The sequence below is a fragment of the Alkaliphilus metalliredigens QYMF genome, assembly GCF_000016985.1.
In the GTDB taxonomy this organism is placed as follows: domain Bacteria; phylum Bacillota; class Clostridia; order Peptostreptococcales; family Natronincolaceae; genus Alkaliphilus_A; species Alkaliphilus_A metalliredigens.
In genome coordinates, this window is record NC_009633.1 from 173,015 (window position 1) to 230,685 (window position 57,671).

General features: G+C 40.3%; 39 protein-coding genes (2 of these 39 running past the window's edge). 36 read left to right on the plus strand and 3 right to left on the minus strand.

The window, feature by feature from the left end:
• The 18 genes from glmU to spoIIE all read left to right on the plus strand — a co-directional run.
• Positions 1-872 carry the 3' portion of a bifunctional UDP-N-acetylglucosamine diphosphorylase/glucosamine-1-phosphate N-acetyltransferase GlmU gene (gene glmU / locus AMET_RS00850; protein ID WP_011971302.1) on the plus strand. Its footprint begins 499 nt before the window's first position, so 872 of the gene's 1,371 nt are visible here — the last part of the coding sequence; its start codon lies off the left edge, out of view; it ends in the stop codon at positions 870-872.
• A 49-nt stretch (positions 873-921) separates the two neighbouring features.
• The gene (locus AMET_RS00855; RefSeq protein ID WP_011971303.1) at positions 922-1,869 is read left to right on the plus strand and encodes a ribose-phosphate diphosphokinase; all 948 of its coding nucleotides are present in this window, start codon (positions 922-924) and stop codon (positions 1,867-1,869) included.
• A 16-nt stretch (positions 1,870-1,885) separates the two neighbouring features.
• Positions 1,886-2,443: an aminoacyl-tRNA hydrolase gene (gene pth / locus AMET_RS00860; protein WP_011971304.1), complete on the plus strand. Its 558-nt coding sequence runs from the start codon at positions 1,886-1,888 to the stop codon at positions 2,441-2,443.
• Between the two features lie 117 nt (positions 2,444-2,560).
• Positions 2,561-2,941: a hypothetical protein gene (locus AMET_RS00865; protein WP_011971305.1), complete on the plus strand. Its 381-nt coding sequence runs from the start codon at positions 2,561-2,563 to the stop codon at positions 2,939-2,941.
• Between the two features lie 87 nt (positions 2,942-3,028).
• Positions 3,029-6,553 (plus strand): transcription-repair coupling factor, encoded by a 3,525-nt coding sequence (gene mfd, locus AMET_RS00870; RefSeq protein ID WP_011971306.1) that lies wholly within the window; start codon positions 3,029-3,031, stop codon positions 6,551-6,553.
• Between the two features lie 39 nt (positions 6,554-6,592).
• Positions 6,593-7,552: a peptidylprolyl isomerase gene (locus tag AMET_RS24015; RefSeq protein WP_011971307.1), complete on the plus strand. Its 960-nt coding sequence runs from the start codon at positions 6,593-6,595 to the stop codon at positions 7,550-7,552.
• A 115-nt stretch (positions 7,553-7,667) separates the two neighbouring features.
• Positions 7,668-8,219 (plus strand): stage V sporulation protein T, encoded by a 552-nt coding sequence (gene spoVT / locus AMET_RS00880; protein ID WP_011971308.1) that lies wholly within the window; start codon positions 7,668-7,670, stop codon positions 8,217-8,219.
• Between the two features lie 228 nt (positions 8,220-8,447).
• Entirely contained in the window at positions 8,448-10,046 is a 1,599-nt protein-coding gene (locus tag AMET_RS00885) for a putative polysaccharide biosynthesis protein (RefSeq protein WP_011971309.1), read from the plus strand.
• A gap of 13 nt (positions 10,047-10,059) precedes the next feature.
• A complete protein-coding gene (gene yabN, locus AMET_RS00890) occupies positions 10,060-11,520 on the plus strand; it encodes a bifunctional methyltransferase/pyrophosphohydrolase YabN (protein ID WP_011971310.1) in 1,461 nt (486 codons plus the stop codon).
• 111 nt (positions 11,521-11,631) lie between these two features.
• Positions 11,632-11,910 (plus strand): HU family DNA-binding protein, encoded by a 279-nt coding sequence (locus tag AMET_RS00895; RefSeq protein ID WP_011971311.1) that lies wholly within the window; start codon positions 11,632-11,634, stop codon positions 11,908-11,910.
• A gap of 48 nt (positions 11,911-11,958) precedes the next feature.
• On the plus strand, positions 11,959-12,207 hold the full coding sequence (locus AMET_RS00900) for an RNA-binding S4 domain-containing protein (RefSeq protein ID WP_011971312.1): 249 nt from the start codon (positions 11,959-11,961) through the stop codon (positions 12,205-12,207).
• A gap of 98 nt (positions 12,208-12,305) precedes the next feature.
• On the plus strand, positions 12,306-12,626 hold the full coding sequence (locus AMET_RS00905; protein WP_011971313.1) for a hypothetical protein: 321 nt from the start codon (positions 12,306-12,308) through the stop codon (positions 12,624-12,626).
• 155 nt (positions 12,627-12,781) lie between these two features.
• Positions 12,782-13,777, plus strand: a complete 996-nt coding sequence (locus AMET_RS00910) for a SpoIID/LytB domain-containing protein (protein ID WP_011971314.1) — start codon at positions 12,782-12,784, stop codon at positions 13,775-13,777.
• A gap of 68 nt (positions 13,778-13,845) precedes the next feature.
• Positions 13,846-14,136 (plus strand): sporulation protein YabP, encoded by a 291-nt coding sequence (gene yabP / locus AMET_RS00915; RefSeq protein ID WP_011971315.1) that lies wholly within the window; start codon positions 13,846-13,848, stop codon positions 14,134-14,136.
• A gap of 132 nt (positions 14,137-14,268) precedes the next feature.
• Positions 14,269-14,778 carry a spore cortex biosynthesis protein YabQ gene (yabQ, locus tag AMET_RS00920; RefSeq protein ID WP_011971316.1) on the plus strand — a complete coding sequence of 170 codons (510 nt, stop codon included), beginning with the start codon at positions 14,269-14,271 and terminating at the stop codon, positions 14,776-14,778.
• A 26-nt stretch (positions 14,779-14,804) separates the two neighbouring features.
• The gene (locus AMET_RS00925; RefSeq protein WP_011971317.1) at positions 14,805-15,107 is read left to right on the plus strand and encodes an FtsB family cell division protein; all 303 of its coding nucleotides are present in this window, start codon (positions 14,805-14,807) and stop codon (positions 15,105-15,107) included.
• Between the two features lie 160 nt (positions 15,108-15,267).
• Complete coding sequence (locus tag AMET_RS00930; RefSeq protein WP_011971318.1) at positions 15,268-15,684, plus strand: S1 RNA-binding domain-containing protein; 417 nt, start codon at positions 15,268-15,270, stop codon at positions 15,682-15,684.
• 371 nt (positions 15,685-16,055) lie between these two features.
• On the plus strand, positions 16,056-18,458 hold the full coding sequence (spoIIE, locus tag AMET_RS00935) for a stage II sporulation protein E (RefSeq protein ID WP_011971319.1): 2,403 nt from the start codon (positions 16,056-16,058) through the stop codon (positions 18,456-18,458).
• 238 nt (positions 18,459-18,696) lie between these two features.
• Here spoIIE and AMET_RS00940 read toward each other — a convergent pair whose 3' ends face one another.
• A complete protein-coding gene (locus AMET_RS00940; RefSeq protein ID WP_011971320.1) occupies positions 18,697-19,119 on the minus strand; it encodes a helix-turn-helix domain-containing protein in 423 nt (140 codons plus the stop codon).
• Positions 19,120-19,286: 167 nt separating this feature from the next.
• On the opposite strand from AMET_RS00940, the gene AMET_RS00945 reads away from it, so the two are divergent.
• The 3 genes from AMET_RS00945 (at position 19,287) to AMET_RS00950 (ending at position 21,409) form a co-directional block, all read left to right on the plus strand.
• Positions 19,287-19,502: a helix-turn-helix domain-containing protein gene (locus tag AMET_RS00945; protein WP_041720192.1), complete on the plus strand. Its 216-nt coding sequence runs from the start codon at positions 19,287-19,289 to the stop codon at positions 19,500-19,502.
• A 36-nt stretch (positions 19,503-19,538) separates the two neighbouring features.
• Positions 19,539-19,706, plus strand: coding sequence for a hypothetical protein (locus tag AMET_RS25450; protein WP_011971322.1), 168 nt, complete (start codon positions 19,539-19,541; stop codon positions 19,704-19,706).
• 299 nt (positions 19,707-20,005) lie between these two features.
• Positions 20,006-21,409: a S41 family peptidase gene (locus AMET_RS00950; RefSeq protein WP_011971323.1), complete on the plus strand. Its 1,404-nt coding sequence runs from the start codon at positions 20,006-20,008 to the stop codon at positions 21,407-21,409.
• A gap of 89 nt (positions 21,410-21,498) precedes the next feature.
• Here the strand turns inward: AMET_RS00950 and AMET_RS00955 are convergent, their stop codons facing one another.
• Together AMET_RS00955 and AMET_RS00960 are read right to left on the minus strand one after the other, a co-directional pair.
• On the minus strand, positions 21,499-22,065 hold the full coding sequence (locus tag AMET_RS00955) for an S-layer homology domain-containing protein (RefSeq protein ID WP_011971324.1): 567 nt from the start codon (positions 22,063-22,065) through the stop codon (positions 21,499-21,501).
• Between the two features lie 153 nt (positions 22,066-22,218).
• Positions 22,219-24,333 (minus strand): hypothetical protein, encoded by a 2,115-nt coding sequence (locus AMET_RS00960; RefSeq protein WP_011971325.1) that lies wholly within the window; start codon positions 24,331-24,333, stop codon positions 22,219-22,221.
• Between the two features lie 304 nt (positions 24,334-24,637).
• Here AMET_RS00960 and AMET_RS00965 point away from each other — a divergent pair, with 304 nt between their 5' ends.
• The 15 genes from AMET_RS00965 to AMET_RS24025 form a co-directional block, all read left to right on the plus strand.
• A complete protein-coding gene (locus AMET_RS00965) occupies positions 24,638-31,237 on the plus strand; it encodes an IPT/TIG domain-containing protein (protein ID WP_011971326.1) in 6,600 nt (2,199 codons plus the stop codon).
• Between the two features lie 81 nt (positions 31,238-31,318).
• The gene (locus AMET_RS00970; protein WP_011971327.1) at positions 31,319-34,123 is read left to right on the plus strand and encodes an S-layer homology domain-containing protein; all 2,805 of its coding nucleotides are present in this window, start codon (positions 31,319-31,321) and stop codon (positions 34,121-34,123) included.
• A 16-nt stretch (positions 34,124-34,139) separates the two neighbouring features.
• Positions 34,140-35,615 carry an S-layer homology domain-containing protein gene (locus tag AMET_RS00975; protein WP_011971328.1) on the plus strand — a complete coding sequence of 492 codons (1,476 nt, stop codon included), beginning with the start codon at positions 34,140-34,142 and terminating at the stop codon, positions 35,613-35,615.
• A gap of 273 nt (positions 35,616-35,888) precedes the next feature.
• Positions 35,889-37,493 (plus strand): CTP synthase, encoded by a 1,605-nt coding sequence (locus AMET_RS00980; RefSeq protein ID WP_011971329.1) that lies wholly within the window; start codon positions 35,889-35,891, stop codon positions 37,491-37,493.
• Positions 37,494-38,368: 875 nt separating this feature from the next.
• Positions 38,369-40,573, plus strand: coding sequence for a copper amine oxidase N-terminal domain-containing protein (locus AMET_RS00985; RefSeq protein ID WP_198135376.1), 2,205 nt, complete (start codon positions 38,369-38,371; stop codon positions 40,571-40,573).
• A 150-nt stretch (positions 40,574-40,723) separates the two neighbouring features.
• Complete coding sequence (locus AMET_RS24020; protein WP_011971331.1) at positions 40,724-41,503, plus strand: stalk domain-containing protein; 780 nt, start codon at positions 40,724-40,726, stop codon at positions 41,501-41,503.
• A gap of 415 nt (positions 41,504-41,918) precedes the next feature.
• Complete coding sequence (locus tag AMET_RS00995; protein WP_011971332.1) at positions 41,919-43,064, plus strand: TolC family protein; 1,146 nt, start codon at positions 41,919-41,921, stop codon at positions 43,062-43,064.
• A gap of 329 nt (positions 43,065-43,393) precedes the next feature.
• Positions 43,394-44,605, plus strand: coding sequence for an efflux RND transporter periplasmic adaptor subunit (locus AMET_RS01000; RefSeq protein ID WP_011971333.1), 1,212 nt, complete (start codon positions 43,394-43,396; stop codon positions 44,603-44,605).
• 3 nt (positions 44,606-44,608) lie between these two features.
• Positions 44,609-47,758, plus strand: coding sequence for an efflux RND transporter permease subunit (locus tag AMET_RS01005; RefSeq protein ID WP_011971334.1), 3,150 nt, complete (start codon positions 44,609-44,611; stop codon positions 47,756-47,758).
• A 16-nt stretch (positions 47,759-47,774) separates the two neighbouring features.
• Positions 47,775-48,350 carry a TetR/AcrR family transcriptional regulator gene (locus tag AMET_RS01010; RefSeq protein WP_198135377.1) on the plus strand — a complete coding sequence of 192 codons (576 nt, stop codon included), beginning with the start codon at positions 47,775-47,777 and terminating at the stop codon, positions 48,348-48,350.
• A gap of 151 nt (positions 48,351-48,501) precedes the next feature.
• Complete coding sequence (locus AMET_RS01015; protein ID WP_011971336.1) at positions 48,502-50,766, plus strand: CotH kinase family protein; 2,265 nt, start codon at positions 48,502-48,504, stop codon at positions 50,764-50,766.
• A 106-nt stretch (positions 50,767-50,872) separates the two neighbouring features.
• Positions 50,873-52,792 carry an S-layer homology domain-containing protein gene (locus tag AMET_RS01020; protein WP_011971337.1) on the plus strand — a complete coding sequence of 640 codons (1,920 nt, stop codon included), beginning with the start codon at positions 50,873-50,875 and terminating at the stop codon, positions 52,790-52,792.
• A gap of 246 nt (positions 52,793-53,038) precedes the next feature.
• Complete coding sequence (locus tag AMET_RS01025; protein ID WP_011971338.1) at positions 53,039-54,235, plus strand: GumC family protein; 1,197 nt, start codon at positions 53,039-53,041, stop codon at positions 54,233-54,235.
• A 94-nt stretch (positions 54,236-54,329) separates the two neighbouring features.
• Positions 54,330-57,287 carry an O-antigen ligase family protein gene (locus tag AMET_RS01030; protein WP_041720197.1) on the plus strand — a complete coding sequence of 986 codons (2,958 nt, stop codon included), beginning with the start codon at positions 54,330-54,332 and terminating at the stop codon, positions 57,285-57,287.
• A gap of 129 nt (positions 57,288-57,416) precedes the next feature.
• Positions 57,417-57,671: the 5' portion of a winged helix-turn-helix transcriptional regulator gene (locus AMET_RS24025; protein ID WP_083760784.1), read on the plus strand. 264 nt of this gene lie beyond the right edge of the window; only the first 255 of its 519 coding nucleotides appear in the window; its start codon is at positions 57,417-57,419; its stop codon lies beyond the right edge, outside the window.

A 57,671-nucleotide genomic window follows, 5' to 3' on the forward strand; every position in this document is an offset into this window, starting at 1 on the left:
TTAATTCCGGGATCTATTGCTTTGATTCTAAGGTCCTAAAGGAAACACTTCCAAAAATTCAAAACAATAATTCCCAAAAAGAATACTACTTAACCGATGCCCTGACCATTATAAAGCAAGAGGGGTTAAAGGTAGGGGTATACCAGATCGAAAACTATGAAGACATTATGGCGGTGAACTCCAGAGAACAATTGGCTGAAGTAGAGGAAGTCATGCAAAGGCGGATTGTGAAGAAGCATATGGAAGCAGGCGTTACATTTATTGATCCCCAAAGTACCTATATTGAAAAAACCGTGAAGGTCGGAATGGATACCATTCTTCACCCAGGCGTAATCCTTAAGGGCGCCACAGAAATAGGAGAAGATTGTATCATTGGACATAACAGCCGTATTGAAAACAGTATCCTTAAAAATGGCATTGAAGTTCAGAGCTCCACAATTATTGAAAGTACAATAGATGATCACGCTACCATTGGACCCTATGCCTATCTAAGGCCCCAGAGTCACATTGGAAAGCATGTTAAAGTTGGGGATTTTGTAGAAGTTAAAAATGCCACAATAGACGATCATTCCAAGGCTGCTCACCTAGCCTATATAGGAGATGCAGAGATTGGAAAGCATGTGAACATTGGTTGTGGTGTTATTTTTGTCAATTATGATGGAATCAAAAAGCATAAGACAATTATAAAGGATCATGCCTTTGTAGGTAGTAACAGTAACCTTGTGGCCCCTATTACCATACAGGAATCAGCCTTTGTAGCTAGTGGATCCACCATTACAAGGGAAGTCCCTGCAGGCGCTTTGGCCGTTGGACGAAGCCGACAAGAAAATAAAGAAGGCTGGGTAGCACGAAAAGGAGTAGGGAAAAAATAATAAATTGATGAAGTCAGATTGAACAAAACTTAAGGAGGAAAAGTAAATAATGAATACGAGTGGAAGTGGGATAAAAATATTTTGTGGTAATTCAAATACAGAGTTAGCAAGTAAAATTGCTGAGATTCTTGGTGGAGAGATTGGAGAGGCTGAAGTATCAACCTTCAGTGATGGCGAAATTTCCGTTAATATTTTGGAAACTGTTCGTGGGGCAGATGTATTCGTTGTGCAATCAACAAACCCTCCAGTGAACGACAACTTAATGGAATTACTCATTATGATTGACGCCTTTAAGCGTGCTTCAGCAGGAAGGATTACTGCAGTGCTGCCATACTACGGATATGCGAGACAAGATCGAAAGGCAAAAGCCAGAGATCCAATTACAGCCAAGCTAGTGGCAGACATCTTGACGACTGCAGGTGCGGATCGCGTATTAACAATGGACTTACATGCTGCTCAAATTCAAGGATACTTTAATATTCCAGTGGATCACCTATTAGGGGTACCGATTCTAGCAAAATACTTCAAGGAAAAGAACCTCAAGGATGTTGTTGTTGTTTCACCTGACCTCGGCAGTGTTACCCGGGCAAGAAATCTTGCAAACCATTTAGATGCACCTATTGCCATCATTGACAAACGAAGACCTAAGGCAAATGTGGCAGAGATCATGAATATTATTGGAGAAATTGAGGGTAAAAATGTAATTTTAATTGATGACATGATTGATACAGCAGGAACCATTACCCAAGGAGCCAATGCCCTAAAGGAATTTGGCGCCAAGGATGTGTATGCATGTTGCACCCATCCTGTATTATCTGGACCTGCCATGGAAAGAATTGAAAATTCCGTCATCAAGGAGTTAATTATCACCGATACCATTCCACTACCGCCAGAAAAACACAGTGATAAGATCAAGATTATGACTGTGGCCCCAGTTTTCGCAGAGGCCATTCGAAGAATCTACAATAATGTTTCTGTTAGCAAATTATTTGATTAGATAAGAGGTGGCACAAATGTACATCATCGTTGGACTAGGAAATCCAGGTAAAAAATATAGTGGAACAAGACATAATGTTGGCTTTGATGTCATTGATCTCTTAGCCCACAGGCTAGGGATAACTGTCAATAAACTGAAGCACAAGGCCCTCTATGGAGAGGCACGTATTGGGGGAGAAAAGGTGATTTTGGCTAAACCCCAAACATTTATGAATTTAAGTGGTGAAAGCATACGAGAGATGATGCAGTTTTATAAGATTGATCCCGAAAACCTCATTGTTATTTATGATGACATTGATGTGAAGGTAGGCTCATTGCGGATTCGACAAAGTGGAAGCGCAGGAACCCATAATGGTATGAAGTCTACGATTTATCAGCTGCAGACCGATGCATTCCCACGGATTCGAATCGGTGTGGGGCGACCTGAATTTGGTGACTTATCTAACTACGTACTAGGTTCCTTTACAAAGGACGAAATTCCCTTAATGAAGGAATCCCTTGAACGAGCAACCTTGACTGTGGAGTCCATTGTCATAGATGGAATTGATAAAGCCATGAATCGGTACAATGGATAGAAATTGAATAAATCCCATAGATCAGGCCCATCCTAACAGTGAAAGATCCCAGCCAGCTTACCCTTGGCAGGGGGTCTGACACCCTTTTTAAAAATCAGGACTAAAAGGAGCGTAAGGATGGGGATTATTGCAGGCATAATTGCGGCATTACTTGCTTATTTATTAAATAAGTGGGCTTTAAAGGGGGTAGGAGAACGGGGGTTGATTGCCTTGGTCCCTTTTATTGAAGAGGCAGCCAAAAGTGGCGTGGCCTTTTTATTAAAAACCTCCTTCATACAGGCCCACTTTGTTTTTGGTTGTGTTGAAGGGGTTTATGATATGATGACATCATCAAAGAAAATTGGTAAATGGGCAGCCCTTGCCAGTATCCTAAGCCATAGCTTTTTTGGCGGCATTACCTATTTCGTTTATACACAAACCCAAGCACTACTTTTGTCCATCATGGCAGCTTGGATCTTCCATAGTGGATGGAATTGGTACATTACAAAATATTTATAGCGGTAGACAAGCCCGGGAGGATGGATCCCGGGCTAAAGCCGTTCGCCAAATTTTAATAAAACTATTCTACCAAGGCAGGTGAAGACCATGGACAAAAAAATGTTATTATCTCCCCTACGACAAAGTCTTGAGTATCATCAACTGCTAGATCGGGTGAATTTAGAAAAGACACCGGTGGCAATACATGGACTCAATGATTCCCAAAAAGGACATATGAGCTATGGCTTGTTTGATGATTCCAATGAACAGGTATGTATCTTAACCTATAGTGAGGTAGAGGCTAGAAAAATTGAGCAGGATTTAAAGTTCTATATCGGAGACCGTGGCCTCTTTTTCCCCTCAAGAGAGGTTATCTTTTATGATTTAAAAGCCCAAACCGACCATGCACAGCAGGAAAGAATGGAAACCCTGCAAAAGATCGCCACAGGAGAAAAACATGTGGTGGTGGCATCCATTGAGTCTCTTTTATTAAAATTGATTCCTCCAGCCCTTTACAAAAAGGATCAGATCAGCTTCAAGGTGGGAGAGAGCATTGACCTCGAAAAGGTCACCGAGACATTTGTGAAGCAAGGATATGAGCGGGTAGAACAAGTGGAGGGAAATGGACAGTTTAGTATCCGTGGGGGTATCATTGACATTTATTCTGGGGGAGAGATATCTCCCTATCGAATTGAGTTGTTTGATGATGAAGTAGACTCCATACGGCAATTTCAGGTAGATACCCAGCGCTCTACTCAAAAGGTACAAGAGCTACTGATTTATCCCGTGGCTGAAACCATCATTGAACCAAGTGCAGTGGAAAGTGTGATTCAGGCCATTGAAGCTGAAGGAGCGGCCTTATCCAAAAAATTAAAGGGTGGCCCCAAGGAGCGGTTGGCTGAAAAGGTGGCGGAGGTCAGTAACAAATTCCGTGAGTTTGGACACTTCAACGGTGTAGAACAATATGCCCCCTATCTTTATGAGCAAGAGGCCTCATTATTAGATTATTTAAATCCCAATGCCCTGGTAATCATAGATGAACCCCAAAGATGTAAGGAAAGGGTCAGGGGCTATGAAGGGGAATTTAAAGAGAATTTTAAGACATTACTAGAGCGGGGAGAAGTGCTTCCCACCCAGGGAAATCTACTTCTTGCCTACGATAAATTAGTGAAAAGTGTATTGGAACGAAGGGTCATTACCCTATCATTACTTCCTAAAAACACACCAGACTTTCCCCCAAAGGAAATTATCAACTTCATGGCACGACCCGTTCAGTCCTTTCATGGGAAAATCAATTTATTGATTGATGAGCTGAAAAGTCTTCAATATAAAGGCTATAAAATTGTGTTACTGCCGGGAACAAAGGAAAGGGCCCTGCGCCTATTGGAGCTTTTGCGGGAAAGGGGAATTCCTGTAGAATTTGTTGTGAGCCATAAAGAAGAGATTGTATCGGGACAAATTTTCATTATGCAAGGAAGCATCAATCGAGGCTTTGAATATTCATCCATGAAATATATGACCATTACAGATTATGAGATTTATGGGGTTCATAAACGGAAGAAGAAGGAACGCAGGCGAAAAGATGCAGTCAGTATTAAATCCTTTGTGGATCTACAGGTGGGAGACCACGTGGTTCATGAGGGACATGGAATCGGTAAATATATAGGCATAGAGGAACTAAGCGTTGAGGGTATCAAAAAGGACTATATTAAAATTCGTTATTCCGGTGAAGACCACCTCTATGTACCTACAGACCAAATGAACCTCATACAAAAGTATATCGGAAGTGACAAAGGCAGCCCTAAACTCAACAAGCTTGGGGGTGTGGAATGGGTCAAGACAAAGGGAAAAGTTAAAAAAGCCATTGAGGATATGGCGGAGGAGTTATTAAAGCTTTATGCCGAAAGAAGAAGAAACAAGGGCCATGCCTTTGGGAATGATGGGGAATGGCAAAAACAATTCGAAGATCTCTTCCCCTATGAGGAAACCCCAGATCAGCTAAAGAGTATCGAAGAGGTCAAGGCTGATATGGAGCAGGAGGGTGCAATGGACCGCTTACTCTGTGGAGATGTAGGATATGGAAAAACAGAGGTGGCTATCCGGGCTGGATTCAAGGCAGTCATGGACAGCAAGCAGGTGGCCTTCCTGGTGCCCACAACCATTTTAGCCCAGCAACATTTTAATAATTTTAAACAACGATTTTCAGGGTTCCCAGTGACGGTGGAAATGCTCAGTCGCTTCAAAACCCCAGCCCAACAAAAACAAGTTTTAGAAGGAGTCAGAACAGGAAATGTGGATGTACTGATTGGAACCCATCGCCTGTTATCCAAGGATATTGAGTTTAAGGACCTAGGTCTACTCATCGTTGATGAAGAACAGCGATTTGGTGTCAAGCATAAGGAACGAATGAAGCAAATGAAGGAGTCCATTGATGTCTTGACATTAACGGCAACGCCGATTCCTAGGACATTGCATATGTCCATGGTAGGGATTCGAGACATGAGTGTGATCGAAGACCCACCAGAGGAAAGATTCCCAGTTCAAACCTATGTGATTCCTTACAATGAATCAATGATCATTGATGCCATCACAAAGGAGATGGCTCGGGGGGGACAGACCTATTATGTATATAATCGAGTGGATGGAATCCATCAAGTGGCAAGAAAGCTACAGGAGTTGATCCCGGAGGCCAGAGTGGCGGTTGGACATGGGCAAATGGGTGAACGAGAGCTAGAAATGCTCATGATGGATTACCTAGACGGGGTATATGATGTGTTGGTTTGTACCACCATCATTGAAACGGGACTAGATATATCCAATGTCAACACCATTATGATCCATGATGCAGATAAGCTAGGGCTTTCTCAGCTGTACCAGCTCCGAGGACGGGTTGGACGTTCCAGCCAGCAGGGCTATGCCTACCTGATGTACCAAAGAGATAAAATTCTATCAGAGGTGGCAGAAAAACGTTTGAAGGCCATTAAGGAGTTTACGGAGTTTGGATCTGGCTTTAAAATTGCCATGAGGGATTTAGAGATCCGTGGTGCAGGAAACCTATTGGGATCTCAGCAGCATGGACATATGGCTTCCATCGGTTATGATCTGTATATTAAGCTACTAGAAGAAACCATGGCAGAAATGAAGGGTGAAGTGGTGGAAAAGTACGAGGACACCAACATGGAACTCAATGTCAACGCCTATATTCCAGAGCGCTTTATTGGTAGTTCCACCCATAAGATTGAAATTTATAAAAAGATTGCTTCCATCAGGAACCAGGAGGATCTCTATGCCATAGAGGAAGAGATTGAAGATCGCTTTGGAGACATCCCCATGAGTGTGAGAAATCTTTTAATGATTTCATATATTAAAGCCCTGGGAAATCAAATTCGTGTTCAAACCATTACCCAAAAAGAAAAGGAAATACGAATACAGTTTACGAGGAGCCAGAAACTGAAGCCCGAAAACATTGGGAGCGTCCTGCATCAATATCCTAGGAAGGTCAGTTTCCATGGAAGCGATCAACCCTATTTGATCTATCAGATTCGAACGGCGGATCAATATAAGCTATTAACAGAGATCAAGGAAGTAATAGAAAAAATTAGTGGTTTCCATAACGAGGCGGATTCGGTATAATGAAAGAAGTAAGCATTGACAGAATGGGAGATGATGAATGTGAAGAAGATAAAAAATAAATCAATTGGTTTATTGACTGCACTGCTTGCGATCATGTTATTGATCACAGCTTGCTCTACCCCTGCACAACTTAGCCAGGATGCTGCGGCTGAAGTAAATGGGGCCACTGTTTCCATGGAAGAGTTTGATAAAACATTGGCTCTTTTTAAACTAAGCTATGAAATGCAATATGGCTATAATGAAGACATTTTCCAACAAGATATTGGCGGGATGACATTATTAGAGAACATCAAAGAAGGCATTATGGAGAAACTGATATCAGATGTATTAATTGCTGAAAAAGCAGTTGAAAGTGGATTAACAGTATCTGAAGAAGAAATTACAGAAGCCTATGAGCCTTATCGAGTGTATGAAGAAAGTGATGAAAACTTCAGTGCATTTCTAAAAGAGAATGAAATTGATGAGACATTTATTAGAGAGCAGGTAAAAAAAGATATCCTTTTATTTAAATACCGAGACTTTTACAATGAAAATTTAGAAATGACAGAAGAAGCAGCTAGAAAGTTTTTTGATGAGAATCCAGAAATGTTCTCAACGCAAGAGGCAAGTGCAAGACATATATTAGTAGCAGATCTGGCACTAGCCGATGAGTTGGTTGTGCGTTTAGAATCCGGTGAAGACTTTGCCACCCTAGCCCAAGAATATTCTACTGACCCAGGCAGTGCAGTACAAGGTGGAGACTTAGGATTTTTCCCAAGGGGAGTCATGGTTCCGGAGTTTGAAGAAGCTTCCTTTACACAGCCCATTGGAGAAGTAGGTGCACCTGTACAAACACAGCACGGATATCACATCATTTTAGTTGAAGATCGTGTTGACAATTCCTATGACTTTGATGAAATGAAAGAATCCATTATGGGTTACCTAAAGAACCTTGAGTTTGAAAAACATTTAGAAGAATTAGTTGGAAATGCAGAGGTTCAGAAAAGAGAATCATTATAGTCATTAAACTTGGTTAAATTTTATAAAAAAATTCCTTCTGTGTATAAAAAGACTTGATTGGTAAAATAATAGCATTACAACCAATTAACCTAACAACATAGGAGGGAATAATATAGTGAAGGCCACAGGAATCGTAAGACGTATTGATGATTTAGGTAGAGTTGTCATCCCAAAGGAGATTCGAAGGACCCTGAGGATTAGAGAAGGAGATCCACTAGAGATCTTCACTGATCGAGAAGGAGAAGTCATCTTAAAGAAGTATTCCCCTATTGGAGAATTAAGTGAATTTGCTACAGAATATGCAGAATCTTTACATGAGGCACTAGGACATATTGCAATGGTTACAGACAGAGATACTGTTGTTTCTGTAGCTGGTGGTTCTAAAAAGGAATATTTAGAAAAAAGAGTCAGTAAATCCTTAGAAAAGGCAATGGAAGAGCGAGAGGTGTCTGTTCTAAATAAAGGGGATAAGCTTCACCCCCTTGTGATAGATGAAGGAGAAGAACCTCGATTTTTAGCACAAGTCATCGCTCCCATCGTCACCCATGGAGATCCAATTGGAAGTGTTATTCTGTGTTCAAAGGACCAAAATATTACAATGGGAGAAATGGAGGCGAAGATTGCAGAAACAGCAGCAGCCTTCCTTTCAAAACAGATGGAGCAATAATACATTGTCAACCCTGGGTTTCGACTCAGGGTTGATTTTTATTTTAAGCACTTGAAATCTTAAACAACGCCCGTTTAAGATTTAAGTGCGCTATGAGTCGGCGCGATAGCGCCAGACGAATTTTAAGCACCAGACGAATTTTGTGGACTGTACGAAGCCCAAAGAATCTGTTATAATTAAGTTTGTCTGAATTTAGACGCTGAAGCGAGCTGTAGGAGGAGTTGTGAGATGAAAAAAGAGACCTTTTTAAAGGGTGCATTTATTTTAGGGATGGCAGGATTAGTTGTAAAAGTATTAGGGGCTTTCTTTCGAATTCCCTTAGGAATTATTATTGGGTCTGAGGGGTTAGGCTATTATCAAGTGGGGTATCCTATATTCACCCTACTATTATCCTTTTCCACCCAAGGGTTTCCTACCGCCATTTCCAAGCTAGTTTCTGAAAAAAGGGCTAAAGGAAATCCAGGAGGAGCCCATAAAGTATTTAGAACGTCATTTTCTATTCTATTAGGTCTAGGCGTCATAGGCTCTTTGACATTAGGCTTTGGAGCGCACTATTTAGTTACAAAGGTAGTACAAAGCCCCAACGCTTACTATGCTGTGTTGGCCTTAGCACCGGCTCTGTTTTTTGTTCCTTTACTAGCCGCATTTAGAGGCTACTTCCAAGGGATGAAAAATATGGCCCCCACTGCAATATCTCAAGTGGTAGAGCAGGCTGGACGCGTGATTTTAGGATTGACGTTAGCCGTAGTGCTATTGAATAGAGGCGTTCACTATGCTGCCGCTGGAGCTGCCTTTGGGGCAACCATCGGAGGCGTTTTTGGGCTCAGCGTGATATCAATTATATATTTAAGACATAAAAAACGAATTCTAGCCCAATTTGATCGTTTACCCGATGAGCAGGAAGAGCCAACAAGGGGAATTATCAAGGATCTTGTGACCATTGCAGTGCCGATTACCATTGGGGGCGCAGTGATGCCATTGATTAATATCGTTGATACCATGATTGTCTTGAGAAGGCTACAGGCCATCGGCTTTACCTATGAGGAAGCAAACAGTTTATTTGGACAACTAACAGGAATGGCAGCAACCCTGGTGAACCTACCACAGGTGCTAACTGTTGCACTGGCCATGAGTATGGTCCCTGTCATTTCCGAATCTAAAACAAGAGGAGATTATGACACAATTAGGGCGGATACCCAATCGGCCATGCGTGTGTCCATCATGATTGGACTGCCAGCAGCCATTGGATTAGCTGTATTGTCAGGACCCATTATGCAACTATTATTCCCTAATGAGCCAGCCTCTGTAGGCGAGATTTTATTCTTCTTATCCTTGGCTGTATTATTCCTAACACAATTACAAACCCTAACAGGAGTGCTACAAGGACTAGGTAAACCATTTATTCCTGTTAGAAACCTGATGATCGGTGCAGGGACAAAGCTAGTTGTCACCTATGTGCTAACGGGGGTTCCAGCCCTCAACGTAAGGGGAGCAGCCATCGGAACTGTGGTGGCCTATCTTGTGGCGGCGGTGCTCAACTTTATTGATGTGAAAAAGTATACAGGAACAAAGTTTGATTTATACCAAACATTTGTGAAACCCATTGTGGCAGTCATATTCATGGGAGTAACAGTAGGGGTGACATATGCCCAATTGTCTGGTATCATAGGCAATAGCCTAGCTACCATTAGTGCCATTGGTATCGGAGCTGTTATTTATGGGGGAATCCTTTTAAAGACAGATGCCATTACACAGGATGATTTTGATTTATTACCTGGGGGCGGTAAAATATCTAAGGTGTTGAAGAAGGCTGGATTGATGAAATAGGAAGGTGTATAAGATGGGAAAATTGATCATTGTGGGTTTAGGACCTGGGGGAGATGAGCACATCACTGTGGCAGGGCTACAGGCGATGAAAAATCATGAGCATGTTTACTTGAGAACGGAAAGACACCCCGTTGTTTCTTATTTGAAGACCGAGGGAATCCGATTTAAAACATTTGATGCCGTATATGAAGAAGTGGAAAGCTTTCAAGGGGTATATGATCAAATCACCAATCAGGTTTTAACCATGATGGAACAGGGAGATGTGGTCTATGCTGTGCCAGGGAATCCCTATGTAGCCGAGACCACGGTGCAACAATTAATTAAAAAATGTGATGAATTACAGCTAGAGCGAAAAGTTTATCCAGCCATGAGCTTTGTAGATGCCATGTTTGTGGCATTGGAGCTGGATCCGGTGGATGGATTTCAACTGGTGGATGGACTGCAATTAGAAGAACAGAGACCTGATCCAAGTCGGGCTAATATCATCACACAGGTCTATGATCCCTTTATTGCTTCAGAGGTAAAATTGAGACTGATGGACTATTATGATGATGAACAGGAAATTTTCGTGGTAAAGGGTGCTGGAATCCCTGGAGTTCAAAGGATTGAGCAGATTCCGTTATATCAGCTTGACCGACTAGATTGGATAGACTATTTAACCAGTGTATTCATTCCGAGGATTGACAGCCCTCAAAAAAAATACTATAATATGAATAATTTAATAGAGATCATGGAAAGATTAAGGGGTAAAGATGGCTGTCCATGGGATGTAGAGCAAACTCATGAAAGTTTGAAGCCTTATTTGATTGAAGAAGCCTATGAAGTGTTAGAGACCATTGATGAAAAAGATGACTTTGGATTAGAAGAAGAACTAGGGGATCTGCTTTTGCAGGTAGTCTTTCACGCTCAGGTTGCCCATGAGAGAGGTGCCTTTCGCATCCAAGATGTCATAGAGGGAATTTGTCAAAAGCTTGTTTTCCGACATCCCCATGTATTTGGAGAAGTAGAGGCTGAAGACAGCACAACGGTTTTGAAAAATTGGGAGGCCCTTAAGAAAGAAGAAAAGCAAATCACCAGTTTATCTCAATCAATGAAGTCAATCCCCAAGGAATTACCTGCCCTGATGAGGGCCTATAAAATCCAAAAGAAGGCCAAGCAAGTTGGATTTGATTGGCCCGATGTTCGAGAGGCTGTTGAGAAGGTACATGAAGAGCTACAGGAACTTTTGGAGGCCAAGGCTGAGGGGGAAGTAGAACACATCCAAGAAGAGTCAGGGGACCTACTCTTTGCCGTTGTGAACGTACTACGATTTTTCAAGGTTGATCCAGAGGTGGCCCTTAACAAAACCAATCAAAAGTTTGTTAAAAGGTTGCATTACATAGAAGAAGCTGCTAAGTCCCAGAAGTTGAATTTAGAGGACATGACCCTTGAAGAAATGGACATTCTATGGGAAAAAGCCAAAAAAAATGAATAATTAGCAAGAATACACAAAAAAGCAGAAGAAAATCCTTAAAAAAGAAGGAATTTCAAATAAAAAAGAGAATATGACTATACGTATTCTAATATACTAAGGAGGTAATATATAATGAACAAAGCAGATTTAGTTGCTAAAATGGCAGAAAAAAGTGAATTAACAAAGAAGGATGCAGAACTGGCTTTAAACTCATTTATGGAATCAGTAGAAGAGGCACTTGTGGATGGTGATAAAGTTCAATTAGTAGGATTTGGAACTTTCGAAGTAAGAGAAAGAAAACCAAGACAAGGTAGAAACCCAAGAAACCCTGAGCAAGTAATCGAAATCCCAGCTTCTAAAGCACCTGTATTCAAAGCTGGTAAGACATTAAAAGAAAAAATTAACGTATAATAAAAATCAGGTCATTGGACCTGATTTTTTATTTTTGGAGGGAAATAAATGCGCTTAGATAAATATCTAAAAATCTCTAGAATTATTAAACGAAGAACTGTGGCCAAGGAAGCCTGTGAAGGTGGTAGGGTATCCATAAATGGAAAAACTGCCAAGCCAGGAACAGAAGTAGCTGTAGGAGATGAGATTGAAATACGCTTTGGAGATAAGGTACTTCGGGCAGAAGTTACACGGTTGGCTGAGCATGTGAAAAAGGATGAGGCCAAAGAAATGTTTCAGATCATTGAAAACAATTAAAGCATTTTCCCCTGGAAACTTTGATTAATTGATTTATATGTATTGTGGCTCGTGGTATAATCAATTTATATAGGTTTTAAAATAGGGGGGGCGGACTGGTGGATGAAAAGGTGTTTAGTCTATTAGAAAAAATGTACATTGAAATGCAGGAAATGAAATCAAGTATGGCCACCAAAGAAGAAATGCAAGAAATAGGATCAACTATGGCCACCAAAGAAGAAATGCAGCAAGGCTTCCGAAAGGTGAATCAAGATATGGCTAGACTGGAAGCCAAGATGGATGAAAACCATAAGGCTCTTTATGATGGGTACAAGCAAAGCATAGAAGGAATTAACGCAATAAATGAACGGGTAGATAGATTAGCTGATAAGGTGGACAACCAAGAGCTTAAACTACAAGTGGTGAAATCAGCAAAATGATGAATAACAAATGGATATAAGGGGACATTCCAAGATAATTGATTGGTGGGATGTCCTCTTATCTATTTAATTTAAGGTATATAAAGCCATCTTTTTCAAATACTAAAAATACTAAATAAAAAGAATCAACAATAATATGAAAAAGGAGGATTTATATGTTGAAGTTTAGAAAAATAAGTATACTGTTCTTTGTAATGATATTGATTGTTGCTTTGATTGGGTGTCGGGCTGCTGAACGACCTGAGGATGACCAGACACCAGATCAGGCGGAAGAGGGAGAACAACCACCGATTCCTGACGAGATTACCAGGGGAGAAGGAGAAGAGCCGGTACTGAAGGTCTATATCCATGAAACTGGAGAGATTAGAGAGATGTCCATAGAAGAGTACCTAATCCCTGTGGTGGCGGGAGAAATGACTAATGACTGGCCTGAAGAAGCCCTAGCAGCCCAAGCTATCTTAGCCAGAACATTCGTGATGGAGTTTATTACCGACAAGGGCGGATCTAAGTATGAAGGAGCCCATGTGTCGACGGATATCGAAGAGGCCCAGGCATGGAGTGAAGAAGAAGTAAATGATTTGGTCACGCAAGCAGTGGAAACCACCCGGGGACAAGTAATGGTCTATGAGGGTCAATATGTTAAGTCTTGGTTCCATGCCCATGCAGGGATGCAAACTGCCACAGCTCAAGAAGGACTAGGATTTGAAGCAGAGGAACCACCCTATATACAAGTAATCGAATCTCCTGATTCCCAAGAAGCACCGGAGGATGATGCCAACTGGACAGAGACATTCACTAAGGCAGAAATTATTGCAGCGGCCCAGGAAAGTGGCCAGGAGCCAGGGGATTTTACCGCAATTGAAGTGGCGGAAACAGGCCCATCCGGGCGGGCAACCCAGCTACAAATTGGAGAAGCAACCGTAGCGGCTCCAGCCTTCCGTATCGCCCTAGATAGCACAAGAATGAAATCCACAAAACTAGAAAGTGTACAAGTAGAGGGAGACCAAGTGACCATGAGTGGCACAGGATATGGCCATGGAGTCGGAATGAGCCAATGGGGAGCCTATCAAATGGCACAGGATGGCAGTAGTGCAGAGGACATTGTGAACCACTATTTCAAAGATGTTCAAATCATGAAGCTTTGGGAGTAATCAGTTCTAATTTCACCACACCCTTCATAACCTTAAAGTAAGATTAGTTATGGGGAAGGGTGAGGTAAATGGAAGAGCGCAAAAAAACAAATCACCGAGGACATAGCTTGATACTAGAAAACAGAGAAAAGCTGAGCATCTCAGGTGTTGAGCATGTCAATAGCTTCAATAGTGAACTCATCGTTGTGGAAACCATTGATGGGGTGTTAACCCTCAAGGGAGAAGACTTAGATGTCAGCAAACTAAGCCTAGATGATGGGAATGCATCGATTCAAGGGAGAATTTACTCCATGATCTACAGCGATCGTTCCAGCCTAGGAACAAAGGGAAGCGGATTACTAAGTAAAATGTTCAAATAGCTATCGATTGAAAAATCGGTAGCTGTTTTTTTTGCATATGTCGTCACAGGACAAAACCCTGAAGAATAGACTATATATAACTAGTTTAATATCTGAGGAAATTGCATAATTATATTTTCTGGAGGGTTGACCATGATGTATTCCATTTCCCAAGAAGCCTATATTTTACTAGCGACGATTTATGGGGGTATATTAATTGGCTTTATTTATGATCTATACCGCATCTTTCGTGGCGTTTTTAAACCCAGTAAAAAAGCAACTGTGATTCAAGATCTGTTATTTTGGACAATGATTTTCTTTGTGTCCTTTTATGTTTTGATCTTTAGTAACCAAGGGGCCTTGCGATTTTATAATTTTTTAGGTTTTGTCATAGGGGCAGTGGGGTATCAATTGTTACTAAGCAATCTTGTTTTAAGGGCATTGGTTTTCATCATTAGAAAGCTTCAGCATTTCTTCAAAGATCTATACCAAATTGCGGTATATCCCTTTCGACTTGGAAAATTTATGTTAGCAGGACCTGTTACCTATTGTAAAAATAAGGGTAAGCCAGTATACTATAAGACAAAGAAGCTTTCCAGGCTTCCCGGTAGAATTAAAAAAGGGATTACCAAAAGTGTAGGTACATACTTTAAGAAGAAGTAGTGGTTGATAAATGAGGAGGAAGTTCCGTGAAACGAAAGAAAAAGCGTTTCAATAAAATGAAAATATACATGTTAGGGATCGTCGTGCTGGTCGGTGGATCTGTCACCACAACCCTTTATGACCAACAAAAAGAGATGAGATACTTAGACCAGAGAGAAGCTGCACTTCATGAAGAAATAGAACGACTGAGTGGCGATGTCCAGCATTTAAGGACTCGCTTAGAAGACAGTGGAACCGACGAATATATTAATGGCATTGCAAGAGAACAATTAAAGATGGTTGGTGAAGATGAAATTATATTTATAGACTTAAATCGAAGTAAGAACTAGTTTGGTAATGCTTTCTTAGAAGAGTTCTATTGAGGCGTTCGTTGTTGTATAGCTGTTTTTACTGCTTGAAAAAGGTCTATACCTTTTTTGAATCATGTGCTATAATATACTTGAAGGAAAAAATGCAATTGTTTGATTTTAAAGGAGGAGTATTAAATCTATGCCGGTACAGGTAGGAACAGTCGTTGAAGGTACAGTTTCAGGGATTACTAACTTTGGAGCATTTATTGACTTAGGTGAAGGACAGACGGGATTAGTACACATCTCTGAGGTCGCAGATGACTACGTAAAAAACATTCGGGATTATTTGAAAGACGATCAAAAAGTGAAAGTGAAAGTGTTGTCAATTGGTAAAGATGGTAAGATTAGCTTATCAATTAAGCAAACCGCACTTCCTAAGAAGAAAAGTGTTAAACCAGCAGAAGTAGATTTTCGTAAAACGGAGTCTAATTACGGTGTGTCTTTTGACGATAAGGTGAGTCGATTCCTAAAAGACAGTGATGAAAAGATGCAATCTGTCAAGTCAAAGGGAAAAGATGGCCGTAAAGGAAACGGATACAATAGCAAAAGAGCTTAATCGTGCATCAGTGCAGAAGGTCAGGGGGAATCCTGGCCTTTTTTGTGTAATCATACATAGAAAAAAGTTTGTAAATACCACAAGAATCGGTGAATCAGTTGATCAAGAAGGATTGTTGTTTGAAAAATTATTCCAAAAACCATTCTCCAAAGGTCTGCATTGATCGTCAAAGAATCCGTATCAAAAAGCCTAAAACACAATATATAGTGGTGGCTGTTTGTCTTAGCTACCATATATTTGATATAATTTGTCAAAACCACCTCAAGGTTTGTCTAACGATTATGATGTTTTATCCAGTATTACTGACAAATCTCTCGGAAAAGCTTTGGTAAACTAACCTTAATCCAAAAGAAAAATAGGAAGGTGATACCATGGCAGACAGAGAAAAGATAACCCCTTATATAAGGGCCACAGTAGAATTAGAAGGACTACAATCAATAACGAAAAGCAGATTTTCAATACCTTATTTATCTAAAAAAATAGTGATATTGCACTTGATCGGGTTTTTATTAGGACGAGCTTCTATTTTAGAAGGACTCACTCCCTTTGGAATTGCTTTTTTTGCAGCGTTGATTGTCAAGGAATCCAAGGGAGCGACAGTGGGACTAAGTACCCTCATTGGTATTATCACCATTCAAGGGATAAGTGGATCAGTTCATTATGGCGTCACCCTGGCCATCATAACCGGGTTGTTCTATTTTGTATTGAATGGGAAAAAGCTCAGTACCATACAGGTGGCATTGATTAGCAGTGGCATATACTTAGGGATTGGAAGCCTGGCATTTACATTTCAAGATTTCTATGTTTATGATTTAGCCATGCTGAGCTTTGAAACAATTGTTGTTTTTGTGGTGATCTACATTGCTTCCTACGCTTTACCAGTGGGACTCCATAGAAGTAATCGAAAGATTTTATCTACGGAAGAGATTATTTGTGTGACCATCATTGCGGCATTGGCACTATCGGGAGTTAATGACATCATGATTATGAGTCTATCCTTAAAAAACATTTTAGGCATTTTATTGACAATATTATTTGCATATAATGGTGGCGCCGGTGTAGGGGCTGCCGTGGGGGTAACCCTAGGGTTAATTACCAGTATGTCCACAGGAAGCACACCGGTTGTCATCGGCGTCTTTGCTTTTTCAGGGCTATTAGCTGGCATATTTAAGGACCTAGGAAAAACAGGAAGTGCCCTTGGGTTTTTAATGGGCAATGCCATCTTAACATTTTACATCAATGGATATTATGAAGTCCTCATTCAGTTTAGGGAGGTTATGGGTGCATTCATCCTATTCATCCTGATGCCCAAGGAGTGGATTGCACAGCTAGAAAAGTTTTGTAACACAAAAAATGGCATTTTAAATACCAGTAGGAGCCATAGCGAGCGGATGAAAAAAATTACCAATGAACGGTTACTAGATTTCTCCAGCACATTTGCAGAGCTGTCGGCGACTTTTGAGAGTATTGCAGAAAAGCAACAAATTTTTGCCCAGGAGGATTTATCAAAGCTCATGGAACGGGCTGTCAACAAAGTGTGTGGCGATTGTGGTATGAAACGAAGCTGCTGGGAGAAAAACTTTAATACCACCTACCAAGCCATGAACGATCTTTTAATACAAATCGAAACAACAGAAGAACTAGATCCTAAGGACCTGCCAAGTGGTCTTCAAAAACGCTGTATTTATCCAAAACAAATTTTAGAGAATATGATCCATGTCTATGAAATCAATCAGGTGAATATGCTTTGGCAAAATCGATTAAGAGAAAGCAGGGACCTTGTAGGGGAACAGATGAAGGGCGTATCTAAGATCATCGGAGAGTTGGCCCAAGAGCTCAATGGCAGCATCAAATTTGATGTAGAGTTAGAGGATGCCATCTATGTAGCCTTAGACCAGCATGGACTTGCGGTGAAAAACATTATGGTGGCCAATGATGAAGGTGGAAACCTGGAAATTACCGTAGAGAAAAGACCCTGCTACAATCGGGAGAGCTGTACCCAAAGCTTTATTCCAGTGATCTCACAGGTGGTGGGTACAAAGCTAGTGAAGCAGCCCAAGAATTGCAACTTGAAAAATGCCCAGGAGGGTTGTCGCTTTACTTTAGTGGAAGCCAGAAAATTTGATGCATCCACTAAGGTGGCAAGGGCCAAGAAGGAAGGAAATACCCTCTGTGGAGATAGTTATACATTCATGGACCTGAGAAACAATCAATACATGATGGCCATCAGTGATGGAATGGGAACAGGAGATAAGGCCTATATTCAATCAAACGCCACCATTTCCATGCTTGAAAAGATGATGGAGGCAGGGTTTGAGCGGGAGATTGCCATTAATACCATCAACTCCATGTTGATGCTCAAATCAACTGAAGAAATGTTTTCTACCATTGATTTAGCCCTATTAGACCTATATAAGGGGACCGTAGACTTTGTCAAGGTAGGCAGTGCCGCCACATTTATTAAGGAACGGGGGGGCAAAATCAAAGAAATTAATTCCTCCACACTCCCCATAGGGATTTTATCCGGGATACAAGTAGAGGGGAATGTAAAAGAGCTGAAGGATGATGAATTCATTATTATGGTATCCGATGGTATTTTAGAAATAGATGAAGCGGGAGACGGAAAATGGTTGAGGCGGTTCCTTGCTAACATCGATACAAGAAACCCCCAGGAGCTAGCAGATAAAATACTCTATCGAGCCATGGAATTTACAAACAATAAGGCACTAGATGATATGACGGTTATGGTGACTAAGGTATGGAAAACAAAATAAAGAACATAAAAAAAGAACATAAAAAAAAGAACATAAAAAGGCAGTGCAACTAATCGAAAATGATTATTTGTACTGCCTTTTTATGTTCTTTTATACAGTTTGATTGAAAAATCCGAAGAATATACCCATAAATGCCACTTGATCACTGGAAGACTTTACAGGTAGCTGATTTTAATAAATGATTAAAAATTAATCATACAATGCTAAAAAATAAGCAGAGACTAAATCCCATGAAGGATTACTTCTGTTGTTTGGGGAGGGGAGAGGTTTTGTCTTTTGCATATTTTTTTGATGCTACAGAAATAAACCCCCAAATTGCACGCTGGTCCTCTACGCTTAACCCTTGATAGCTCTCGATAAGTCGTTGCTCATCTGATGAGAGAGAATAAAACGAGACGGGGCCACTTTCATAAGTGATATCTGATACTTCTATCTGAGGATTGGTGGTCATTTCATTAGAATACTTTCCAGTTAACAACCAATCGATGGAGACCTGAAAAAGTTTCTTAAAGGCAAGTAGCGCATTGGTAGAGGGCATAAATTTATTGTTTTCTAATTCACTGAGATTGCCAATGGACAGTCCAGTCAATTTATTGACATCGGTTAATGTTAAATGATTTGCTTTTCGAGAAAACCGAATACGCTCTCCGATGGAATTCAATCTGTTACCTCCTTTTCTGATAAAAGATAAAATTGTTGACAATATCTTTTAAAAGATATATTATTAAAATGAGATCTCTAACTATGATTAAATCTTAATCAATTTTATTTTATCATAAATTTTGATGAAACGAGAATAGAAAGTTTTTAGGATGGGTGAGGAGAGGGATGGTAAAAAGAAGATTGACAAGACTAGGATCTGCAGTCCATGGTCGACTTGTTCAACTAAATATGACGCAACGAGAACTTGCTAAGGAAATTGGTACATCTGAGGTTTATTTAAGCATGATTTTACGAGGAAGACGCTCAGGCAACAAATACAGAATGAAAATTGTTGAACAATTGGATTTAGATGAGACATTTACGGATACAAACAACCACTGATATGGATAAGTTTCGTAATTAGAAGGGGGAATAGCCGTGGCATTTTACAACGAGGTGGCAGAACTTAAAAAACGAGTTAAGGAGTTAGCAAGCCAGGTAGAAGAAGGGAAGGCAGAAGAGCAGCTTAAAAAAGTGCAGGCCCACAGTCAAGAAGTAGATCAAATACTTAAGGAATATATGATGAAGAATAAGGCAAATGGATAAACCAATCGAAATACAGATTGGTAAAAAACTTCAGGTTTCAGACATAAGAAAACCCAGCAACCACAGCGTATGATGATACGTAAAGGTGCTGGGTTTTGAAGTAACCAAGACAATGATCATTTTTTAAAAGCTTGAGTCAATTACCTTAGTTTTTTAGTGAGTACGATACATGAGTTGTGATAATAAAAAGGGTAAAGCTATGATATAATGGATAATAGTAGTAATAACCATAATTATAAATAAACTCATCACATTATTCTTAAAGTAAATAATCATACAACCGAAAGGCAGGAGACAAAATGAAAAATATCATCAAGCTCATGAAAATGAAAAAGCCAACGATCGTCCTGGTATTTTTGATCGCCCTATTAACCACATCCGCTGTATATGCACAGCCTGCATCAGACTATGAAATGGAATTGATTCGACACTACATTAGAGGAAGCTACGTAGAACCAATAGACCTTGATGAAATCACAGGACAGACACCAGAGGAGATGTTCTCTGGACTAGATGACTACAGTACGTATTTTCCCAAGGAAGATCTAGAAATGTTTTTAGAGGATGTCAGAGGAGAGTTTGCTGGCATTGGTGTTTACATTACAGAACAAATGGGGAAGGTCATTATTGCTGAGCCCATTGAAAACTCTCCTGCCCAAAGAGCAGGAATCCAACCTGGAGATGAGATCCTATCTGTGGATGGTGAGGATGTAAAGGGACGCCCCCTAGATGTAGTGGCTGCCATGGTAAAGGGACCAGAAGGAACCCAGGTGAAGATCGAGGTGAAGCGCCAGGGACAGGAAGACACCATTATCTTTTCCATGGATAGGGCCTTTATTACGGTGAACCCTGTGGCACATCAGGTGATAGAGGATATTGGTTATATAGAGATAAAAAGTTTTAATGAGCATATGACGGAAAATATTGAAAAGGTTCTGATGGGTTTTAAAGAACAGAATGTAGATAAACTTATTATTGACCTTCGAAATAATCCAGGAGGATCCTTAGACGAAGCGGTGAAACTCAGTAGATTGCTGTTACCTAAGGGACCGATTGTACACATTCAGTATCGAGATCATCAAACAACAGTTGTCTCTTATTTAGAGGAGCCACCCTTTGAAAACATGGTTGTTTTAATTAATGAAGCCAGTGCCAGTGCCTCTGAAATTTTTGCAGTGGCAGCAAAGGAGTCAGGGATTGCCACGCTTATTGGTAAAACCACATTTGGAAAAGGGTCCGTACAAAGAGTGTACACCCTGCCAACTGGAACCGGCTTTAAATTAACTGAGGCACGTTACCTAAGCCCTGAAGAAAATGAGATTGACAATGTAGGGGTTGCACCCCATATAGAAGTAGAGCGCTTTGTTCCAGATGTGTTAACCGTGGACTTCTTACCATTGAAAATGACAAGAAAGCCACAAATCGGTGATGAAGGCTCAGATGTTGAGGGAGCCCAGCAGAGATTAAAGGCCATGGGCTATACCATTAAAGACCCTCAAGGGGTAATGGGAGAAAGTACCTACCAAGCCATTTACCAATTTCAAGAGGATGCAGGACTCTATCCCTATGGCATATTGGATTTTAGCACCCAAGGGGCATTAGATCGTCTATTTAACCAATGGATCCAGGGGCCAGATCAGGATGAACAACTAAAGCATGCGGTACGACATTTCAGCGGATATAGCATGTTTGTAGTTAAGTAAATGTGAATATACAAAAAAGATAAGAGCCCTAATTAAGAGGCTCTTATCTTTTTATATTAAAATCCGGTTTTAAAATTTTTGTTGACACACTATTTTTTCAGCTGTACCGAAAGTGCATTATGAATTAACACAGCCACATCTCCGCGGGTGACCACATGATTTGCATCATGGGAAATGTTCTTGGTCAAATTAAGACCCTCTGCTTGCTGTAAATAGTTTTCAGGCCATTGCCCCAGCTTCACTGCATCATCCTTGTATCCCAATAGTGAAACAAGAACGCTTAGGGTTTCGGCATAGGTAATGTTTCCTTCAGGTCGGAATGTTTGATTAGGATATCCACTCATCAAACTTTCATCCACCGCAATGTTAATGTAGCCTGAGCCCCAAAAGTCACTGGGGACATCGGAAAAAGGCGTTTTGCCCATTCTGGATTCATGCTGATGAGACAACCCAACTATTTTAACAGCTAGGGTGGTGAATTCCGCCCGGGTGATGCTATTTCCTAAACGTAGTGTCCCATCTTCATATCCAGAATAAATCCCCAGTCCCCTTAAGGTGTCTCCAGCTTTTTGTTCTAATGGACTAGCTGTGGCACTGACCAAGCCAACGTGTAAAAATAAGATGAGGACCAGTACCAAAGTAAGCTTTTTCTTCATGTTTTTCCCTCCATCACCAACATTTCGTTGGATTCTTTGATGACTCTATTATATCAGAGCAAGGCGGGGGACGACATTAAGGTTCCATTACAAAATATGACGAAATATGACAAAATATTTCATTGTAAATTTGAAGCTCTACCACAGCACATCCTACAGCAAATCGATTGTTGATAGGTTTCGATCAAACACCTTGGGGTGTACATCGACGTTCCAAAATCGCTTGATATAGCTGACAGCCTGTTGGACAAATGCGTGGAACTCATCACCCTCACTTTCTTCAACAGCACGCCAGGAATTTTCCTGTTGAGCAAAATCCCCCGCCAGTCTTAAATCAAAGGCATCTAAATCCCTTTCGGAAAGAGAAAAGTCAAAGGAGAACACCTCACCACCAAATGAAAACCTAGAATAGTGACGATTCAAATAAGCCTCTATTTCAGTTAATAAATCATAGGAGCGAATATGGCCCTGCTCAAAGCTAAAGCGTAGGGCTGTTTCATCTCTGGATTCATCGATTATCCTACCATTTACACCAATCTCTCCATACAAGCTTTCAATTTCTCGTTGAAGGTCGAATAGATAGTCCATCTTATCCTCTAATTCCCATTCATAGAATCTAGATTGAGTAAAGTAAATATTCAAATCGATGTCTCTTCGAGTAGAGATAGCTTCATATCTGAAAGTCACCTCAAGGGAGCGTCTGTTGTATCGTCTTAGACTTCGTTGGAGTTCTCGCTCTAAGCGTTCTGCATCCACTGACTCTGTGGTTGAGGTGTCATAGTCAGCAAAATCAAAGTCAAGATAATCCTCATCACTTTCGAAGAAAACATAAAAGGAATCATCGGAGTCATCAGCAGAGCTTCGGATAGAGCCTACCAATATAGCGTCAGGGTCATATAGATCTTGGATGACATCCCACATGTCACTGACTAAATCCAGTAAAATATAATGGTTGTTACGATCAAAAAGGCGTGAGTCTTCTTCACTTATTCGAATTCGAAGACGATATTCATGATCCCGGTACTCAGTAAAGTGGATACGCAATTCCATTCCATCATAATCTGAAAAATAATCCCTTAAGTAAGCTTCCATTCGAGTCACAGATGAAATCTGACGATGGGGGTACAGGCGGTCTCGACTTCTTCGTAATTCTTGTTCTAGGGAGACAATCTCCTTTAAGACATTGTCGATACTATCTTGCTTTTGACCTAATTGGTTAGGCTGAAAGGGAACGTCACCCCATAAGAAGTTGTCGTTAAAAATATCAAGCTGATGCGCTGTTTCATCATAAGAAAACGAAAAATAAAAACTATCGGCTAAATCCACTAAAGGAAGATAAATTTCATTATTAATCTGATATACTTCTCCCCTTAAGGGAAGTCGCTGTCCATCAAGGCGAACTTCTAAATTTTGCACCCAAATTGCTAAAGGCTGATGACGAATACTTTTCTCAGAACTTCCCTGCTTCTTTTCATCAGCATAAGCGGCTTCATGAAGGTGAAGACGCCTTACTCTAGAATCGTCATAAATAAAATCAAAATCAATCCATCTTTGACTGCTCTCAAAATCGACATAAGAGGTGTGGTCAATGGTATAATCAGAACGATCATCCCGAATCCAACCTTCTACTTGGGCATAGGGATCATGAAGATCTCTTACGGAATAGAGCATATCTTCAACCCAGTACTCAATTCTTCTCTTAGCCACTTCTCTAAAATCCTGACGGTCTTCATAAGGGAAGGTGATCTGCAATCGATAGTAGTCGCCGGTACCACGGCGAAGGCGTATCGTCATTGGAATTTCTAACAACTGATCATATCTATCCTGTAGATAGTCTTCCATTTCAGCAAGGGTTGTAATCCTTTGGTGTGGAGTGAATTCTCGATTGTTCAATTGTGTTTCAAGTTGTTTTTGTTCTTGATTCAATTTTGCTAATAAATAATTTCGTTGTAATAACGTTACACTATACTCTTCTTCGGTCCGGTAGTTAGTAAATCCACCGGTTAATAAATCAATATACCCACTTCCTTGGTTATAGTCGATTTCCATAGGCAGATAGGTGGACAGGGACTCTAAGGGTACATAGAGCAGTCCACTATAAAAGAAAGGGTCTTCCTCTAGTCTAATAAAATCATTGTTAATGGTAATGTCCATATCATGGAACTCCCCAACAATACTTCGACTATAGCCCGATGGTAGAGCTGAAGCTGATGAAGATAGCAATAAAATACATAATAATAAAATGAAAATAATCCGTTGAATACGCAAAATGTATGGCCTCCTTTTGTGAAATAGATAAAGTTCCTATAAATAGTATATCGGACAAAAGCAAAAAAAACTAAAGAAAACCACAATAATTTCTAGTACCATTGTTTCGTTTTGGTTACAATTCCGTCGAAAAAAGAAAAAAGATGTCATTTATGCTATAATTATCATAAATAAATACCAAAATATTCTACTGAATTTGTCTTGAATAAGCCTCATTTTATTGGTAAATTTGACGATATATAATGAGAGAGGAAGCTTTTCGCTAAAAGATAAAAGGAAAAAATCTACGGAGGTGCTTAGGCATATGAAGAAAGAGAGTCAAGAAAAGCGTCTGTATAAAAATAAGTATAAAAAGAAAATAAATATAAGAAGAATAATCGCTTTAAGTATGGTATTTACGATGCTATTTACCATGTTGGGAATAGAAACATTAATGGTTTTTGCAGAGGAGGATCCTAATCCAATTATTAATAAAATCAGTATATTTCGATCCTATTCTAATATTGAAAACCCCGATACCTACTATATAGATATAGAAGGAAATCATTTAGAGGACATAGAAATTTTGATTCGTAGGCCAGATGGTGAAATAGAAGAATTAGACGATTACATCTATCGTTCAAGGGTCTATGTACAGGTAAAAGTGGACCCAGATAACATTGCAGATGCCATCCGGGTATCCGGTATTGGATGGGTGGAAATAGGTGAAGATGATATGCCCGCCATCGGCTCCTTTGACCCCAGTAGTAGAAGAGTTAAGGCGGGGCAGACCCTGAGTATAGGAGGGGAAAGCTTCGCCAATATTGGCGAAGCTAATCAGATAACAGCAAGATACTCTAGAGGAAATACCATTACTCCTATTACTGATGAAGCTGGAAACATAGATATAAATAATAATGAGATAAACATATCTAATATTTCAGGAAGTGGATTTCAAACCATCCGCTTTAAAAAAGACCTAGAGGGTCAAGTGTTAGGTGGTCAAGAATTTGATGTAGAAATTACCCACTTGTATGCCAACATATTTCAAATATATGATGATTTAAGTGTATCAGACGATATAACGATTTTCCCAAACCAGGGGGTGGCGGGCTCACGATTTACCCTAGAAGGAGAGAGCTTACTTAATACCAACAACATGAGCGTGTTCTTCTTGAGGGACCTTGAAGCTGAACATTTCACAGGGGAAAATAAGGCTAGAAATATTAACTTTATAGAAGGAGACGATGGTGCAAAGGATAGATTTATTGCCGAAGTTCCTGAAGACATAAGCGTTGGAGAATATTACATCGTACTGACCAACCATGTGGCCGACGGAGAAGATGCCCAGGAGGTTGTAAGCCGGGAGAAGGTGATTGAAGATAAGTTTCTTGTTATACAGGACACCAACTTAGGTAGGATCACCAGTGTGGACCCCAATAAAGGACCCGATAGTGGCGTCAACAATGTAACCATAGAAGGAAGATACATAGGCAGTATCAGCCCCAATATATTTTCACCTGCAGAAGGTGTGGAAGCCACAAAAACTTTTGGTGCCAGAAGCCTTCAACTAACCTATGGAGATGGCACCACTGCAATTGGTGAATACAACCAAATTGGTGGAGACGATCTAGAAGTTGTTAAATTAGAAAGAACCCTTAGGGCAGTTATTGGAAATGAAATAACCTTCAGGCCTGAAACATCCACGAACCCCCACGGGCAGGACCGAATAAGGGTAAACATCCCAACCTATGATTTGGTAGAGGAAGACACACCGGTGGATATTACCTTTATGATAGAAACAGAAATCACTTATAGAGAGAGTGGTGTAGAAAACACATTAACCCTAACGGAAGAAATCATTAGAGAAGATGGCTTTACCTTCCAGCCAAGCAGCTACGTTCCAGAGATAGATGTGATTATACCAGAAAGAATTGAAGTGGAAGAGGGTGACGGCTTCTATCACCTAAAAGAAGAAGAAATGCTAGTTGCAATCTATGGTGAAAATTTCATGGTTACTAGGTTTGAACATGATGGACAAACCTTCACAAGATATCCAGCCATACTGCTTGGGAATGAAATTATTTTAAATAGAAACGAAGAAGATTATGATGATGAAAATGTTCCGCCGGCATCAGATGAAGATCGCATTAAAAATGCCTCTAACACTGACTTAGACATGAGGATATACAACGATGACAATCAATTGGTAGATGGAACCGAAGGAAATGAACTGGGTTCTAAAATGGTGATTCGCATACCAAGGGATCATGAGGCGGATTTGTATCGTATAAGCCCAGGGAGGGTTGGAATTTTACAGGACGTTAGAATGTACAACCCCATAAAGGACTCCAGTGAATATGGGAATTCCATAACCGGTGCCGGAAAGGTGCGATTTGTTGAAGTAGAGCAAGGGCTTCGTCCACGGATCAACAATGTAAACCCCGATGTTGTGACAACCGAAGGTGGTGAGGAAATCGTCATTAGAGGTAGCAATTTTAGAGAAAACGTCAGGGTGTTTTTAGATGGGGAAGAAATCACTAATTTTGATAGGTCAGGAGCCGGTGATACCATCACATTCATGGCGCCTCCAGGAAATCCAGGGGAGACCCAGCTTCAGGTTTTAAACCCAGAAGGAGGTATTGCAACGGCACCCTTTAGATATGTTGAAACCTATACAGATCCCGTACTCCTTGATTTTTCACCTAAGGAAGGTAGCACCGACACTCTAGTTGTTGTCAAGGGAGAAAACCTCCTAAAGCCTGATCCGACAGGAACCAGTACCAGGGATGAAGAAATGAAGCTAATCGGAACCAGGGTAAGACTCCAGGGGGAAGATATTAATAATTATAATCTTGATGCCAATAGAAATATTAACTTCATAGGGTATGAAGCATTGGTTGATAACAAGCTCTTGCAAAGGGAAAATGATAGAGGAAATAGGGTTACACTTTCGGACTATTATCACAGTGTGGTGCTGAAGGATGAAAACACAGGAAACTTTTATACCATAACCTATGACAATCAGAGAAACATCATTCTTTCCGATGGATTAAGTAATGCCTATATAATTGAAAGTGTACATACAGAAGTAAATAGTAGGTTTATAACAGAGGATGGACAAGAGCTGCTACTGAGAAGTGAAGGTGGTCAGGACTTCATCGATATTAATGGAAAGACCCTGGGCGTGTATACTCCCTATCGAGTAGATGTTAACACAGGAGAAATAACAGGCAACAAAGTCAGGGTAAATCACCAAGGAGAGCTGATGTTTCGAGTACCCATTCTTCCGGGAGATGGCTACTATGATGTTGAGATCGTTAATCCAGATACCAATAGGGATGGAAGATATGGTAATGATGGATTTAGATATTACTCCCAACCAAATACAAACCCAAGAATTGAGGAAATTATCCCAAATGAAGGTTCTGTTGAGGGTGGCTATACCATTAGAATAACAGGAAGTGATTTTCTAGAAACTGCTACCATGAAGGCAGGGGTTCATATCAATGGTGTTGAGGTACCTGGTGGAGACATTGACATAAGTCCAGCAGGAGATGAAATCACCCTGAGGGTCCCCTCCTATGAAGGAAACTTAAGAGAGGACTTTGGGGTCAATAGACTATCGGTGCCGGTAGTTGTTGTCAACCCCGATGGAGCCAGTGATGGAATTGAAGACGGCTTTACTTATGTTGTTCCAACCAGTAACCCAGAGATTTCATCGATTAGGCCAGGTAATGGTAATGCCTCTGGCGGAGAACTTGTAGAAATAAGGGGTAATGATTTTAGATTTTATGAACCCTTTGATGATGAAAATAGAGATGGAATTTGGAATGTTGAAGAGGAATTTAATGATTTAAACAAGAATGGCAGATGGGATGACTTTAGGCATTTTACCATGAACGATGTGGAGAACTACCTGCTATATCTCCACTATAAGGAGGATATAGAAGGGGACATTGACAGCATTACACCAAGCTACCAATGGCTTGGAAAGGATAAAACCAGCATACTAGAGACGGTAGATGAAGCCCTAAAAGACCTAAGCCAAGAAGCCCTAGATGAAATCATAGAAAAGGGCTTCGATGAAACAATAAGACCCGTCATGCCCAGGGTTACCTTTGGGGGTAGACAGGCTAAGATCATGGGCTTTGGTAGAGGTTTTATTGAAGTGGAAACACCACAGCATCCAGAAGGAAACGCACCTGTTTTAGTGGTAAACAATGATGCTGGTATGTCTCCAGCTCATAACTTCGTCTATACTTCATCGGATCCAACTATAGAGGAAATCATTCCCCCAAGGGGCTCTAGACTAGGTGGAGACCGGATCGATATATTAGGTCGTGATTTTGATAGAAGTACAAGGCGTATTTATACAGGAAATACAATAGAAAACAACTCTTTGGTTAGTGAATATACAGAAGACAATAACCCATTGGTTAGGTTTACTGCCATAGGAAACAGAGAGTTACCCTTTGAGCATGATAATTCAGGAAGACTCACAGGTACCAATAGAGCCACGGTAGTTTTAGCAGGGGAATTAACCCTAAGGTATGACGGCAGCAACAGAACCGTGGAAGTTGAAATAAAAGATGGAGATGATTTTTATAAGACCACCATCGAAGGTTATCAAGGAGGACTTAAATATATCCCAACCTCTATTTTAAAGGATGAAGAAGACAACCCATATATTGAGGAAAATCCAGATGAAGCACTTTCTCTACGGGGGGATGAATTGATTAGCATTGAAGTAGATGATAACAGATTCTTAGTAGAAAGAGGCTATGCAAGGGATACGGAGTATGTAAACAACCGGCAAATTAGGGTCAATACCCCTGCTTACTTTACGGTGGGAAATGTGCCTGTCTTTATAATCAATCCAGATGGTGGTAAGTCCGAGGGTAGCTTTGAGTATCTTTTTCCAGATAGCAGACCGAGGATTATAGAGATCTTAAGGGACGGACAGGAACCTCAAGTAAGAGAAGAAGAAGGAGAGACTATAAAGATCCTTAGGGTCATTTATTCAGGTGGCAACATGATTCATATTTATGGTGAGGATTTTAGAGAAAACACAGAGGTCAGAATAGCCAGTATTGCAAATATACCAAGTGAGGACATTGAACAGGATCGAGTGGAAAACCCCTTCAATACGGGACCAGAAATACTGGATAGACTGACATTTGAAATGCCCAATGTGGGAGAAGAAACCGTGGGAGAGCGCCACAGGGTTGTTGTAAGCAATAGAGATGGTGGATCAGCTTATTCCGATGGCTTGGTTCCTCCTATATACATTGAGTTTTTTAGGGGAGAAAGTAATCCAAGCGTAGAAAACATAGAACCCATGGAAGGGCCCGCATCAGGTGGCACCCGGGTTCGAATCGAAGGTGATGACTTTAGAGAAGCCATGGAAGGCTTTGAGGATGGCGCACTAAATGTTCACTTTGGAGAGGTCAGCATTGATGAAGATGACATTAACTATATTGACTACAGAACCCTAGAGGTAGTCGCCCCCTCCAGTGAAAGGGCAGGTACCGTTGATATTAGAGTAGAAAACCCCGATGGAACCCTTGCCATCTATCGAAATGCCTTTACCTTTATTAGCAAGCCCAAAATAGAAAGAACTGATCCAAGGGGTATATTTGCCAATGACGTGGAAAGAGAAGTGACAATAGAGGGTCGCATGTTCCAAGGAGGGGCCATGGTTGTCATTGGAGGAAGTCTAGTCAGAAGTGACGATGTAACCGCAGACATGGAGGTACAGGGAGAAGGAATTTACGATGTAGATGAATCAGGAAATAACATAGAATATAGCGTTGTAGGGGGGCGGCAGCTACCCAATGTAATCGTAGAAGACCAATATAAAATGACCCTTCGCTTCTTAGAGGATACAGAATTGGATAACCATGACTTGATTATTATCAACCCCGACGGCGGGATATCCGACCCCTATAATGACTTTGATTATGAAATCCCCATCCCAACCAAACCACTGGTATTAGAAGCCATACCAGGATTTGAAGGAACCGTGCAGCTGATTTGGTCTGATTCAGACCCAGGTGTACTGAATGCTGCAGATCACTATGAAATTTACGGTAGAAGATCGGGAGATAGTCAATATTCCCTGTTGAGTGACACAGAAGCCGCCCAGTACCTGGTGAGGGGCCTAGAGAATGGTGTTCGATACGACTTTATGGTTCGGGCCTTAAATGAATATGGAAGCGCTATAGAGTTCGCTGAGATCACTGTCAGGACCTTGAGTGCCAGGGAAGATGACAAGGCCAGGGAAAAGGAAGAACAGCTAGAGAGAGAACAGCAGCAGCTAGATCAAGAAGGAAAAGAGGAAGTCATTAACGGAACATTGGTAAAGACATTAGGAAGAGATCAAATTCCAGTAGGACAGGGTGCCTATGTGGTTGATTTCTCCCCAGCCCAATATAGCAGTCACGATCGATTTGTGGTGGCTATTCCGGTGGAAGTGTTAAATACCATTACTCGTCAAGTGACCATCACAGATGGCAGGGGAAGCTTTACATTTTCACCCAGTGCATTCTATACAAGGGAAGTCATTCAAATCCCAAGGGATGAACAAAAAGATGCCACGGTGAGAATCATCTTTGAAAAGGTCAATGGACAGGCAGAGCAGAGTCTAATTGGAGCCATTCCAAGAACCCAAAGACGAGCCTCCGACATTTATGGTATTGACTTTGAGCTACAGACAGGAAGAAACACCACAGCACTCCATAGAATGCTGACACAGGGGCGATTTAACTTGAACTTTGACGCCTATCGATACCCAAATGCCAACGGCAACGGTATTTTTATGGCACAATATGATGCCAGCCAAGGACAATTCACAGGACTTGGGAACAACAATCAAGTTGCAGTACAATACCCAGGTCGATACATGCTATTGTCTGACCGTTAGCATAAAGGGCCCCCTCGGGGGCTCTCCTTATTAAAGTCCACAAGTGATTACATATAAAAGTATAGAAATGGAGAGAGCGCTATGGGAAAAATGCTTCAAAGAAGGTTGGCGGGGTGCATGGGCATATTGGTTTTATTCTCCTTACTTTTGGTACCGACCTACGCAATCGAAGGGTTATCGAGCCATCCTGTTTATGAAGGGGTTTCTGACCCAATAGAAAGATATAATGAAACTCAATTTAATGATATTGACAATCACTGGGCTAGAGAAGCGATCCAAGAAGCAGCAGCCTTCGCTCTAATGAGTGGGGTGGATAATCAAAGATTTCAACCCGATGGAATTCTTTCCTATGCCGATGCCCTAACGGTCATTGTCAAGGCCATAGGACAGGAAGGGGAAGCCCAGCAGCTTGGAGAAAACCAAGCTCCAGCCGATGTGAGGAACCTATCACTACTGAGTACTGCAGATCATTGGATCCAAGGAACGATTCAAGTGGCCATAGAAAATGGGATTGTCACCCCTGAAGAGGCCGGTGAAATTTCAAACTTAACACCGAATCAATTGGAGACCATAGGAGAGCAGATAGAGGATCAATTGGACAATTACAATGAAGGAAACTACACAGCCCAAGAGTTGGCTGCTATTGAACAGCAGATCCGACAGAAGCTTGAGATCAACAGCACATGGAATCAGCCTACTACCCGACAACAAGTAGGACAATGGATAGCCAGAGCGTTGAAGTTAGACCCTGTCTATGGAGACAAGATGACCAAGGTGCGTCAATTCAAGGATTGGGAAAATATCGATACAGAAAAAGTCCCCTTCATTGAAGCCATGCTACAGGGGAACTATATGTCTGGCACTTCAGGAACGACTTTTGTGCCTCGAGGACAATTAACCCGAGGACAAATGGCACAAATTATTACGAAGGCCCATGATGACATGATGGACGCCCGCGGCATCACAAAATATACAGGAGACATCACAGCTGTAGAAACAGTGCAGCAGGATCAACAGGATGTCACACTTTTCACCATTAGAAAACAAGACCAAAGTCATCATGTATTAAGTGCTGTTGCCGGAAGTCATGATTTTATTGTGAAAAAGGATGGTACCATGGGACTATCTAACCGGTTAAGACGAGGAGATGTCCTCCGATACTATATTAATGAAGAAAACAAGGTACTCTATGGTGTTGTCGAGCCCCTTCAATCTAGAGAAATAGAAGGATTTGTGGAACTCGTCAATAGTGAAAGTAGACAGCTTATGGTCACAGACTTTGCTGATCAGCGACATGTGTTACAGGTGGCCCCTAATGCGGATATCACCGTCAACCAAAGAGCTTCCTCCCTCAATAATATTCTCTATGGACAAGAGGTGGTTGTCACCGTAAAGGGGAATAATGTCACCAAAATAGAGGCATTTTTAGAGGAAGATCCGGATCGACATGGATACATTCCACCGGAAAGTCGTATCAAGGTGGGGGACATTCTCTTTATAGATGAAAACGAAGTGGAAATACGGGTGGACAATCAACGGGAGAAATATCGGATTGTCAATGGAACCCAGGTACTGAGAAACGACCAAAGAGCAAACCTTTTTGAGGTTAAAGTAGGGGACCGAGTCATCCTAACCTTTGATGACATCTATAGCCCAGATATCTCAAGTATCCGGGTGGAGGATCACGAACGACATATCGATGGGATTTATCGAGGTCGATTGGAGCAGGTGAACCCCAGGGGCAATGAAATTGTCCTAGGAAGCCTAGTCCGCTATGAAAACGGAAGATGGCAATCGGTACGAGATACACAAATGAAGCTCAGGGTAGACAATGGCAACCTATACCAAGGACCAAGTCAAACAGACCTTACTGGGCTCAGTCGCTTTAGAGGAAGTGAGGTTTATGTGGCGGTGGAAAATAGCTACGGTACCCCGGGGGTGGCCAAGCTACTGACAAAGGATGGATCCACCCTCTATTATGACAGTCAAATTAGTGACGTTGAATTTGCCACAAATCGAATGGTGGTGGACGGCCACAGCATGGGCTTCCATCCCGGGACCATTGTGGTACAAAACAACCGATTGGTGGATGTGCTAAACCTAGACAGGGGACAAACAATCCACTTGGCAGGAGACCTCAATAGAGGCGGTCGAGACGCAGCATTTGTTTCCATTGAAGGTAGCAGCATCATCGATGATCGTATCGATAGCAGTCGTATTGTAGTGTACAGAGGAAACATTGAAGATATTGGCCACTATGGTGTCACCATTGGACGCCTAGGGTACCAGCTCAACTATCTACAGCTTGAAAACCACCGTTGGCAAGAGGTAGGCAGAAGAGAAAAATTCACCTTGACGGAGGATAGCTTTATATTTGACAGTGAACTGGAGCTGGAGATTGACAGCAGTCACTTTATTGATTCTCGATTCATTGATCCACAGGACATTGAGGATGATGAACTCAGGAGACGGGTAGAGGATGATTTTTACTTTGATAAGAGTGCTTACTTTGTTGTTCGGGAAAGAACATATGGAGACACAGTGGACCGAGAGGTGTTGGCCCTCAACATCACCCCACATGTGATTTATGACAGAGGATCAGTTCAAACAGAGCACAGCGCAACCGCCAGCATTGAAGGGGTAGACCTAGACCAGGGACAAATCACCCTAGGCAACGTACGTAACTGGAATGGGTTAAATAATCGCTGGGAAAGAAGCCAAGGACAGCAGGAAATTGACATTCATAAGACCGTCATTTTATTAAATGACAGGCCCATCAGCCAGGAAGAAGTATACTTACTTCGTTCAGGGGCCCAGGCTTATTTAATTAAAAATAAGAATGTATCGACTCAAGATGACGCTTATATACTCATCGTGGAGCAATAGAAGGAGAGGAAACCACATGAAAAAAACAGTAATGATATGCTTTGTACTTCTCCTATTTATGGCCGCTAGTGTCCAGGGATTCGCTTTACAAATCCCTGGATATGAAGGGGGGATCCAAAATGAGATGGCCTATCGGGAGGTTATCTTTATTACTGGAGAGCCAATTGTTGTAGAGGGAACCCTAAACATCACCGACAGAGGGGATCGGGTCAGCTACATTTACCGAGACCTAAGCAATGCAGCCCGGGGTGTCACCATGACCCGTAATGTCACTATTGATAAAGAGATCATTGAAAATGGCAGTGGACAAAGACAAGAGATCTACAGCGTCAGTCGCTATCGAGAAAGCATTCGGGTAGATGGCGTACGCTATGAGCTCACAGAACAAAACCACCCATGGAGTAAGTCCAACATTTATCACCAAAAGCCAGGAGTCACCTACTTTGCTGGGAACTGGGATGGCAAAAAAGTATATACCATCAATCGAAATGAAGGATCCGTGACAGTTCAAACCACGGGCAACGTAGTTGGATATGACCACAATTGGGGAACAACAGAAACCCAAACCATCAGCCACTACATTGACTACGATAGGCAAGTTGATGAAGAGGATTCCATCCGATGGCAGGGAACCGTAGAGGTGGATGTGGCCAACAATCGGACAAAAAGCTATCATTATGAACCCAACACCCCTTCACAAATTAGCTTTCGTGGAGGCTATCTCTTAACCCAAAGAGATGAGAGCGTTTTAAAATATAGCTACGACCTACCTAGGGTAGATGAAGAGGGCTTTACTCTTCGGGGAAGAAATATAGGGACCGAAAGTACCAGCCTAAATACAAATCCGATGAATCAACGATTGACCATACCGGCCATGAGAGACATTAGTGGTCACTGGGCTGAACGACATGTATTACTACTGGCCAGTCTAGAGGCAGTGTATCCCAATAGTACGGATTTTGGTCCTAATTTACCCATGAGTCGAGGAGACTTTGCCCGGGCAGTGGCCATCCTCATGGATATAAAACAAGAGGAACCGGAAAATATTCGAAGGATCAGGGGGCAAGAACCTGTAGAGGCACCCCAAACATTTAACGATGTTTCCCAAGCTCATCCCAATCAAAGCTTCATTGAAGCGGTTTACGAACGGGGGATTATGGCAGGGGTTGGTGACAACAGCTTCAAACCCAATGAGTCCCTAACTCGGGCCCAAGCAGCAGTGGTCCTCATTAAAGCATTGGGATTTGAAAACCTAGCACCCATCCAGCAGTATAGTACAGGATTTAGGGATGATCAGCATATCCCCCTTTGGGCAAGAAATGCAGTATATTTAGCAAGAGAGCTAGGTCTAGTTAGTGGTAGCACAGATGGATACTACTATCCAAACAACACCCTAACAAAGGCAGAAGCCGCAGCCATGCTAACAAACTTCATTGACTACCTACGGGAAGACATACGCTATGATTATCGGGAAAGAATTTTAAATTATTAACTATTTTTATTGAAAAGCATAAAAGTTAATGATATACTATACAAATTATTAAAAAAAGAATTTGAGCTAGCCCGAAAGGGTGGCTTCTTAACACAAGATGGTAGGTCGCCCTTCTAGGGCTTCCTACCCTCTTTTTTGGATTTATTAAATCCCGATTTGCTATACACAACTGAATGGATTAAACAAAATTTCTACAATTCAGCCTGTATATGGAAAATGATAGAAGTTAACACTGCAAGCATGAGAAAAAGCGCGGAGAGAGGAAGTGTTCATATGGCAACAAAGTACATTTTTGTAACAGGGGGTGTGGTCTCCTCCCTTGGAAAAGGCATTACAGCGGCGTCCCTAGGACAGTTATTAAAGAGCCGGGGGCTAAAGGTAACCATTCAAAAATTTGATCCCTACATTAATATAGACCCAGGAACCATGAGTCCCTATCAACATGGAGAGGTTTTTGTCACCGACGACGGGGCAGAGACGGATCTAGATCTGGGTCATTATGAAAGGTTTATTGACATTAACCTCAGTAAAAACAGCAGCGTCACCTCAGGAAAGGTATACTGGTCTGTCATTACCAAGGAGCGTAAAGGAGAGTATTTAGGGGGGACAGTCCAGGTGATTCCCCACATTACCAATGAAATCAAAGAACGGATTTATCGGGTTAGTAAAGAAGGAAACTTTGATGTGGTCATTACAGAGGTGGGAGGCACAGTGGGAGATATCGAGAGCCTACCCTTCCTAGAAGCCATCCGCCAGGTGAAATATGATGTGGGACAGGAAAATGTCATGTACATCCATGTGACACTAGTACCCTATTTAGGGCGGGCCGGCGAGTTAAAAACAAAGCCAACACAGCATAGTGTAAAGGAGCTCAGAAGTATTGGGATCCAACCAGACGTGGTGGTGTGCCGAACCGAGAAGGCCCTATCCAATGAAATGAAGGATAAGATCGGTTTGTTTTGTAACCTAGACCCAGGAAATGTCGTACAAAACATCGATGCAGATAGTTTATATGAAGTGCCCCTACTATTAAAAGAAGAAGGTTTAGACACCATGACCCTTCGACGCTTAGGATTAGAAGCAGGAGAACCCCAGCTAGAGGAATGGCAGGAAATCGTCAGACGAGATAAGAACCCCCAAAACAGCATTACAATTGCATTAGTAGGTAAATATGTGGAACTGAGAGATGCCTACCTATCTGTTTCAGAAGCATTAACCCACGCAGGGATACATAATGAAGCCAAGGTAAATATTGAATGGATCCACTCTGGGGAGCTGGCAAAGGATAATGTAGGAGAAAAACTCGGACAGGCCCATGGTATTTTAGTTCCAGGAGGCTTTGGCGATCGAGGCGTAGAGGGTAAAATCCTAGCATTACAATATGCTAGAGAAAATGAAGTACCCCTATTGGGAATCTGTCTAGGAATGCAGCTGGCAGTGGTAGAGTTTGCCCGAAACATTCTAGGACTGGCAGGAGCCCATAGTTCTGAGTTGGATCCTGAAACTCCATACCCTGTGATTGACTTAATGCCAGAGCAAAAAGATGTAGAGGACATGGGTGGCACCATGAGACTAGGACTGTACCCATGCAAGATCTACCCAAAAACAAAGGCAAAGGAAGCTTATGGTGAGGACTTAATTTACGAGCGCCATCGTCATCGTTATGAATATAATAATGAGTATCGCGATCAACTCATCCAAGCAGGACTTGTCATCAGTGGCATTTCCCCCGATGAAAGATTAATCGAAATCGTAGAACTAAAGGATCATCCATGGTTTGTGGCTGCACAGTTCCACCCGGAGTTCAAATCCAGACCAACAAGACCGCACCCACTCTTTAGGGAGTTTGTTAGGGCTTCGGTGGAGAATAAGAAGTAGTAGAAACAAAATAAGTTTTATAAATGAGGGAATTGTGTAATTATCTTTAAAGAATAACAAGTTAAGAAGATGCAAAGTGTAACAAGAAAGTCGTAGATTTAAAATCATCTACTCCCAGCGCAACGAAAGCTTCTGTTGAAAAATCATAGTTGAAGCTTTCCGTTGCTTAAAGGGTCGCGCATTGAGAGATGACTTTTTACAATACTTTCAAACAGTAAAAGTCATCGAACACTAAGCAGGGAAGGTTAACTTTACATTAACACAACTCAACTTTAAATATGCAATTCCCTCAAACAAATATAATTCTTTTTTTCTTTTTTTACAATTAAAGAAGGTATTTTTTCATAAAGAGCGAATATGTTATAATTGTGGTAGAATAGAGTGACAAGCAATAAAGACCTAAGGCGTCACCAATGTGTAATGAATTGTAACCATTTTGTAATGGTAATTTAGGCTCAGGTTATGTATAATGACAATAGAGATTAGAAAAACGGCAAGCAAAGCCCCTAATCACAAACATCATCGTGAACCCTAGTAAGGTTACACTTATATTACAAGTCTAAAGTCATAGTTGACTGACAATTCCAAAGTTGATATAATAATTCATATCACATAGACAAGATGTTATTCTTTGAAAACATATTATCACCTACATATTTGACAACAGGGAAATCTGATAGTATGCTTTCAAAGGATAATGCAAAAGAAAAAAACATTATCCTTAAGTTCAAAGAATTTTATTGGGAAGCTATCCTTCTTCAGTGACCGAGCATTCACTGGTGGTTCATATGAAGCAAAATAGTTACCTAATAAAAGCTTTACTTAAAGAGGCACAGCCTCAAAAAAGAATACAAATTACAAGGAGGGTTTTACAAGTGAAGAGAAAATTAGCTTTATTATTAGCGCTTGTAATGGTAATTTCTATGATCCCAATGTCAGCATTTGCTGCATCAGGAAACACAGAAACCATTATTAGGGGCGGAGTGCCAAGAGTGGCAGATGATTATGACAGTGAAGTTAGAAGAGGTGAATTTACAAGCCTAAACTCTATAATCATTAGACAGGACAATTATTCAGTAGACGCAACAAATTTTCAATTAAGAATTGAAAATGGTAGTTGGTCTGGCAATGCTGCATACTCCGTGACAGACGGTGTGTATGGAGTGGATCATGATGGAGAGTACAGCATAGCTAGTAGAACTGATAGAGTGCTAGACATCCAACTAGACAGAGCGATCACTAGCGGCAATGATTTTGAAATGCCTCTATACTTTAAGGCAGACGGTTCAGGTCCTGTAAGAGTAACTGTTGATCCATTAGACAGTGGTATTACAGGTGGAACATTTACAGTAGCGAACACTGCTGCAGGTGCAACTATTACAACAATCGATGATGTAATTACATTTAGCGAAGTAGGTTCATTAGATCCGATTCGTATCGAAGAAACTTCTATGGGATCATTAGGTGAGGGAACTCACAGAGTTAGACTAAGATTACCATCTAACTTCGAGTGGACTGGATCAGAACCAACAGTTAGATTCATTAATGGTTTAAATGGAAAAGCAAGTGATAACGTAACTCGTTATGATGGACAACGAGATTTAGAGATTGAAATCACAATCGATGAACAAAGCAGAACAAGAGGTGCAATCTTAATTGAAGGTGCACAAATTTATGCTACAAGTGCTGCAAGAGAAGGCGATGTAGAAGTAAGAGTTTCTGGTGGAGATGTAACTTCTGAAACTTTCTTAGTAGCTAAATATTCAGATTTTGACGTTACAGTAAAAGCTGATGGTGAGCCAGCTGAATTAATCTCTGGTAGATTTGAAAGTAATTTTGATGATGAAGCTCATGAATTACAAACTTTAGTTATTGAAGAAGAAGTAAGAGATGCTCTATTAAATAACAGAAGAACAACTGTTGAATTACCAAGCTGGGTAAAAATACTTGGTGTAGATGTAGATGTTTCAGGTGGAGATAGTAACATTACTTTCCATGGCGTTGAAGATGACAATGAAGACCGAATTGAAAATGTAAGATCAGGGCTATATATCTTTGAAGAAGAAGACCGTGGTTCAAATGATATCGAATTTACCATCGATTCAGATTCTAGTGATGAAACAAAAGTTGAATTAACATTCTACGTATCTGTTCAAGCTTCAAGAGAAGGCGATATCGAAGCAGTCGTTTCTGGTAGAAGTGGTGCTGAAGGTACAGTAGTACTTGGTACAGCTAGAAAAGCTGTTGATTTTGAAGTAGTAGGTGCAGTAACTACATTAGATATCGGAACAAAAGGACAACCAATTCCTGATATGATAATTAGTGAAATTGATGCAGAAGATATTCTAGAAGGTGAATTAATTGTCAACTTATCAGGTGGAGTTACTTGGGATGACTATACAGTAACTGTAGTTGACGGTGACTTAGAAATTGATGATGTAGATGACAGTAACAACCAATTAATCCTTACGTTTACAAACTCAGATACGAGTTCAGTGCCAAGCACAATCGAAATCACAAACGCAGCTATTAACGTAGACAGAACTCCTGCTGACGGTGCAGTAAATGCAAGAATAGCTGGAGATGCTGTAAGACCAAACTTTAGTTCTGCAAATGGCGCAACTGATGAAGGATACTTTGATACTGGTTGGGTTCACTCTGTTAAAATAGCAGATATCCTTGCTGGAGGAGTAGCTCCTGGAACAGATATGCCAAAAGTTGTATTAACAATTGGTTCTTCAACATTCACAGTAGATGGAAATGCTGAAGTAGCTCCAGCTGCTCCATACATTGATGCACAAAACCGTACAATGCTACCATTAAGCATTATCGGAAGAACATTAGGTGCAGAAGTTGATTGGAACGAAGCATCAAGAACTGTTCTTGTAACAAAAGGAAGCGATAGAGTATTATTCACAATCGGAAGCGACGCAATGGTTGTAAATGGTATGAGCATTCCAATGAGATCACAAGCTGTAATCACAGGAGATAGAACGTTTATTCCATTAAGAGACTTAGGAATTGCTCTAGGCGTAGATGTACAATGGGATGAAGCAACAAGAACTGTAACAATTAACTAAGTTTAACACTTAGATAAACCATAAGATGAACATAAAAAGCAGGCTCCTTCGGGAGCCTCTTTTTATAAACATAATTAAATTAATGTTGAAGGATTGCTCAATGAAAAAGGAAAAACGTAGACGTTATTTCCTTATAAGAGGAGGATTGTTATGAAATTTAAAAAGTGTAGTCTCTTTGTTGCAGGCATATTAATTGGTGGCATTTCTATGCTAGGATTAACTGTGTATGGTGATATAGCTAACCAAGTAACAGCTCATTTAGCATCACATATTACATTTGAATTTGATGGTGTAATGAAACCAGTGCCACGGGGATATACTACCCTTTCCTATGAAGGAAGAACCTATGTGCCTGCTCGATTTATTGCAGAGGGCTTAGGAGCTGAGGTAGTATGGGATGAGGCTGATCAAAATATTATTATTACAGGTCCAGAGAAAGAGGAATTAAAAGAACCTGAAGAACAGAAACCTGATTTGTCAGAAGATGAAATGACAGGTGAAGAAGAGCAAGAGGAAGAAGAGCAAGAAGAGCAAGAGGAAGAAGAGACGAGAATAATATACGACGCCTTACCAATCACCTATTATGATGGAGATATCCGATTGAGAGTACAGACCATTGTCATAGATGATGATCAAACTAGAGTTTTTGTATCTCTTCTTAATGAAGGCAATGTGTCTATACAATTAGATCAAAGTGCGACTGTGATTACCATAGATGGGAAAGAATATAAACAATTAGATACGAGGATAGTAAATCCCTATGTATCCGCATGGTATAATGATATAAGAAAAGATGATAATGTAGACAGCCTTGTGCGTATGCCTGTCATACCGGAGGATACAGAGAAGCTGACAATCAAGTTCCTAGTGAGAGAAAATACCTTGCACGCTCCACAAGAAAAAGAAGTTGTTTTTGATATTAAGTTGTAAAGTAAAGATAAAATAAAAAGATAAAGAGTATGCATATCATTTCATTTATCCCTTAAAAGGCAAATGCAACTGGATCATTGGTTGTGCTTTATAAGGGTTTTATTTTTTGACATAAACATTACGGAACCATTAACAATTTATTAAAAAATGATATAAATATTGAACATTGGACTTTTTTAAAATATAATAGAAACTATAAATAGGATTAAAGGATGATAAGGAAGAAGTGATACATAGAACGAAGTAATGGAGTGAGGATATTTTAAGAATAACTAAGAAATAATCAGATAAAATAATGAGGAGGTGATAGATCGAGATGTGAATAAAGCAGTAAGGTAAAAGTACATATGAGTTACACAAAACCATGTTAACTATTTATCTATAAAAAGTAAAGTGAAAATGAGGAGAGAAAAAGATGAAAAACTACAAGAATTATGTGGCAGCTATGACATTAGGAGTATTACTGGCAAGCACAGGGTCAGGCTTAACTGTCTATGCAAATACCAATACACAACAAAACACTCTAAATGTAGAGGATCAAACAGAAGTGGAAGGTGAAGAAGCTTTTGTTTTAACCTATGAAGAAGCATTGGAAAAAGCATTGAAGCAAAGCTATGATCAAAAATCCTTAATGGAAACAATTGATCAGTTAGAGGAAATAAGAAAACAAGCAGCTCAAGGAGTAAGGTTCATTCCCTATGGTCCTCAGGGAGATGAACTGGCAATACGATCACTCTTTGGTTTGCGATCAACAGAGATCAATCTTCAAATGGCCAAAAAACAAGAAGTGACTCTAGAGGATATGTTGGCTTTTAAGGTAAGAACAGAATATGATGATATTGTGAAAAAAAAGAAGGAAATAGAGCTGCAAGTTAAAATGATTGAAAATGTAGAAAAGCAATTGCAACAGTTGTCTAGAAAAGCAGGAGTTGGTACCGCCAGTAATTATGAACATCAAGTGCAGCTAAACAAATACAACGAGGAAAACCAAAAGAAATCTGCATTAGAACAGGAGTTAGATAATCTCTATTTAAAGCTTAATACGACCATGGGTATTGATAGGACAGAAAGGTATGATGTAGCTTTAGAGAAAGAAGTAGAATGGATGGAAGATGTTAATGTGGACACGCATGCCAAAAGAATGAGAAGCCAGCACCCTTCTGTTTGGAGTCAGGAGCAACAGATTAGATTGAATGAATTAGATATACAACTACACGTGTTTAATTCAAGCGATTCACCTTATGAAGCCAAAGAATCAGAACTGAGAAAATCTCAAATTGAACTATCATCTCTAAAGGAAAATATTGAACAATCTGTTAAAAGTACTTATAATCAAATGAAACAGTTAGAAACTCAATATGAGACCATGAAGATTATGCTAGAGAAGGCTGAAAATGATCGGGATATGGCCCAGCTAAGATATGATGTAGGCATGGGAATTGCCCTAGATGTAGAGATGGCAGAAATGCCAGTAACCAGTATAAAAAACCAAATGGAAACCCTGTTAATTTCCTATGAGCAAGTTAGAATGATGTTTGAGAAACCGTGGTTAGTGGTATAAAAATGAATTAATTTAGAGTAGAGGGCTTGTTGTTTATAGCCCTTTAAACTTTAAAAAAATACTGGAATAAAGGTTATATACAGAGGGTATAAGTTTATGTTCAAACATAAATTTATACCCTCTTGAAGAGATACAAGGAAAATGTAATATATTATTAACTGTTTTTAAGCAGATTTAAGAAAAACATAATATATTATTAATTGATTTTGTACATAAAAGTAATATATAATATGGTATAAATTGTATCGAACCGTCGGTCAGGTAAAAAAGTAGATTACTGACGATTTGGTAAAAAATTTTAATAAAACAAGATGTTGGAGGGAAATGAAATGACAAAAAAAGTAATTTATTTTTTATTACTCACACTGCTTTTAACAACTGTCTTAGTCGGTTGCAGTGGAGAAGAAGAGGCAACTACAATACTAGAGGAAGAAGCCTATGTACCTGTAGAGGTTGAAAGAGCAGAAACCAAATATATCGGAAATGGTGTCAATTTAAACGGAAAAATACATGCCAATGATGAGGCCATGGTATTGCCCAAAATACCAGGACGTGTTACTTCTGTCAATGTGAAGTTGGGGGACTTTGTTCAAAAGGATAGTGTTTTATTTACCATCGATCAAAAAGATGTTCTGAGAAGCATAGAGCAGGCTGAACAATCCGTTAATTTAGCCCAAAGAAGTGTGGAGCAAGCAGAAAATGCTGTTGAGACCACTAAAATCAGCTTTGAAACCACAAAGGAAAACATAGAAAATGCTGAGATCAATTTACAAAGAACAAAGGAGCTTTTTGACGCGGGGGCTGCCTCAAGAAGCCAGTTGGAGCAAGCAGAATTAGCGGCTTCGAGAAGACCTTTAGAGACTGTTGAAAATCAAATCCGTCAAGCGGAGATAGGGTATCAACAAGCTCTAAATCAATTATCACAGGCTCAAATAGGTTATCGACAAGCACAGGATGCCCTAGAGGACACAGTGGTGAGAGCACCAATGAGTGGTGTTATTTCAATCTTGAATGTCGTAGCTGGAGAGCTGGCAGGTGGGACACAACCATTGGCTACCATTGCTGATATTAATAGAGTTTATTTCCAAGTAGATGTAACGGAAAATATTGTAAACATGCTGGGAGATGGGCAAGAGGTAGTTGTTAATATCCCAGCAGCTTTAGAGGGGGAAATAATTGGAACCATTGATTTCATTAGTTCCACAGCAAATCCCAATACACGCCTTTATACGGTAAAAGTAAATATAGATAACCAAGAACGTAAGATTAGAACAGGTATGAGTGGCTCCATGGACTTAGATTTAGATGGTAGAGATAATGTGTTAGTAATTAATAGTAGAGCCGTTCTGAATCAAGAAGGAGAAGATATTGTATTTGTTGTGGAAGAGGACCATGCTATTGAAAGGCAAGTCGTACTAGGCATGAACACTGGAGCGGAAGTAGAGATCGTAGAAGGATTAAGGGAAGGAGAGAGCGTAATCGTTAAAGGACAGCAATATGTAGTAGATGGAGAACGAGTTAAGATTGTAGGAGGTGAATAATAGATGAGCTTATCAAAAATAGCAGTAAATAAACCCGTCACGACGGCCATGTTGATGCTGGTAATATTATTACTAGGAGGCATTTCTTTAGCTCGATTGCCATTAGACTTGATGCCCGATATAGAGATACCAGTAGTTATCGTGACTACCAGCTATTCAGGGGTAGGCCCCCATGAAATGGAAAACTTAGTTACGCGACCAATAGAAGACACTGTAGCCACTGTGTCTGATTTAGAAGCTGTAACCTCTGTATCTTCACAAGGGAGTTCCATGGTGATGGCACGGTTTGATTTCGGTACAGACATGGATTTTGCAGCCTTGGAAATGAGAGAAAAGGTCGATATGGCAAGGGGCAGACTGCCGGATGGGGCAACATCCCCCATGGTAATGAAGCTTGACCCAAATGCCATGCCAGTTGTGATGCTATCTCTATCCAATGGGGCTGATCTCTTCGAACTACAGACATTAGCCGAAGACACCATACAGCCAAGATTAGAAAGGATCAGTGGTGTTGCTTCAGTCAGCATCATAGGGGACTATACCAATGAAATCGAAATAAAGGTAGATCAACAGCAACTAAATGCCTACGGTATTGGAATCGATCAATTAACCCAAGTAATAAGTGCCTCTAATATGAATATGCCCGGTGGAACCGTAGAAAGAGGGGCTGAAAAATTAACCATCAGAACGATGGGTGAATTTGAAACCGTAGAGGAAATTGGAGAATTGCCAATCACACTACCTTCAGGCTCTATTATTCGATTGAAGGATGTAGCGGCGGTAGAGGTTATTCAAAAGGAAATATCAACAATATCTAGAACAAATAGTCAAAATGGTATCGGGATTCAAATCCAAAAACAATCAGGAACCAATACTGTTCAAGTTGCTAACTCAATTGACAGGGAAGTAGAAAAACTACGGGCAGAGCATCCTGAGTTTGAATTGATCACCATTATGAATCAAGCAGAATATATCCAAGACTCCATCACAAGTGTAGCTAAAAATGCTGTAGTAGGTGGATTATTAGCTGTTTTGGTATTATATGTATTTTTGAGAAATATTGGTAGTACATTGATTATTGCAACAGCGTTACCTATCTCCATTATTGCAACATTCGTACTGTTATACTTCAATGGGATTACACTAAACATGATGACACTAGGAGGGCTAGCCCTTGGAGTCGGGATGCTGGTGGATAACGCCATTGTTGTACTAGAAAATATTTATCGTTATAGATCAGAGGGTCATTCTCGAAAGGATGCAGCCATAGAAGGAGCGAAGGAAGTTTCAATGGCAGTGAGTGCCTCTACACTTACGACCATTGCCGTGTTTATGCCGATCATCTTTGTAGGAGGGATAACCTCGATTCTATTCGGTGAATTTGCCATGACGGTTGCGTTGTCCTTAGCAGCTTCTTTACTGGTGGCATTAACTTTGATTCCAATGCTATGCTCTAAGATTTTAAAGGTGGAGACTGCAGTGGTAGGGAAGCCAACAGAAGGCATGAAACCCAAGAAAAAAAGGCGATTTCCAGGTTTTTATGAAGCCTTTGACCGTGGGTTTGAAGCATTAGAACAAACCTATAAGAAAGCATTGGGCTGGGGTTTGAGACACAGAAAATCAACTGTTCTATTAGCTATACTGATATTTGTAGGAAGTGTTTCTTCCGTGTTCTTTGTAGGGGTAGAGTTTATGCCTTCTGCAGACCAGGGAGAAATCAGTATTAATGTTACCTTGCCAACGGGATCACAATTATATGAAACAGATGATGTGCTCAAACAAATAGAAGCGTTAATTGAACCCCTAGAGGAGATCGAGATTACTTCTACCACGGTAGGTGGTGGCGGCGGCCTAGGAGGAGGACTCATGGGAAGCAGTGAAAACCAAGGAAGCATGACTGTTATGCTCCTAGGGCTTAGCGAGCGAAGTCGAAGTGATGTTGAGGTTGCCGATGAGATAAGAGATCTTGCTAAGGATATTGCCGGGGCGGAAATTTCTGTATCGACGGCCGATGGAATGGCTATGGGAGGTTCGCCTATTGAAATTAAAGTAAAAGGTGATGATCTAACTGTTTTAGAGGGAATTACCGATGACTTTAGGAGATCGATCAGACAGGTAGAGGGAACACGAGATGTAGAAACTAGTTTTACAGAAGGAATACCGGAGCTTCAGATTCACATTAACAAGTATGAGGCATCTACCTATGGATTGACCACTGCCCAGGTGGCCAATGCCGTTAGAAGCTTTGCCTTTGGTAACACTGTTTCACAGTTTAGAGAGAGTGGAGACGAAACAGATATTGTCATCAGAGGAGAAGAAAGTATCAGACAAGATTTAGCAAACCTAGAGCAATTAAGCATTCAGACCCCAATGGGAGGGACAGTGCCATTAAACCAAGTAGCAGACATACACATTACCCAGGGGCCTACCGCTATTAACAGGGAAGATCAACAGAGGTTAGCGACGGTGACCAGTGACATTAGTGGTAGAGATCTAGTGAGTGTAACCCGGGATATTGAAGCACTATTAGTTGAATACGAAATGCCTGAGGGATACCTCTATGAAATTGGAGGAGAAAATGAGCAATTAGAAGAAACATTTGCCGATTTGATTTTAGCTGTTGTCTTGGCTGTCGTATTGGTATATATGATTATGGCGTCACAGTTTGAGTCTTTAATGCATCCATTTACCATTATTATGTCTGTGCCATTGGCCTTCTCGGGAGGATTATTAGCTTTATTCATCACGGGAAGAACGTTAAACGTAACTGCATTCATAGGACTCCTAATGCTGGCGGGAATTGTTATTAACAACGGCATTGTGCTAGTGGATTATATCAACACCCTTAGAAGCTCAGGCAAGGAGAGAAGCGAAGCGATCCAAATAGCAGGTCCTGTAAGACTAAGACCTATTTTAATGACAACATTGACGACAACATTAGCCATGGTACCTTTAGCACTTGGTATAGGGGAAGGAGCAGAGATGCAAGCACCGATGGCGACCACTGTAATTGGTGGATTATTACTGTCAACCGTATTAACCTTACTGGTTACACCAGTTATTTATACATTAATGGATGATTTCTCTGCAGCTGTGAAAAGGAAATTGAAAGGAAAAGATAAAACAGCGATTTCTAGTCAAAAATTGGGGTGAAGAGATGGTGAGGGAAATGAAAGAGAAAAAAATTCTCATCCTTGAGTCTGCTCTCAGGGTATTCAGACAGTATGGATTTCATGAATCAAAAATCTCGATGATTGCTGAAGAAGCAGGGATTGGCAAAGGAACCGTGTATGAATACTTTGACAGTAAAAAGGAGATATATGAGGAGACTATCTTTTATACAGCGGATATCTACTTGCAAGAGGTTGAGAGAATTATCTTGGAAAATCATTCCATAAGGGAGAGACTTATAGCCATAGCAAAGCATCTTGGAAACTTTACGGAAAAGAATATGGGGACAGTAGAAAACCTCATAAGAAACTCTAATATATTATCCCAAGAGACTAAGGTGGGGCTACTTGAAATCAGAGAAAAATTGTATAATGCCCTTAGTAAGACTTTCTCTCAATGGGAAGATAAGCTGGAAATTAGAGATGATCTTAACTCCAAGATGATTACTATGATATTCCTTGGGATGATGAAAGAATTTTATGAGGATGCTTTGATTTTTAATAAAGAGGATCAAGGTGAAATAGAGATTGAAGACATGATAGATGTGTTGCTTGAAGGCATATCAAAAAAATAAAGAATGATAAAAGGCTACTGGAGTTTTTCAGTAGCTCTTATCATTGAATAAAAATCTGAACCCTATTGAACTTTTGCAATAAATCACCTATGATAGAACATAGACGAGAAAATTGTATAGAGTATAAGAAAAGCTAAAGGAGAAGATCAAGATGCAAGATAAAAAGCGTTTTTTTCTATTAGGGATTGGACTTGTGATATTAATCGTGACGATTCTAATACTGTTGCCAGGAGAGCAAGCAGATGAACTACTGGTGATTAATGAAGTCATGTCATCCAATGGATATACGGTTTCCGACGAAGAAGGAGACTATGCGGATTGGATTGAATTATATAATGGTGGGGAAGAACCTATCAATCTAAGGGGGTATTTTTTATCTGATGATAATACAACAGTAACGAAGTGGCAATTCCCTGGAGTCACTATTGAACCTAAAGCGCATTTAGTTGTTTGGGCATCGGGGAAGGATATGGCAACTGAAGCGGGACAAGTACATACAAACTTTAGTATTAGTTCTCAAGGAGAGCCTATTTTTTTAACCCGTCCCGATGGACGAACCATAGTAGATGCCATTGAAGTCATGGCTATTCCAAGAGATGTATCCTATGGCAGAGAGACGGATGGAGACAGCCAGTGGGTATTCTTTGACATCCCTACCCCTGGGAGATCAAATAATCAAGTGGCAGGTCATGAAGAATTGCTTAGGGGGCCAACCTTTTCTCATGTAGGAGGTTTTTATACAGATGAGATTACATTAGCCTTAACCACCGATGAATCTAGTAAAATCTATTATACACTAGATGGATCGGAACCCGATGAAAATGCTTTGGTTTACCAAGGGACTATTACCATTACACCACAAATGCTTGAGGATCATTTTCCTATGCAGGATATCCAACAAGGAGACGCTCCTAAAGCGCCATTATCCTTCATTAATACCACAGCAGAAGACCTGTCGGAAGAATGGGGATATGACCGATATAGATGGGTAGCACCACAAGGAGAACAAATGATGGGGGCGGTTGTTCGAGCTAGAGCCTATGGAGAAGAGGGACAAGCCAGCAGAATCATAACCCATAGTTATTTTGTAGATGAAAATATATATGAACGCTTTGATCTGCCGGTTATTTCAATTTCCACCGATTCAAAGGGGCTATTCAGTTATGAAGAAGGTATTTACATTCCAGGTAAAGTTTTTTATGAGTGGCGAAATCAAAACCCTACAGAGCGTGTCATTGGGAATACCCCGGCTAATTATAATGCAAGAACAATTGAAGCAGAACGAACAGCTCATATTGAGTTTTTTGAGCCCAATGGGGTATTAGGATTCTCTCAAGGAGCAGGTCTCAGAATTCATGGTGGATTCACAAGGGCTTGGGCTCAGAAAAGTCTTCGGTTATATGCTCGAAGGGACTATGATCAAGACAATAGCTTTCGTTATGAGGTATTCCCAGGGGCAACAAAGGCAGTGAATCATGAGCCATTAAATGAATTTAGAAGACTGATACTAAGAAACTCAGGAAATGACTGGAGCGTCACCATGTTTCGAGATGCATTCATCCAAGAACTGGTAAAGGACTTTAACATTGACACCCAGGCCCATAGACCTGCTATAGTCTTTATTAATGGCGAATACTGGGGGATTCATAATATCCGTGAACGATATGACGCCAATTATTTAGAGACGAACTATGATGTCAATCCAGAGGACGTGGTACTGATTAATACAAGTGGACCTGTTGTGGAAGAAGGGTTCCCAGAGGATTACGAGCATTTTGAAAATATGCTACGTTTTTTAGAGGAAAATGACATTAAAGAACAGTCTAATTATGAATATATTAAAACACTAATGGATGTTGAGAATTTTATAGATTATCAAATTGCAGGAATCTATATTGCCAATACAGATTGGTTAGCTAATAATGTTCGGCTTTGGCGCCTAAGGACTGAAGAATATCAACCAGGTGCCCCCTATGGCCATGATGGCAGGTGGAGGTGGATGCTCTATGACGTAGACTTTGGATTTGCTTTTGATAACCAAGAAATGGTTCAGCACAACACCCTCCAATGGGCAACAACTGACCAAGGAGAGGATCGAAATGCACCTCAGTATACTTTTTTGCTTCGCACATTGTTGCAGAACGAAGAATTTAGAAACGAGTTTATTAACCGTTTTGAGGACCACTTAAAGACAACATTTCAAGAGGAATATGTGATTAATCTAATCAATGAAATGCAAAGTGGTATTGAGAAGGAAATGGGTTACAACATTCAAAGATGGCCAAACTTCGGTTCTATATCAGTTTGGAATGACAATGTAGAGGTGATGAGAGAATTTGGAAGGAAAAGGCCAGCTTACATGTATGAGCATCTGATGAGACAGTTTGACTTACAGGAAGAGGTACATGTCAATTAAAAATAAAAATTTTATGAAGAAAAAAAGGATTTTATGCCAAGATATAGAATTATATGTAGTAGAGGTGCAAGAACACTGAGAGAAGAAAAAGGGGGAGTAAAAAGAAATGAAAAAGAATCGAAAGCTAATCATGATCATACTAACAGTAGTAATGGTTCTTGCCACAGCATCGGCTGCCTACGCTAGTAGTATAGCCTTTGACGATATCAATGAGGTGCCTTGGGCAAAGGAACATATTCAGCGAATGGTAGATAAGAACATCATCAGTGGATATGTAGACGATAGTACGTTGAAATTGGTATTTAAACCAGCAAATCCTGTTACCAGGCTAGAGTCAATGCAGTTAATTTATAAGACATTACAGGAAACGGGACAATTAGAGTCTAGTAGTAATTATGCATCAAAATATAACAGCATTTTAGAAAACAATAATATTCCATGGGGACAGCCAGCTGTAGCCTATGCGTTGGAATATGAAATTATTGATGAAGATGATCTAGCTCAATTCATGTCAAATGGAAAACAAGTCAATGCAACAAGAGAACAAATTGCCATGTATTTTGGTCGAGCTATGGCCAGTTCTGGTGATTTGAGACAATCACCAAATCTAAGCTTTTTAGACAGCGAAATGATCAATAAAGACGTTGTAACCTATGTGGATTTCTTGGTGAGAGAATCAATTATCTCAGGAGATAATAATAATCGATTCAACCCTAAAAGTACCATTACTAGGGCTGAAATGGCAGCCATTTGCTCTAAAGCATATGATGTACTAGAAAGTGAACCGGATATTATCATTGATATTTCTAACCCAAACAATAACAATGATAAAGAAGAACCAGCAGCGAACAGTAAAACAATCACAAGAACCATTGAGCAAGTGAATGCAACAGACTATATTTTGTTTGCATACAACGATAAAGACCAACTAGAGCTGTACCAAGTAGAGCGAAATGCAGTCATTGAAATTCGTGGAGAAAGAGAAGATCTAAGAGATCTGAGAAAAGGGAATGAGGCGGAATTAACCTTTGAAAATGATAAACTTGTAAAAATCGAGGTGAATCCTCAGCGTGATCGAGTCGATGGGGAAATTAGAAATATTACTCATTTTGACGATGAAGAATATGCCCTAATCGTTATAGAAGATCCTTATAGATCTAGTACTCGAAGAACTCTTAGAGTAGATAGATCAACACAGGTAATTATTTTTGATGATGAATCTTCCTATGATCGATTAGAGGTGGGAGATGAAGTTGTTGTATACTATGAAGATAATAATGCTATCAAAGTAGAGGTTTATGAGGACGATAGACAAATCGTAGGGATTTTGGACTCAAATATATCCTTTAACAGATATCCTTTTACGATGGAGGTTAGAAGTTTTAATAACCAGTTAATAACCTATGAAATTGATCATGATGCCACTGTCCAAATCGATAATCGGCGAAGACAGGTGGAAGATTTAAAAAGAGGAGATATCGTAACACTTAGAATGAAGGATGGAAAGGTCACTTCCATAGATGCCAGCACAACGAGTACTGGACGATCTAACAACGAAGAGGGAAGGATCGTATCCCTTACAGCTGGTAGACCTAATAACTTAATAATTTTGACAGAGGATAATGAGGAAATTCAGTATGAATTAGCGGACAATGTAGTCATCTATTTAGATGACTCTAGAGCAGATTTTTATGACCTAAGAACAAATTATGAAGTAGAACTAGAAATTGAGGGAGGACTCGTTACCGAAATTGAGGCAACAAAACGAGGACAGAACAATGCAATTGAAGGAGAAATCACTCGATTCTACGATAGTATTGACCGAATGATCGTAAGACATAGAGTACAATCAACAGGAAGATATGAAGAAACATCTGTTTATGTCACTGGAGATACTGTGATCATTGATGAAGATGGGGAACGGATTGAAATGAGACATCTGGATAGAGGAGATGAAGTCTTTGTCAATGGTTCCTATGAAGATGATATCTTTGTTGCCAATCGAATCATTGTGTTGAATGACTAAAGGATAAACCATAAACCATAAACCATAAATCATAAATCATAAAAGTCCTAGGGTTTCAGTTTAACCTTAGGGCTTTATTCGTTAAAGAATTTTAATGAAAAGATGTATAGAACTATCGAGGATCGGTCTCCTATATATTAGTAATTACAATTTGTTGACATCTATTGAATTGTTATATCAATTATTATAGAATAAAGTAGAAAAAGAAAATTTAGATAAAAGAGAGATTTGGGGGAAAAGAAAATTATGGAAGAAATCAGCCTGCGGGAACTTATAGAAACTTTATTAAAACAAAAAAAACTAATTATTGGGATCACCATGATCGCCGTCCTAACAACCGGATTATTTAGCTTTTTTATGTTAGAGCCAGTTTATGAAACAAGAATGGTATTAATGGCGTCGAACTTTACAGAAAGACTACAGCCAAATCAGCTATCCGGAAACGGTGTGGAAGGAATGCTGGAATCTCTTTCGCAATATCCAGCAATGACATTAGATACATATCGTCAACAGGTGACAGCACCGCGGGTTATGCGTGCTACCATCGAAGAGTTAGGCTTAGAAGAGGACTATGACGTGGAGCGATTGGCTAGAGCCATCAGTCTAGAAACCTTACAAAATACAAACCTAATTACCATTAAAATGCAGCATGGGGATCCGGAAAAAGCAGCCCTGATCGTAAACACAGTAGGAGAAAAGTTTGTAGAGTTTGTCTCAGAAAAGGCCCAAGAGCATGCGTCTCAATCTTCCCAATATGTGGTGAGTCAAATGGAAGTTGAGGAGGCGCAGTTGGATGACGCCCTGGTAGAGCTAAGAGAGTTTTTATCTCAGCCTAGAGGAGTGTCAGAGCTACAAATGGAGCTAGATGCGCGCCTGTCACAAGCCACTAGCTTTAAAACACAGCTGACAGATCTAGAAATAAGAGAACCGGCCCTGCAATCTGCCATACAAGTAGCCCAGGCAGAGGGGAATACAAATAGCCAAATTATGATCAATGATAATGCAGGCTCGCAACAGATCACATTGGAAAGTACAGAAACCCTACTAAAAATAGAATTGGCTGAAGTCCAATCTAATATCCAAAGTTTTAGGACACAAATTACTGAGATTCAAGATGAAATAGAAGAACTCCAGGTAGAACTTCAAGATAAAAAACACCAAGAGCGTTTAATCAATCAAAGAGTTAACATTGCTGAAAATAACTATGATGCCTTTGTGAAAAAATACGAAGAGCTTCGTGTAGCAGAGTCCTCTCAGATAGGAGATGCAAGTATTACGGTGATTTCTAGAGCCTTTCCAACCACTACACCTATTGGACCTAGAAAAACCCTAAATGTAGCCATCGCTGGCGTATTAGGTGTGATGATAGGCGTATTTGCTGCCTTCTTCATTGAGTATTGGAAAACATCTGGGAAAGAACAAGAAGCACTTGAAATAAAATAAAAAATATAGATAGTATAAAACAAGAACTAGACTACGCATCTAAACAAAAAGTGTAAACAGTCTAGGCAAATGGGACGGGAATGGAGTGTTGAAAGTGCTCACAAAAGGGACTAAGGGTAAGACAAAAGCAGGAGTAACAAAACAATCAAAAAGACAAAGTGTATTGCTTTTTATATTATTAGGAGTATTGGTGTTTTATCCACCGTTTTTTAGAGGACTCTTCTTTGAAAGAGAGAGACTATTAACTCATGCTCTTTCCTTTGGATTGTTTATGACGTACTTGATGGATCAGATTATCAAGGGAGAGAAAATTGACGTCAATAGTCCCTTTGACTATATAGGGGGACTATTGATATTTGCGTATGTGTTGCCTGTTGTTTTTTTCCAATGGGCTAATTTGCGAGAGGCTGTTGGCATGATACTATGGCAGGTGAACCTATTTGTGGTTTACTTTATGGTGAAGGAGTATGCCCAAGAGGAAAAGTATCGAAGATGGATTTTAGACATCGTATTATTAAGTGGAGTGATAACGGCCATCGTTGGGATATTAGGTGCAGTGGGTATTGTGAATTTGGCAGATGTGGTATTGGGAAATCGGATCGCCTCTACATTTCAATATCCTAACACCTTGGCAGCCTTGATGATGGCTTTGTTTTTCATTGTGACAGGCCTACAAAGTCAAGAAGAGAATTCTTGGAAGAAGTATTTCTATGCTACCAGTGGTTTTTTAATGATCTTCACCTTTATTTTCACCTACTCCAGGGCTGCTTGGATGATGCTTCCTATTTTTGCGCTACTCTATATAGCCTTTGCTCCTGGTAAAAGCAGAACCGATGGCATATTTTATATGATAGCAGTAGCTGTCCCCAACATACTAATTCTACAGCCCTTTACCAGCTCTCTAAGCGCAGAAGAAGCGAACTTAGGGGGAATCATCATTGTAGCAGTAGGAATGCTGGTTTTCGCAGTTCTTTACATGGGACTAGAAATAGTAAAAAGAAAGCTAACAGAGAAGCACCAACGTTTAATCTATGTCTTACTAGCTGTGATATTTGTGGCTGCCGGAGGCTTCGTTTACGTAGCTTTAAACATAACAGAACCCTTAACCTTCGATAACACAACTGTTTCAGAGAATAGGACCAATCAAATTCAAAGAACAATACAGCAGGTGGATCCACTAAGCCAGTATGAGTTACAGCTCCAGGTTGAATCAACCAGTATAGATGAAAGCCAATGGCCATGGAGAGTACAAATCTATGGTGTAGATGAAGCGGGACAACGACAGTTATTAGAACAACGAATCGGGGAGATAAATGAATCAGGAGAAGTAAGGATTCCCTTTGATACATTGGAGAGAACAACTGACGTAGTTCTTTATCTTAGAAATCAACACCCCGAGACAAAGGTAACATTTGAACAAGTAAGTCTTTATGACAACCAAGACAACTTAATAAAAGATGTGAAGCTAAGCTATAAGTACTTACCAGAAACATTGGTATCCAGGTTTAACGCCATTGATTTATCTGAAGGTAGTTCAACAACGCGATTTGCATATTATAGAGATAGTCTATCCATTTTCAAAGAGCATCCACTCATTGGAGCTGGGGGGGGGGCTTGGAGTGGGATCTATACAAAATACCAATCAGAGCCATACCACAGTACTGAGGCCCATAACTACTATTCGCAAACATTGGTAGAGACGGGCATGGTTGGTATAACATTGATCACTGGGCTAATTGTACTCATTGCCACCTTAGGATATTACGCCATGAAAGGAAAAAATATCGTCCAATACAGTATTGTGATGGGAATTATTGCCTTACTTGGTCACAGTGCCATAGACTTTAATTTTTCCTATTTATCCATTGCCTTAATTCTATGGGTACTCATTGGACTCTTGGATGTAACGCCACTTAAACAGCTAAAGGGACTAAAATCTTTAAAAGAAAGAGAGTTTAAGGTAGGGGGGCAGTTAAGTGCCCTAGTCATCACACTACCACTGCTACTGGTAACACTTTCATTCTACAGTGCCCACCAAGCCAGTGGACAAGGGATCTATGCCATGGAGACCGGAGACCATCAGCGAGGCTTTCAATTATTAGAAAGCGCAGTGACTCGAGATCCTTTCAACGAGAATCTTCGCCTAGACTACGCCCAGGTACTAAGGGGTATTGTCACGGAAGACGGCCAAGCAAACTTCATGAAAGAAGCAGAGGAGCAGCTATTGAATGCTGAAAAGTATGCTCCTTACAAGCCAGAGGTACTACAACGGTTAGCTGGCTATTACCTATCAACTGGAAACTTCGCCCAAGCAGAGGTTTATGTGGAAAAACTAGTACAAATAGCACCTTTGCGGGAGTCAAGCTATGAGGTGAAGGCTAACATTTATAGTGCTATAGGAGATTATTATTTAAGTGAATCACAAGATGAACTTGCACTGCAGATGTATGAAAAAGTGTTGGAAGTGATAGAGGATCTGAGGAGAACAAATCAAGAGCTAGATAAACCATTCTCATTAACCTCAGAAATGATGAGCCAAGTATTTAATGCAAGGTATATCGTTGAAAATATTGATAGCGAAGAAAAATTAGCAAACCTAGACAACATTATTTTTAGTGCTTATTTAGATATTCATGTCTCTGAGGAAAATACACTACCCCAAGGATGGTGGACCTGGAATCGAGAGGGTGGAGAAGTAAAGGTAAAAGTAACCGAAGAAGGTGCTAATGTAACGAATGTCGGTACAGATCTTGGGATATTATTATCACCTAGATTAGAGTTAAATCCATCCAAAACCTATGGCGTAGATGTGCAAATAAGTAGTGATGTAAAAGATGATGATATACAAATAGTCGTTCATAGCCGAAGTGGAACTGCTACTCAGTTTAGTCAAAGATCATTAGGAGAACCGATGGAGGGTAATCTCTATCGATTTACATTTGAAACAACTGATGATATTGAGCCAGGAGGACAGGATATTAGATTCTATCACTATGGCGATAGTGAACAAAGCTTTACAGTAAATCAGGTGATGATTTACGAAATAGAGTAAGTAATATGACAATTTCATTACAAATTCATTGAAAGTGAAGTTGTTTGTTGACGAATGTTGTAAGAAATAATATACTGTATTTAAAGCGTTCAATCATTGAACGCTTTAAATATATAAAGATAAGGTGTTATGATGGACAAAGAATATATGGTATTAGAAGAGATAAAAGAAAATCAGCATATTTCCCAAAGACAACTGGCTCATAGTACAGGACTGTCACTAGGCAGTGTCAATATACTACTAAAAAAAATGGTAAAAGAAGGACTAATCAAGGTAGAAAGTATCCCTGCCAATCGAGTGGCATATATGGTGACCCCTAAAGGAATAGTGGAGAAGGCCAATAAAACCTATAATTATATTCGACAGCATTATAAAGTGATTGAG

What these genes read in the sequence shown, in the direction of transcription:
- AMET_RS01020 (WP_011971337.1), top strand. Translation starts at nt 50,873, where the DNA reads ATGAAAAAGAATCGAAAGCTAATCATGATCATACTAACAGTAGTAATG.
- AMET_RS00945 (WP_041720192.1), top strand. Translation starts at nt 19,287, where the DNA reads ATGGTAAAAAGAAGATTGACAAGACTAGGATCTGCAGTCCATGGTCGA.
- AMET_RS00950 (WP_011971323.1), top strand. Translation starts at nt 20,006, where the DNA reads ATGAAAAATATCATCAAGCTCATGAAAATGAAAAAGCCAACGATCGTC.
- AMET_RS00885 (WP_011971309.1), top strand. Translation starts at nt 8,448, where the DNA reads ATGAAAAAAGAGACCTTTTTAAAGGGTGCATTTATTTTAGGGATGGCA.
- spoIIE (WP_011971319.1), top strand. Translation starts at nt 16,056, where the DNA reads ATGGCAGACAGAGAAAAGATAACCCCTTATATAAGGGCCACAGTAGAA.
- AMET_RS01005 (WP_011971334.1), top strand. Translation starts at nt 44,609, where the DNA reads ATGAGCTTATCAAAAATAGCAGTAAATAAACCCGTCACGACGGCCATG.
- mfd (WP_011971306.1), top strand. Translation starts at nt 3,029, where the DNA reads ATGGACAAAAAAATGTTATTATCTCCCCTACGACAAAGTCTTGAGTAT.
- AMET_RS00995 (WP_011971332.1), top strand. Translation starts at nt 41,919, where the DNA reads ATGAAAAACTACAAGAATTATGTGGCAGCTATGACATTAGGAGTATTA.
- yabN (WP_011971310.1), top strand. Translation starts at nt 10,060, where the DNA reads ATGGGAAAATTGATCATTGTGGGTTTAGGACCTGGGGGAGATGAGCAC.
- AMET_RS00895 (WP_011971311.1), top strand. Translation starts at nt 11,632, where the DNA reads ATGAACAAAGCAGATTTAGTTGCTAAAATGGCAGAAAAAAGTGAATTA.
- AMET_RS00910 (WP_011971314.1), top strand. Translation starts at nt 12,782, where the DNA reads ATGTTGAAGTTTAGAAAAATAAGTATACTGTTCTTTGTAATGATATTG.
- pth (WP_011971304.1), top strand. Translation starts at nt 1,886, where the DNA reads ATGTACATCATCGTTGGACTAGGAAATCCAGGTAAAAAATATAGTGGA.
- AMET_RS00965 (WP_011971326.1), top strand. Translation starts at nt 24,638, where the DNA reads ATGAAGAAAGAGAGTCAAGAAAAGCGTCTGTATAAAAATAAGTATAAA.
- AMET_RS00980 (WP_011971329.1), top strand. Translation starts at nt 35,889, where the DNA reads ATGGCAACAAAGTACATTTTTGTAACAGGGGGTGTGGTCTCCTCCCTT.
- AMET_RS01000 (WP_011971333.1), top strand. Translation starts at nt 43,394, where the DNA reads ATGACAAAAAAAGTAATTTATTTTTTATTACTCACACTGCTTTTAACA.
- AMET_RS00975 (WP_011971328.1), top strand. Translation starts at nt 34,140, where the DNA reads ATGAAAAAAACAGTAATGATATGCTTTGTACTTCTCCTATTTATGGCC.
- yabQ (WP_011971316.1), top strand. Translation starts at nt 14,269, where the DNA reads ATGATGTATTCCATTTCCCAAGAAGCCTATATTTTACTAGCGACGATT.
- AMET_RS01025 (WP_011971338.1), top strand. Translation starts at nt 53,039, where the DNA reads ATGGAAGAAATCAGCCTGCGGGAACTTATAGAAACTTTATTAAAACAA.
- AMET_RS00855 (WP_011971303.1), top strand. Translation starts at nt 922, where the DNA reads ATGAATACGAGTGGAAGTGGGATAAAAATATTTTGTGGTAATTCAAAT.
- yabP (WP_011971315.1), top strand. Translation starts at nt 13,846, where the DNA reads ATGGAAGAGCGCAAAAAAACAAATCACCGAGGACATAGCTTGATACTA.
- AMET_RS00970 (WP_011971327.1), top strand. Translation starts at nt 31,319, where the DNA reads ATGGGAAAAATGCTTCAAAGAAGGTTGGCGGGGTGCATGGGCATATTG.
- AMET_RS01015 (WP_011971336.1), top strand. Translation starts at nt 48,502, where the DNA reads ATGCAAGATAAAAAGCGTTTTTTTCTATTAGGGATTGGACTTGTGATA.
- AMET_RS00900 (WP_011971312.1), top strand. Translation starts at nt 11,959, where the DNA reads ATGCGCTTAGATAAATATCTAAAAATCTCTAGAATTATTAAACGAAGA.
- AMET_RS00865 (WP_011971305.1), top strand. Translation starts at nt 2,561, where the DNA reads ATGGGGATTATTGCAGGCATAATTGCGGCATTACTTGCTTATTTATTA.
- AMET_RS00930 (WP_011971318.1), top strand. Translation starts at nt 15,268, where the DNA reads ATGCCGGTACAGGTAGGAACAGTCGTTGAAGGTACAGTTTCAGGGATT.
- AMET_RS24020 (WP_011971331.1), top strand. Translation starts at nt 40,724, where the DNA reads ATGAAATTTAAAAAGTGTAGTCTCTTTGTTGCAGGCATATTAATTGGT.
- AMET_RS01010 (WP_198135377.1), top strand. Translation starts at nt 47,775, where the DNA reads ATGAAAGAGAAAAAAATTCTCATCCTTGAGTCTGCTCTCAGGGTATTC.
- AMET_RS00955 (WP_011971324.1), bottom strand. Translation starts at nt 22,065, where the DNA reads ATGAAGAAAAAGCTTACTTTGGTACTGGTCCTCATCTTATTTTTACAC.